51 protein-coding genes and 3 pseudogenes (2 of these 54 only partly in view) are annotated in these 56,246 nt (G+C 70.1%); 21 read left to right on the forward strand and 33 right to left on the reverse strand.

Annotated elements, in window-relative coordinates:
- Positions 1–246 carry the 3' end of a heparinase II/III domain-containing protein gene (locus tag ACLQ2N_RS05400; protein ID WP_425809569.1) on the forward strand. 978 nt of this gene lie to the left of the window's left edge, so only the last 246 of its 1,224 coding nucleotides appear in the window; its start codon lies beyond the left edge, outside the window; the stop codon is at positions 244–246.
- A 92-nt stretch (positions 247–338) separates the two neighbouring features.
- Positions 339–1,100: a helix-turn-helix domain-containing protein gene (locus ACLQ2N_RS05405; RefSeq protein WP_425809571.1), complete on the forward strand. Its 762-nt coding sequence runs from the start codon at positions 339–341 to the stop codon at positions 1,098–1,100.
- A 48-nt stretch (positions 1,101–1,148) separates the two neighbouring features.
- On the opposite strand, the gene ACLQ2N_RS05410 is transcribed toward ACLQ2N_RS05405, so the two are convergent.
- The 5 genes from ACLQ2N_RS05410 to ACLQ2N_RS05430 form a co-directional block, all read right to left on the reverse strand.
- Positions 1,149–1,919 carry an SDR family oxidoreductase gene (locus tag ACLQ2N_RS05410; protein ID WP_425809573.1) on the reverse strand — a complete coding sequence of 257 codons (771 nt, stop codon included), beginning with the start codon at positions 1,917–1,919 and terminating at the stop codon, positions 1,149–1,151.
- Positions 1,916–2,950 carry a zinc-dependent alcohol dehydrogenase gene (locus tag ACLQ2N_RS05415; RefSeq protein ID WP_425810209.1) on the reverse strand — a complete coding sequence of 345 codons (1,035 nt, stop codon included), beginning with the start codon at positions 2,948–2,950 and terminating at the stop codon, positions 1,916–1,918. The genes ACLQ2N_RS05410 and ACLQ2N_RS05415 overlap by 4 nt, the downstream gene beginning before the upstream one ends.
- Before the next feature lie 64 nt (positions 2,951–3,014).
- Positions 3,015–3,728, reverse strand: coding sequence for an SDR family oxidoreductase (locus tag ACLQ2N_RS05420; RefSeq protein ID WP_425809575.1), 714 nt, complete (start codon positions 3,726–3,728; stop codon positions 3,015–3,017).
- A 114-nt stretch (positions 3,729–3,842) separates the two neighbouring features.
- Entirely contained in the window at positions 3,843–4,124 is a 282-nt protein-coding gene (locus ACLQ2N_RS05425) for a helix-turn-helix transcriptional regulator (protein WP_425809577.1), read from the reverse strand.
- 253 nt (positions 4,125–4,377) lie between these two features.
- Entirely contained in the window at positions 4,378–4,563 is a 186-nt protein-coding gene (locus tag ACLQ2N_RS05430) for a phytanoyl-CoA dioxygenase family protein (RefSeq protein ID WP_425810211.1), read from the reverse strand.
- Here ACLQ2N_RS05430 and ACLQ2N_RS05435 point away from each other — a divergent pair.
- Complete coding sequence (locus ACLQ2N_RS05435) at positions 4,531–4,845, forward strand: hypothetical protein (RefSeq protein ID WP_425810243.1); 315 nt, start codon at positions 4,531–4,533, stop codon at positions 4,843–4,845. The genes ACLQ2N_RS05430 and ACLQ2N_RS05435 overlap by 33 nt on opposite strands.
- Before the next feature lie 101 nt (positions 4,846–4,946).
- Here the strand turns inward: ACLQ2N_RS05435 and ACLQ2N_RS05440 are convergent, their stop codons facing one another.
- The 9 genes from ACLQ2N_RS05440 to ACLQ2N_RS05480 all read right to left on the reverse strand — a co-directional run bounded on the left by ACLQ2N_RS05440 (position 4,947) and on the right by ACLQ2N_RS05480 (position 18,246).
- Positions 4,947–6,140, reverse strand: coding sequence for a polysaccharide pyruvyl transferase family protein (locus ACLQ2N_RS05440; RefSeq protein ID WP_425809579.1), 1,194 nt, complete (start codon positions 6,138–6,140; stop codon positions 4,947–4,949).
- A 26-nt stretch (positions 6,141–6,166) separates the two neighbouring features.
- Positions 6,167–7,174 (reverse strand): hydroxyacid dehydrogenase, encoded by a 1,008-nt coding sequence (locus ACLQ2N_RS05445; RefSeq protein WP_425809581.1) that lies wholly within the window; start codon positions 7,172–7,174, stop codon positions 6,167–6,169.
- A complete protein-coding gene (locus ACLQ2N_RS05450; RefSeq protein WP_425809583.1) occupies positions 7,171–9,258 on the reverse strand; it encodes a DUF2264 domain-containing protein in 2,088 nt (695 codons plus the stop codon). The genes ACLQ2N_RS05445 and ACLQ2N_RS05450 overlap by 4 nt, the downstream gene beginning before the upstream one ends.
- A 65-nt stretch (positions 9,259–9,323) precedes the next feature.
- Positions 9,324–10,970 (reverse strand): extracellular solute-binding protein, encoded by a 1,647-nt coding sequence (locus ACLQ2N_RS05455; RefSeq protein ID WP_425809585.1) that lies wholly within the window; start codon positions 10,968–10,970, stop codon positions 9,324–9,326.
- A 70-nt stretch (positions 10,971–11,040) separates the two neighbouring features.
- Positions 11,041–11,949 carry a carbohydrate ABC transporter permease gene (locus ACLQ2N_RS05460; protein ID WP_425809587.1) on the reverse strand — a complete coding sequence of 303 codons (909 nt, stop codon included), beginning with the start codon at positions 11,947–11,949 and terminating at the stop codon, positions 11,041–11,043.
- Complete coding sequence (locus ACLQ2N_RS05465) at positions 11,946–12,968, reverse strand: ABC transporter permease (RefSeq protein WP_425810214.1); 1,023 nt, start codon at positions 12,966–12,968, stop codon at positions 11,946–11,948. Before ACLQ2N_RS05465 ends, ACLQ2N_RS05460 begins: the two co-directional genes overlap by 4 nt.
- Before the next feature lie 117 nt (positions 12,969–13,085).
- Entirely contained in the window at positions 13,086–15,272 is a 2,187-nt protein-coding gene (locus ACLQ2N_RS05470) for an alpha-galactosidase (protein ID WP_425809589.1), read from the reverse strand.
- A gap of 260 nt (positions 15,273–15,532) precedes the next feature.
- Complete coding sequence (locus ACLQ2N_RS05475; protein WP_425809591.1) at positions 15,533–16,873, reverse strand: right-handed parallel beta-helix repeat-containing protein; 1,341 nt, start codon at positions 16,871–16,873, stop codon at positions 15,533–15,535.
- Between the two features lie 176 nt (positions 16,874–17,049).
- Positions 17,050–18,246 carry a glycoside hydrolase 5 family protein gene (locus ACLQ2N_RS05480; RefSeq protein ID WP_425809593.1) on the reverse strand — a complete coding sequence of 399 codons (1,197 nt, stop codon included), beginning with the start codon at positions 18,244–18,246 and terminating at the stop codon, positions 17,050–17,052.
- Positions 18,247–18,777: 531 nt separating this feature from the next.
- Here ACLQ2N_RS05480 and ACLQ2N_RS05485 point away from each other — a divergent pair.
- Complete coding sequence (locus tag ACLQ2N_RS05485) at positions 18,778–19,674, forward strand: helix-turn-helix domain-containing protein (RefSeq protein WP_425809595.1); 897 nt, start codon at positions 18,778–18,780, stop codon at positions 19,672–19,674.
- Between the two features lie 393 nt (positions 19,675–20,067).
- The gene (locus tag ACLQ2N_RS05490) at positions 20,068–21,597 is read left to right on the forward strand and encodes a hypothetical protein (protein ID WP_425809597.1); all 1,530 of its coding nucleotides are present in this window, start codon (positions 20,068–20,070) and stop codon (positions 21,595–21,597) included.
- A gap of 191 nt (positions 21,598–21,788) precedes the next feature.
- Here the strand turns inward: ACLQ2N_RS05490 and ACLQ2N_RS05495 are convergent, their stop codons facing one another.
- Positions 21,789–22,631, reverse strand: a complete 843-nt coding sequence (locus ACLQ2N_RS05495; RefSeq protein WP_425809599.1) for an AraC family transcriptional regulator — start codon at positions 22,629–22,631, stop codon at positions 21,789–21,791.
- Between the two features lie 90 nt (positions 22,632–22,721).
- Here ACLQ2N_RS05495 and ACLQ2N_RS05500 point away from each other — a divergent pair, with 90 nt between their 5' ends.
- Entirely contained in the window at positions 22,722–23,498 is a 777-nt protein-coding gene (locus ACLQ2N_RS05500) for a phytanoyl-CoA dioxygenase family protein (protein ID WP_425809601.1), read from the forward strand.
- Positions 23,499–23,551: 53 nt separating this feature from the next.
- Here the strand turns inward: ACLQ2N_RS05500 and ACLQ2N_RS05505 are convergent, their stop codons facing one another.
- The 3 genes and pseudogenes from ACLQ2N_RS05505 to ACLQ2N_RS05515 form a co-directional block, all read right to left on the reverse strand.
- Positions 23,552–24,934, reverse strand: a complete 1,383-nt coding sequence (locus tag ACLQ2N_RS05505) for an ADP-ribosylglycohydrolase family protein (RefSeq protein ID WP_425809603.1) — start codon at positions 24,932–24,934, stop codon at positions 23,552–23,554.
- A gap of 127 nt (positions 24,935–25,061) precedes the next feature.
- Complete coding sequence (locus ACLQ2N_RS05510) at positions 25,062–26,417, reverse strand: GH1 family beta-glucosidase (RefSeq protein WP_425809605.1); 1,356 nt, start codon at positions 26,415–26,417, stop codon at positions 25,062–25,064.
- Positions 26,418–27,586: 1,169 nt separating this feature from the next.
- A pseudogene (locus ACLQ2N_RS05515) lies at positions 27,587–27,891 on the reverse strand (transposase family protein); the annotation flags it as partial.
- 778 nt (positions 27,892–28,669) lie between these two features.
- Here ACLQ2N_RS05515 and ACLQ2N_RS05520 point away from each other — a divergent pair.
- From ACLQ2N_RS05520 to ACLQ2N_RS05535, 4 genes are all read left to right on the forward strand, one after another.
- Positions 28,670–29,014 (forward strand): hypothetical protein, encoded by a 345-nt coding sequence (locus tag ACLQ2N_RS05520; RefSeq protein ID WP_328903447.1) that lies wholly within the window; start codon positions 28,670–28,672, stop codon positions 29,012–29,014.
- 164 nt (positions 29,015–29,178) lie between these two features.
- Positions 29,179–29,784, forward strand: coding sequence for an ABC transporter ATP-binding protein (locus ACLQ2N_RS05525; RefSeq protein ID WP_328903446.1), 606 nt, complete (start codon positions 29,179–29,181; stop codon positions 29,782–29,784).
- Between the two features lie 11 nt (positions 29,785–29,795).
- Positions 29,796–31,934, forward strand: a complete 2,139-nt coding sequence (locus ACLQ2N_RS05530) for a permease (protein ID WP_425809608.1) — start codon at positions 29,796–29,798, stop codon at positions 31,932–31,934.
- A gap of 227 nt (positions 31,935–32,161) precedes the next feature.
- On the forward strand, positions 32,162–32,710 hold the full coding sequence (locus ACLQ2N_RS05535) for a hypothetical protein (protein WP_425809610.1): 549 nt from the start codon (positions 32,162–32,164) through the stop codon (positions 32,708–32,710).
- Here the strand turns inward: ACLQ2N_RS05535 and ACLQ2N_RS05540 are convergent.
- Positions 32,667–33,104, reverse strand: a complete 438-nt coding sequence (locus tag ACLQ2N_RS05540) for a transposase (RefSeq protein ID WP_425809612.1) — start codon at positions 33,102–33,104, stop codon at positions 32,667–32,669. The genes ACLQ2N_RS05535 and ACLQ2N_RS05540 overlap by 44 nt on opposite strands.
- Positions 33,105–33,165: 61 nt before the next feature.
- Here ACLQ2N_RS05540 and ACLQ2N_RS05545 point away from each other — a divergent pair.
- Together ACLQ2N_RS05545 and ACLQ2N_RS05550 are read left to right on the forward strand one after the other, a co-directional pair.
- Positions 33,166–33,550 (forward strand): annotated as a pseudogene (locus ACLQ2N_RS05545) (SDR family NAD(P)-dependent oxidoreductase); the annotation flags it as partial.
- A 207-nt stretch (positions 33,551–33,757) separates the two neighbouring features.
- Positions 33,758–34,174: pseudogene (locus ACLQ2N_RS05550) on the forward strand (hypothetical protein); the annotation flags it as partial.
- 19 nt (positions 34,175–34,193) lie between these two features.
- Here the strand turns inward: ACLQ2N_RS05550 and ACLQ2N_RS05555 are convergent.
- Together ACLQ2N_RS05555 and ACLQ2N_RS05560 are read right to left on the reverse strand one after the other, a co-directional pair.
- A complete protein-coding gene (locus ACLQ2N_RS05555) occupies positions 34,194–35,258 on the reverse strand; it encodes a serine hydrolase domain-containing protein (RefSeq protein ID WP_425809614.1) in 1,065 nt (354 codons plus the stop codon).
- Positions 35,252–36,163 carry an IclR family transcriptional regulator gene (locus tag ACLQ2N_RS05560; RefSeq protein WP_425809616.1) on the reverse strand — a complete coding sequence of 304 codons (912 nt, stop codon included), beginning with the start codon at positions 36,161–36,163 and terminating at the stop codon, positions 35,252–35,254. Before ACLQ2N_RS05560 ends, ACLQ2N_RS05555 begins: the two co-directional genes overlap by 7 nt.
- Before the next feature lie 54 nt (positions 36,164–36,217).
- Here ACLQ2N_RS05560 and ACLQ2N_RS05565 point away from each other — a divergent pair, with 54 nt between their 5' ends.
- Genes ACLQ2N_RS05565 through ACLQ2N_RS05585 form a run of 5 tightly spaced genes read left to right on the forward strand, consistent with a single transcriptional unit; the run spans position 36,218 to position 41,313 of the window.
- Positions 36,218–37,792 (forward strand): ABC transporter substrate-binding protein, encoded by a 1,575-nt coding sequence (locus tag ACLQ2N_RS05565; protein ID WP_425809618.1) that lies wholly within the window; start codon positions 36,218–36,220, stop codon positions 37,790–37,792.
- Positions 37,792–38,772 carry an ABC transporter permease gene (locus ACLQ2N_RS05570; RefSeq protein WP_425809620.1) on the forward strand — a complete coding sequence of 327 codons (981 nt, stop codon included), beginning with the start codon at positions 37,792–37,794 and terminating at the stop codon, positions 38,770–38,772. Before ACLQ2N_RS05565 ends, ACLQ2N_RS05570 begins: the two co-directional genes overlap by 1 nt.
- Positions 38,769–39,674 (forward strand): ABC transporter permease, encoded by a 906-nt coding sequence (locus ACLQ2N_RS05575; protein ID WP_425809622.1) that lies wholly within the window; start codon positions 38,769–38,771, stop codon positions 39,672–39,674. The genes ACLQ2N_RS05570 and ACLQ2N_RS05575 overlap by 4 nt, the downstream gene beginning before the upstream one ends.
- Positions 39,671–40,498, forward strand: a complete 828-nt coding sequence (locus ACLQ2N_RS05580) for an ATP-binding cassette domain-containing protein (protein WP_425809624.1) — start codon at positions 39,671–39,673, stop codon at positions 40,496–40,498. Before ACLQ2N_RS05575 ends, ACLQ2N_RS05580 begins: the two co-directional genes overlap by 4 nt.
- On the forward strand, positions 40,495–41,313 hold the full coding sequence (locus ACLQ2N_RS05585; RefSeq protein WP_425809626.1) for an ATP-binding cassette domain-containing protein: 819 nt from the start codon (positions 40,495–40,497) through the stop codon (positions 41,311–41,313). The genes ACLQ2N_RS05580 and ACLQ2N_RS05585 overlap by 4 nt, the downstream gene beginning before the upstream one ends.
- A gap of 77 nt (positions 41,314–41,390) precedes the next feature.
- On the opposite strand, the gene ACLQ2N_RS05590 is transcribed toward ACLQ2N_RS05585, so the two are convergent.
- A complete protein-coding gene (locus ACLQ2N_RS05590) occupies positions 41,391–42,347 on the reverse strand; it encodes an ROK family protein (protein ID WP_425809628.1) in 957 nt (318 codons plus the stop codon).
- A gap of 41 nt (positions 42,348–42,388) precedes the next feature.
- On the opposite strand from ACLQ2N_RS05590, the gene ACLQ2N_RS05595 reads away from it, so the two are divergent.
- Genes ACLQ2N_RS05595 through ACLQ2N_RS05605 form a run of 3 tightly spaced genes read left to right on the forward strand, consistent with a single transcriptional unit; the run spans position 42,389 to position 44,756 of the window.
- Entirely contained in the window at positions 42,389–43,198 is an 810-nt protein-coding gene (locus ACLQ2N_RS05595; protein ID WP_425809630.1) for a creatininase family protein, read from the forward strand.
- 29 nt (positions 43,199–43,227) lie between these two features.
- Positions 43,228–44,355 carry a mandelate racemase/muconate lactonizing enzyme family protein gene (locus tag ACLQ2N_RS05600; protein WP_425809632.1) on the forward strand — a complete coding sequence of 376 codons (1,128 nt, stop codon included), beginning with the start codon at positions 43,228–43,230 and terminating at the stop codon, positions 44,353–44,355.
- Positions 44,352–44,756, forward strand: coding sequence for a RidA family protein (locus tag ACLQ2N_RS05605; RefSeq protein ID WP_425809634.1), 405 nt, complete (start codon positions 44,352–44,354; stop codon positions 44,754–44,756). Before ACLQ2N_RS05600 ends, ACLQ2N_RS05605 begins: the two co-directional genes overlap by 4 nt.
- Before the next feature lie 68 nt (positions 44,757–44,824).
- Here ACLQ2N_RS05605 and ACLQ2N_RS05610 read toward each other — a convergent pair whose 3' ends face one another.
- The 6 genes from ACLQ2N_RS05610 to ACLQ2N_RS05635 all read right to left on the reverse strand — a co-directional run bounded on the left by ACLQ2N_RS05610 (position 44,825) and on the right by ACLQ2N_RS05635 (position 51,225).
- Positions 44,825–45,373 carry an LURP-one-related/scramblase family protein gene (locus ACLQ2N_RS05610; RefSeq protein ID WP_425809636.1) on the reverse strand — a complete coding sequence of 183 codons (549 nt, stop codon included), beginning with the start codon at positions 45,371–45,373 and terminating at the stop codon, positions 44,825–44,827.
- A 315-nt stretch (positions 45,374–45,688) separates the two neighbouring features.
- A complete protein-coding gene (locus tag ACLQ2N_RS05615) occupies positions 45,689–46,204 on the reverse strand; it encodes a hypothetical protein (protein WP_425809638.1) in 516 nt (171 codons plus the stop codon).
- 11 nt (positions 46,205–46,215) lie between these two features.
- A complete protein-coding gene (locus ACLQ2N_RS05620) occupies positions 46,216–47,637 on the reverse strand; it encodes a HAMP domain-containing sensor histidine kinase (protein WP_425809640.1) in 1,422 nt (473 codons plus the stop codon).
- Entirely contained in the window at positions 47,634–48,317 is a 684-nt protein-coding gene (locus ACLQ2N_RS05625; RefSeq protein ID WP_425809642.1) for a response regulator, read from the reverse strand. Before ACLQ2N_RS05625 ends, ACLQ2N_RS05620 begins: the two co-directional genes overlap by 4 nt.
- 56 nt (positions 48,318–48,373) lie before the next feature.
- Positions 48,374–50,065, reverse strand: coding sequence for a murein biosynthesis integral membrane protein MurJ (gene murJ, locus ACLQ2N_RS05630; protein ID WP_425809644.1), 1,692 nt, complete (start codon positions 50,063–50,065; stop codon positions 48,374–48,376).
- Positions 50,062–51,225: a lipid II:glycine glycyltransferase FemX gene (locus tag ACLQ2N_RS05635; RefSeq protein WP_425809646.1), complete on the reverse strand. Its 1,164-nt coding sequence runs from the start codon at positions 51,223–51,225 to the stop codon at positions 50,062–50,064. Before ACLQ2N_RS05635 ends, murJ begins: the two co-directional genes overlap by 4 nt.
- Positions 51,226–51,448: 223 nt before the next feature.
- Here ACLQ2N_RS05635 and ACLQ2N_RS05640 point away from each other — a divergent pair, with 223 nt between their 5' ends.
- Positions 51,449–52,666: an Ig-like domain-containing protein gene (locus ACLQ2N_RS05640; RefSeq protein WP_425809648.1), complete on the forward strand. Its 1,218-nt coding sequence runs from the start codon at positions 51,449–51,451 to the stop codon at positions 52,664–52,666.
- An 86-nt stretch (positions 52,667–52,752) separates the two neighbouring features.
- Here the strand turns inward: ACLQ2N_RS05640 and ACLQ2N_RS05645 are convergent, their stop codons facing one another.
- From ACLQ2N_RS05645 to ACLQ2N_RS05665, 5 genes are all read right to left on the reverse strand, one after another.
- Positions 52,753–53,625: an amino acid ABC transporter permease gene (locus tag ACLQ2N_RS05645; RefSeq protein ID WP_425809650.1), complete on the reverse strand. Its 873-nt coding sequence runs from the start codon at positions 53,623–53,625 to the stop codon at positions 52,753–52,755.
- Positions 53,622–54,266, reverse strand: a complete 645-nt coding sequence (locus ACLQ2N_RS05650) for an amino acid ABC transporter permease (RefSeq protein WP_425809652.1) — start codon at positions 54,264–54,266, stop codon at positions 53,622–53,624. The genes ACLQ2N_RS05645 and ACLQ2N_RS05650 overlap by 4 nt, the downstream gene beginning before the upstream one ends.
- Positions 54,267–54,283: 17 nt before the next feature.
- Positions 54,284–55,195, reverse strand: coding sequence for a glutamate ABC transporter substrate-binding protein (locus tag ACLQ2N_RS05655; RefSeq protein ID WP_425809654.1), 912 nt, complete (start codon positions 55,193–55,195; stop codon positions 54,284–54,286).
- 14 nt (positions 55,196–55,209) lie between these two features.
- Positions 55,210–55,953 carry an amino acid ABC transporter ATP-binding protein gene (locus ACLQ2N_RS05660; protein ID WP_425809656.1) on the reverse strand — a complete coding sequence of 248 codons (744 nt, stop codon included), beginning with the start codon at positions 55,951–55,953 and terminating at the stop codon, positions 55,210–55,212.
- Positions 55,954–56,090: 137 nt separating this feature from the next.
- Positions 56,091–56,246, reverse strand: partial view of a DUF6278 family protein gene (locus tag ACLQ2N_RS05665; RefSeq protein WP_425809658.1) — the 3' end only. It continues 285 nt past the right edge of the window; only the last 156 of its 441 coding nucleotides appear in the window; the start codon falls outside the window, past its right edge — the gene reads right to left on this strand; the stop codon is at positions 56,091–56,093.

The following is a 56,246-nucleotide window of genomic DNA, read 5'->3' on the forward strand; positions in this document are numbered from 1 at the left end:
GACGTCTACAGCCCTCACCCGAACTCCCCGGGACAGGGCAAGGAGGGAAGCGGCGAAGTCCACACGTTCTCTTCGGCGACCGCCGGGCTCCACCACCGCAGTGTCTACTCGATCATCCTGGACGAGGAGTCGGCGATCCAGGGTTGGCACATCTGGTTGAAGAGCGGGAATGTCGCCGTGGTGGAACGCCCGGACGGGACCGAGGTCTCCTTCGACCTCGGCCATCTGCTGAGCCACGCGACGTGACAAGCCGTAGGCAGGACGAGCCGAAACGGCACGTCCCCGTTCTGCTGCCGTCGCGCGACCCGTTCGACTGCACCGTCAGCGACGTCGACTACGTGCTGATCCGCCAGACCACTGCGGACTGGCGGATCAGCAACCACGCCAACACGCAGTCCCACATCATGGTCTATGCCGTGTCGGGCAAGGCCGACTACGAAATCGCCGGCCAGGCGTACCGCATCCGGCCCGGAGCGCTGATCCTGATGCCTCGCGGCACTCCGCACACAGCCAGCAGCGACCAAGAGGACCCCTGGCACTTCATGTCGGTCGCCTTTCGGGTGACGACGACGGACAGGGACCCGGACGCCCTGCTGGGCACGCTCCCCGTGATGAGCACCGATCTGTCCGGAGGCGTCGCCACATCCTTCGCCCAGCTGCACACTGCCTGGGCCTCCCGGGAACCCGGATATCTCCTGCAGATGCGGGGACTGACATCGGCGGTTCTCTTCCGGGTGATCCAGAATCACCGCCGGACGACTACGGAAGCGCCGCACACCCGGCGCATCTCGGCCATCACACAGCTGCTGACGGACAATTTCGCCACCACGTACTCGGTGCAACAACTGGCTGCCCTGTCCGGATTCAGCCCTTCCCACTTCCGGACCGTGTTCAAGAAGGTCACTGGTCTGTCGGCGACGGCTTACCAGCAGCATGTCAAGATCGCGAAAGCCACGGAGTTCCTGAGCAGCGGAGAGTTCAACGTCACGGAGACCGCACGCCTGACCGGCTTTCGCGACGTGCACTACTTCAGTCGTCTGTACAAACAGATGACCGGCATCAGCCCCTCGCACCTGTCTCACGGCGGCTTCTCCGTCTGACAGCACGGGTCGGAGCCGGCCCCCCGGGGGGCCGGCTCCGACCCGTCCTCACCGGCCCAGCCATCCCCCGTCCACAGGCAGCGTCGTGCCGTGCACATAGTCCGCCGCGGCACTGGCCAAGTAGACCGCGCTCCACGCGAGGTCCGAGGGATCGCCCCAGCGGCCCGCCGGGATCCGGTCGAGGATCGCCTTGCTGCGGTGCGGGTCGTCGCGCAGTGCGGCGGTGTTGTCGGTGGCGATGTATCCGGGCGCCAGAGCATTCACATTGACCCCGGACCCCGCCCATTCGTTGGCGAGCGCCTTCACCACTCCCAGGACGCCGTGCTTGGCGGCGGTGTATCCGGGGACCAGGATGCCACCCTGGTAACTCAGAAGCGAAGCCGTGAAGATGATCTTGCCAGAGCCTCTGCGCACCATGGTCGCACCGATATGCCGGGCCAGCAGGAACTGGGCGGTGAGGTCCACCTGCAGGACGAGGTCCCAGTCCTCCTCGGAATGGACGGCCGCGGGCGCCCGGCGGATGACTCCCGCGTTGTTGACCAGGATGTCGACCGGTGGCCGGGCTTCCGTGAGTGCCGATGCCAGGTCGGCGACGGCTCGGCGGTCGGCCAGGTCGGCCTGGACGGCCCGGAAGGACCGCCCTTCCTCGCGGACCGCCGCGCCGGTCTCGCCGTCGTCGGTGATCGTGCTGGACACACCGACGATGTCGGCTCCCGACCGGGCGAGCGCGACGGCTATGGCCTGACCGATGCCACGGCTGGCTCCGGTGACCACGGCCCGCTTGCCGGAGAGGTCGAAGGGCGAGCGCAGTTCCGTCATCGTGTCTCTTCTGTGCCGGTCGCGACGAGCACCTTCATGACCCCTCGGCCGGACTCCATGGCGGCGAACGCCTCAGCCGCTTCACCGAACGGGACGATCGTGGAGATCATGGCGTCCGTCGGCACCGTGCCGTCGTGGATCAGCTCCACCGCCTCGGCGAAGTCGCTCCGCTCGTACAGCCGGGCGCCGACCAGGGTCAGTTCCCGCCAGAAGATCCGGTGCAGATCGACGCTCTTCGGGCGAGGATGGATCGCGACGAGGCAGAGCCGGCCGCGGACACCGAGTACCTGTACTGCGGTGACCAGGCCGGCCTCCGCTCCGGAGACCTCGAAGGCGACGGAGGCACCGGCACCCTCGGTCCAGCACTCCACGGCGGCCGCGGCATCCTCACTGCCCGGGTCGACGGTGGGAAAACCGAGCCGGGAGAGGAAATCCCGTCGGTAGGCATCCGGTTCGACGACCAGTACGGAGCCGCCGGCCCTACGGGCGAGGATGGCGATCAGCACGCCGATGGGTCCAGCCCCCACGACCACCACGGTGTCGTCGTCCGCGACCTGGGCCCGGCGGACGTCGTGGACGGCCACCGCCGTCGGCTCCACGAGCGCTGCCGACGCCAGGTCGATCTCGGGCGGCAGCGGTACCACCACATCGGCCGGAACGGTCCAGCGTTCCTGAAGAGAGCCGGCGGAATCGATCCCGATGAACTCCAACGACTGGCAGATGTGCCGGTGGCCGCTCCGGCACGCCGCGCACCCGCCACAGGAGCGCAGCGGCATCACCGTCACAGGTGCCCCCGGGGAAAGGCCGGTGACGCCGTCGCCGACCGCAGCGACCCGTCCGGACATCTCGTGGCCGAGTACCGCCGGCCGGTGCACGCGGCCGTCCATCTCACCATGGAAGATGTGCAGGTCCGTGCCGCAGATCCCGGTGTAGGCCGGGGCCACCTCCACCTCCCCCGGCCCCGGTGGGCGCCGGACGACCCGCGCCGTGACGATCGAACGAGGGCCCGCGTACTGAATCGCGAGGGGGATGGAAAGTCCCTTCTCCGAAAGGAAGTGCGAAAGAAGTTCACAACTGAGGCTCACGCGGCAGGTGTCAGCGGGACCGGGGTGCTCCCGTGGACTCGAAGAGCAGCTCGCGCACCACGACGTGAGGAGGAAGAGAAATGACGTACAGCAACGCGGAGACCACGTCCTCGGGTGCCATCAGGGACTCGCGCTGTACGGGCCGGTCGGCCCAGAACGGCGTGTCGGTTCCTCCCGGAGCCAGATGCGTGACCCGGATCCGCTGCTCCTTCAGCTGCAGGGACAGGGCCGCGGTGAACATCGCCACGGCCGCCTTGGCGGTGCAGTATCCCGGGGAGGTGGCGTTCGGCCGCAGTCCGGCCGCGGACCCCACGTTGACGATCAGGCCCTGCCCGTCGGCCAAGTGCGGAATGGCGTGCTTGCAGGCGAACACGGTCCCGGACACGTTGACGTCCAGCATGGTGCCGAAGTCCGCCGCCGACGACGTCGCGATGTCGCCGGGAATCGACAGGCCGGCGAGGTTGACGAGGACATCGAGGCCGCCAAGTGCACCGACGGCCTCCTTCATGAAGCCGGCCACCTGCTCCTCGTCGGTGATGTCGGCGACGCGACCGAAGGCACCGGGCATCTCCCGCGTCAGGGAGTCGAGGCGTTGCGTGTCGGAGCCCGTCACCGCAACAGCCGCGCCGCCTTCCCGCAGAGCGGCCACCAGCGCCCGGCCGATACCACCGGTTGCGCCCGTGACCGCGATGCGGAGACCGGAAAGAGAATCGGCTGCGTGCATGTGGCTGCTCCTCGGCATAGAACGACGTCCTGGACGACCAACTCTGGCCGCAGGGTGCATGGCCGTGCCATTGGCTGGAAGCTCGTCCCTTGCACTATCCGCCGCCAGGTCCTGTCACTCCGCGACGTACAGTGACCGGTGGCGTCGGCGGAACTCTGCCGGGGCCATGCCGTAGGTGGCCGAAAAGGCGGCGTAGAAGCGGCTCGACGAGCCGAATCCGGCCGTGTGCGCCACCTGTACGACGGACAGGTCCGTGGTCAGGAGGAGGTCGTGCGCCAACGACGTCCGGCACTGCCGGATGTAGGCGCCGATCGTGACGCCGGTCACGGCCTTGAAGACGGACATGACGTAACCCGGGGCGAGGCCGACCGCCTGCGCCAGTGCCTGGACGGACAAGGGCTCGCGGAGGTGGTGCGCGACGTACTCGGCGACTGCCGCCGCGTGAGCCGGTCGACCCGCCGGAGAAACTCTTCGACGAACAGGGCTTTCTCGTTCTGCGCGACCGGATACCGCGGCCCCTGCTGGAGCGGTGCCGTACCGCCGCGCAGACGTGGATCGTCGGCTCGGACAGCGTCCCCGCAGGCCATCCGCGGGCATTGGACTGGCATCGCGCCGAACGCGGGGGCCGCTCCCGCCTTTTCCGAGTCGACTACGTACACGACAAGGGCGGGGAGGCGGCTCTCGAACTGCGGTCCCGGGAGCCCTCCTCGACGATCTGCTGAGCCGGGCGGAACTCCAGATAGATCGTGCGCCTCAGGCGGTTTCCCCGGACCGCGGGTGAGCCGTGCACGAGCATGGTGTCATGCACCAGGACATCACCGGCCTTGAGTTCCACCTCGGCGTACCCGTCCGGTTCCCAGCCCGCGCCCTGCTCGATGGCACAGATGTCGGCTGCCTGGGGACCCGAGCCGCGTGGATCGACGCCCGGATGCGGCTGGTCCCGCTGGCCCTCGCCGCGCACTCCGCGGCCTTCCCGCGCATTCACCCCTTCCCGTGGCATCCGTCCCCGGATCTGCGACCCTCGCCGGCGCACGGCCGGGAGGCGGAGCTGCGCATCGCTCACAGCGTCCACACCCCCGGCTCCTACTGCAGTGCGGGGCCGCCCGCCGCCCCGTAGACCGGGAGTCCGGTGTGGCTGCCGGCAGACGTCGAAGTGGCCGCCCCGGATCAACGGCGTCTCGCGCGGCGCGGACAGGGCGCACCGGTGCGGCGTGACGGTCAGTGCCGCCGCGCCGCGCCGAGTGCGTCAGCGAGGACACGCATCGACTCCGCCTGCAGCCGGTGCACCTTCTCCCTGGCGGCTTCGGCCTTGGCCCTCGCCGCGGCGGGATCGGCCGCCATGCTCAGGACGGCGGGCACGATCCGGGCCACGGACTCCGGATCGTCCATGTCGAACAACCAGTCCCCGAGCCCGATGTCGCGCCACATGAACCCTTTCGACGTCTGCTCCTTCCACCGGCACACCACGGCGGGAACACCGTGGCCGACGGCCATGATCGGCGAGTGCATCTCGCTGCCGAAGAGCCCCGCGGACCGGGCATGGACGCTCAGGGCTTCGCCGAGGGTCCAGAAGTTCTCCCGCCACACGACCCGGTCCCGGACATCCGCCGGCAACCGGTCGTAGATGTTCTCCCGTGCGATGTTCATCTGCGAGCTGTCCTCGGGGCACAGCAGGACCTTGAGTCCGGTGTTCCGGACCACCGACTCGATCGCGGAGCGCAGCGGTGCGTGGTCCTGCTCCCTCATCCGCTCGTTGTACGCGTGGTCCCGCCGGTCCTGCTCGGTCATGGGCCGGTCGTACATGTCCCAGTACGGACTCACCCTCAGTCGGCTGAGGCAGCACAGGAACGTGCCGTCCGCCAGCCCGTTCGCGTCCAGGAAGGCCCGCGCGGCGGCGTCGTCGGCGAGGTCGGTGGCGAACGCGCTGTCGGGGGTGAAGCCCACCACGGGTGCGCCCACCCCGGCCGCCCGGGCCCGCCCCAGGGAGACCGAGTCCCGGAAGTACGCGAACTCGGCGCCGCTCAGGAGGCGGACCGTCTCCTCGTCGTCCTCCTGAAGCGTGATGCCGTAGACGCCGTAGGGTTTTCCGGCCTGCGCCCACTGGGCCAGCTCCCGCGCCCCCATGAGCTTCGGCCCCGATCCGTGGAGCAGGAAGTCGTTGTGGGCGATGGCCGATGAGAGGCTCTCAGGGGTGTTCTTCAGCACGCGTACATGAGGGAACCGGGCGGCGATCTGGGCTTCCACCCCGTTGTCCACCGCACTCGGCCACACCTGCACCTCGGCCTCGGGGAGGTGTTTCTCCAGCAGGGCCAGCAGGCCCGGTGTGTGAGCCACGTCGCCGATGTTCACCGTCTGCCACGCGGAGCGCAGCAGGATGCGCGGGCGGCGGGCGCCGGATGGTTCCTGGGCCATGTTCAGACTCTCATTCATGTGGAAGGTCAGGCGGTGTGGTCGAGGTCGGGCGCGGCCACGGGTGAACGGAAGGGCCGGCCGTGTACAAGACGTTCGAGCTCGTCCACCGCCGAGCGGCCCAGCCGGGTCAGTTCGTTGCCCGATGAGCCCGACAGATGCGGTGTCAGCACGACGTTCGGCAGTTCGTACAGGGGCGAGTCCGGGGGCAGGACCTCGGGGTCCGTGACGTCCAGGACGGCGTCCAGGCGGCCCGAGACCAGCTCCTCGGTGAGCGCCCGCTGGTCGATCAGCGCACCGCGGGCGGTATTGATGAGCGTCGTGCCGTCGCGCAGCAGGCCGAGCCTGCGGCGGTCCAGCATCCCGCGTGTGCGGTCGGTCACCGGCGCGTGCACGCTCACCACCGAGCACTGGTCCAGGAGCTCGTCCAGGGGAAGGCGGCGGACCCCCAGGGTCGCGGCCTCGGCGGAGTCGAGGAACGGGTCGTGAACGGAGATCAGCACGTCGTGCGGGCGCAGAAGCTCGATGACCCGGCGCCCGATCCGCGAGGCGCCGATGATGCCGACGTGCCGTCCGGCGTTGCCGATGTCCGGATGGTCGAGGTGCAGGGGGATGGCCGTGCGTTCCCGTGCGTAGCGCTCCTTGAGGGCCATCACCCCCTTGCCCGCCAGCAGGATCCAGGCGAGCGTGAACTCGGCCACCGGCAGGCCGTTCGCGTCCGCCGCCGTGGTGACGGCCAGACCCCGTTCCCAGCAGACGGGGCGGACGTGGTGCTTCACCGTTCCGGCGGCGTGCAGGACGGCCCGCAGGCGCGGCGCGCGATCGAGTACCGCCTCGTCGATGACCGGTGCCTCCCACCCGGTGATCAGTACGTCGAGATCGCCGAGCACCCGCCGCGCCTCGGCCCCGTCGAAGTCCGTGAGCACCACCGGTGCCACCTCGCTCAGGGCCTCCATACGCGCCCGGTCGGCGGGGCTGAAGAGCCGTGCGGGAAGGTACTCGGCCATGGCGAGCCCGCACCGCGGTCGTCGGGTCATGTCGTCTCCGTAGTGCCGTGCGCCGGAGGCGTCGGGACGACGGTCCGCGCCGTCCGGCTCCCCGGCGGGTCCAGCCGGACTTCGTCGCGATGCCCGTCGCCCCAGTCCACGCTCACCGTGTTCCCGTGCGCGTCCTTTGTCACGTCGACGGTCACCGCCTCGGCGGAGGAGACGATCGCGGGGTCGCCGGCGAGGACCAGCAGAGCCGCGTAGATCTCGCCGTGGCGCACCGGCTGCCCGCTGGTGGCGGTGGGGACGGCCGAGTACCGGCCGAACGCGTTGGTGCCGTCGGCCTCCAGGGCCGCCGTCTCCGTGAGCCCCCGCAGGCCGATCACCGTGCTGGCCAGGCCGTTCGATGTCGTCACGTCGACCCGGGCGGGCGAGAGACGCGCCCGGACCGGTGCGTCGTCCGCGACGGGCAGGCCGCTCATGGTGAGCGTCCAGGGCCCGTGGTCCTCGGGGAGACCCGGCGTTTGACCACCGCCGTCGGCTTCGGCATCACGGTCCTGCGGCTGCCAGGCGTCGACGCGTGCCAGCCGTACCTCCGCCCCGCCGTGCAGCACCGATGCGGTGGTCACCACGGGGCCGGTAGTGAACCGGGACGAGTCGGGCACGAAGTAGTCGGGGAGCTCGCCGTCGAGCCAGTGGGCCCGGTGGCGGGAGACGCCCACCCTCCCGTCCAGCCGCAGCCTTCGCCAGGGACGCCTCAGGGAGGGTGAGCCGTCCGCGCGGATCAGCGCGACGTGGGCGTCGACCGGATGGGAATCCGCGGTGCCGCCGACGGCGGGTCCGGCGGCCGTCGCGTACGCGTGGCGCGCGTACACGCTGTCGTCGGACTCGAGGAACCTGGGGTCGGCGTGGTCCCCGCCGTGCTGGACCAGCCGTACGATCCCGTCCCGGCGGGTCCCGGAGACGAGCCACCCGGGGCCGGTGAGAGGGAACTCCGTGTCGGCCTCCTCGACGGGCAGCGGTTGCTCGGCCGCGGTCCATACCGGGTGATCGGCGGGGAGCAGCAGGCCGGCGAAGCCCTTGCTCGCCCAGTACGGTGACGCCGGGCCGGAGTACGGCTGCCGGATCCGCGGGAACGCGTCGCGCCATCCGAGGGACAGCAGCCCGCGTTCGTCCACGCAGCCGCCGTCGAGGAAGTAGCGCAGCACACCGCTGGCGAGCCTCCTGGTCAGCCCGGGAGCGAGGGGCGTTGCGTCGAAGAGCGCCCCGGTCCAGAACGGGGCCGCCACCGCCATGCGGTACGTCAGCGAACGCCCCTGGAACACCGGCGCGCCGTCGGCGCCCACGAGGTGGACGGCGTCCTGGAGATAGCGGGAGAGCCGTTCGCGGTAGCGCGCCATCCGGTCCCGGTAGGCGTCCTCGCCGGCGATGCGGCAGAACCAGAGCGGGTAGAAGTGCATGGCCCAGCCGGAGTAGTAGTCGAACCTCCGGTGGTCGCCCGGCTGGTCGGTGCCGTCGGCGTACCAGCCGTCGCCGACGTAGAACTCCTCGTTCAGTGCCATGACGGCGTCGACGTCGTCGGGTGACCAGGGCCCGCCGACCGAGCGCAGGAAGGCGTTCGTCACTCCTTGGAACCACGCCCAGTTGTTCCGGCTGGGCACCTGGCCGACGGCGGGTGCCAGCCACTCGACCACCCGCTGCCGCACGGAGTCGCCCAGCCGGTCCCAGATGAGGGGGCGGGTCTCGTGCAGCGCGAGCACGATGGAGGCGGCTTCCACCTTGGCCTGCGGAGTGTCCCGCAGCGTGGGCCAGCGCTCGGGCGAGGCGGGGTCCGTTCCGGCGTCCAGGCCCTGGGCGTACCGCTCCGCGAGCTGGAGCGGGTCGTGGTCGCCCGACCTGGCGAGGCGGAAGACCGCCAGCAGGAACGTGCGGGCGAAGCCTTCGAGGCCGTCGCTGTGCCGGCCCGACCGGCCGGCCGGGCCCGGCAGGTCGATCAGTGCGTGGGTGCTGGAGGCGTAGGGGCGTACCGCTGACAGCAGACGGTCCGCGGTGTGCTCCCAGTGGGCGCGTGTCCAGCCGGTCAGCGGGGACTGCGCGCGGTCTTCCGGGGGCAGCGGGACAGCTGTGGCTGCCATCGCGTTCTCCTTTCCGGTGAGGGGTCCGATGCGGGACGGCCGGAGGCCGTTCCGCGGACCGGGGGTCAGGCTGCCTCGATGGCCTTCTGCAGCTCGTCGCACGCGCGGTCTCCGCCGCTCTGGCGCCATGTCCTCATGGTGTCGTCCCAGGAGGAGACGGGCTTCCTGCCCTGCAGGATCTCGACGCACGCTTCGTCGACGATCTGCTGGAGCTGGGCGCCCTTGCGGGTCAGCGTGGGTGAGTAGAAGCCGAAGACGGGGTTCTCCACCGCCGTCTCGAAGAACACCTTCTCGAAGGTGTGCATGCCGCGGACGACGTCGTCATTGTCCGGGTAGGTGAAGACGAAGGGCGAGTCGGTGATGAACTTGACTCCGATCCCGGTTTCGGACTTCCCCTTGTCGTTCAGCGCGGGGGCGCCGTCGGCGTCCCGTGTGTAGTGGACTCCTTCGAGGCCGTAGCGGCGGAAGAGGAATTCCTGGCTTCCTATGGGGGCGGCGAGCCAGTTCGCGATGTCGAGCAGTTCTCGGGTGCGGTCCTTGCTGCCCTTCTTGATGGCGCTGAAGCCGCCCCAGAAGGAGGGGTCCTGCATCCAGGGCGTCGGTGTGACGCCCTTCTCGAAGGAGAAGGCCGGCCGGCCGGTGATCCGGTACGAGTCCCCGGCGACGTTCTGTTCGTACAGGTCGACCCAGCTGTTGTTCGGGTTCTGGATGAACGCGACCGTGCCAGCGTTGAACCACTGCACATGCGGGGCGTTGGCCAGGAAGGCGTCAGGGTGGAACAGGCCGGCCTTGCGAACCCTGGCCAGCGCGGCCAAGGCGTCCTTCGTCCCCTCCAACTCGTTCACGCTGGACAACTTGCCGCTTTCGATCACCCAGTTGTTCGGCATGCCGAGCATCTGCTGGACATAACGGAACATGCCGAGCGGGCAGGCCAGCGCGTACCGGTTCCTCGTGGCGTTGGTGTACGCCTTCATGGCGGCGAAGAACTCGTCGAACGTTTTCGGCGCGGGGTCGATGCCCTGCTTCTCCAGCAGGTCGTCCCGGCCGAAGACGGCCATGACCGCGCGCGGGCGGGGTATGGGGAGGCCGTAGATCCCTCCGTTGACGGCCGACACCTTCCAGCACGACTGGGGGAAGTTGGCGAGATTGGGATAGTTCTTGATCTCGTCACCCGCCAGGAACTCGCTGAGATCCTGGCACTTGGCTTCGAGGAAGGGGGCCAGCTCCGGTACCGCACCATTGACGATCTGAGTGAAGTCGGGCAGGTCGTTGCCGGCGATGAGAGTGGCAATCTTGGTTTTGTAGTCGCCGGCCCCGACGACGCTCATCCGGAGATCGACGTTGAGTTTGCCGTTCAGCGCGCGCCAGTACTTGTTGCGGTCCGCGCCCGGCGGGACGGGCGCGTAGGTCTGGACGAACCCGGAGACTTTTCCGCCCTTGCCCGGCGCCTTGCGGACCGAATTGGCCGTCTCCTGGGGGAAGCCGAGGTATCCGTCGGTGCCGTCCTCGTGCACCTTGGGCAGATCGGGCTTGATCCCGAGGTCTCGCTCGACGTGGTGGGGCAGATCCACCTGCTTCCCGGCCTCGGCCGCGCTGCCACCGCCCCCGCCGCACGCCGTCAGGAGCGGACCGCCGACTCCGACGGCGGCGACCGCGGCTGCGGTACCGCGAAGGACCGTGCGGCGGCTGAACACATGGTGGTTGTCGTTCATGGAATCCTCTGTTTCGTTCGAACAGCACGGAGAGAGCGGAAGGCCGTACAGCTGCTGCGGTGCGCCGGGATCAGCCCTTTACCGCACCCGTCAGCATTCCCTTGGTGAAGTGGCGCTGGAGGAAGGGGTAGACCAGCAGGATGGGAATCACCGAGACCAGCAGAATCGCCATCTGGATGGACTGCTGGGGCGGCAACGCCTCTGCGGATGCGTTCAGCTGGTCGACACCCAGTTCGGTGTTGTTGACCACGTATGTGCGCAGGACCAGCTGCAAAGGCCACTTGGAACTGTCGTTCAGGTAGAGCAGGGGGGCGAAGAAGGCGTTCCAGTAGGAAACCGCGTAGAAGAGCCCGATGACGGCCAGCACCGCGCGGGACAGCGGGAGAATGATCCGGCACAGAACGGTGAGGTCGCTCGCACCGTCGATCCGTGCACTTTCCAGCAGTTCCTGCGGCAGGTCCATGAAGAAGGCGCGCATGACGATGACGTTGAAGGCGTTGATCGCCGTGGGGAGAATGATCGACCAGTAGCTGTCGATCATTCCGAGGTTCTTCACGAGCAGATAGCTGGGGATGATGCCGGGTGTGAAGAGCAGGGAGAACAGCACCGCCATGAGCAGTGGTTTGTGGGCGAAGGACCCGGGTCTGCTCAGGCTGTAGGCGAGCAGCGCCGTGCACATCAGGCTCAGGAGTGTGCCCGTCACCGTGACACCGACGCTGACGGCGAGGGCGCGGGTGACGACACCCCCGGAGAAGATCGCCGCATACGCGTCGAAGGTGGGGTGGTCGGGCCACAGGACGTAGCCGCCGGCGTTGGTCACCTGTTCACGCGATGCCAGGCTGGTGGAGATCATCCCGATGAACGGAACGATCACCACGGCGCACACGACGGTGAACAGCACCGCCTTGGCGAGACCGGCGAGCCGGCCCAGGACCCGGGGGGAAAGCGAACCGCGGGGATGGACGGGGGTGTAGGTCATGACTGGTAGATCCCTCGCTCTCCGAACAGGTGGGCCACTTTGTTGGCGCCCAGCACCAGGACGACGCCGACCAGTCCCTTCACCAGCCCGACAGCGGCGCTGACGCCCCACTCACCACCGACGATGCCGTTGTTGTAGACGTAGGTGTCGAGTACTTCGCTGACGTCCCGGCCCACGGGCCCCTGCTGAAGGACGATCTGCTCGAAGCCGACCGTGACGGCGTCCCCGAGCCTCAGGATGAGAAGCAGGATGATGATTCCGCGCAGCCCCGGCAGCGTCACGTGCCACATCTGACGCCACTTGTTCGCCCCGTCGACGCTGGCGGCCTCGTACAGGGACGGCGGTATCTGGGCCAGGGCGGCCAGGAAGAGGATGGTCGCCCACCCGGTGTCCTTCCATATCACCTGGCTGGTGAGGAGCGCCTTGAACCAGTCCACATTGCCGATGACGTGGATGGAGTCAGCGCCATTGTCGCGCAGCACACTGTTGAGCAGGCCCGTATCGCCGAGGAACTGCTGGAAGATCGCCACCACGATCACCCAGGACAGGAAGTGCGGCAGGTACAGCACGCTCTGCACGAGCCGCTTGGTGCGCTCCGAGGTCAGGGTGTTGAGAGCGAGTGCCAGCACGATGGGAGCCGGGAAGACGAGAACGACCTGGAGGAACAGCAGGATCAGCGTGTTCTTCAGCGCGTTGATGAACTGCGGATCCCCATTGAAGATGACCTCGAAGTTGCGAAATCCCACCCATTCACTGTTCTTGATGCCGACAAAGGGCTGATAGTCCTGGAAGGCGATGACGTTGCCCAGGAGCGGGATGTAGTGGAAGAGCAGCAGGACGGCGATTCCTGGCACGGCGCAGATGAGCAGGAGCCGGTCCCGGCGCAGACGGCGCCACCTGGATTCGTTCACCCGGATCCGCGCGGTAGATTCCCGGGCGTTGTTCGAGGCGTTCTTCGGGGCCTTCGGCGGAGCCTTCCTGGAGGCGAATTTCCGCGGTCGTTCCAATCGATCGAGCATCAAGGTCACCTGACGTTCATGAGGTTCTCGGTTGTCGCACAGCTTCACCAGCCGGCGGCGTGGCAGACGGGCGGCCTGCCGGGGAGCGCTGCCTTTACGCGCTGCCGTCGTGCACGGTCAAACGGCTTCTGCCAGCAGGAGGACGATCTGCAGGGGGCACAGCCGCGGCATGGTGACTCCGACTCGGGCGAGTACGGCTCCCGAGACCACTGCTCCCTCCTCCGGCAGGCGTGGGACGCGATCGGCACGCGAGAGGGCCACCTCCGTCGGAGGCTGGACCGAACGAACGCGGTACTGCCGTTCAGGAAGCAACCCGGGGATGGTCATCCGCGCGGGCGTGGTGTTCAGTCCGTCTTCGAACTGCACGCAGGCCATCAGGGCGGCAGTGGCGTCCGGGGCCACGACGCCGTGCATCCACGGCCGGCCCTCACGGGTGTCGACCCTGACGACCTTTCCCGTGTGCAGGAGCGTCCGGTGCTCCTTGTAGAGCTCGACCCACCCTCTGAGTGCGGCCCGTTCCCGGGGGCCGGCCTCGCGGACGTCCCACTCGATGCCGAAGTGCCCGAAGAAGGCCGTCGCGGCCCGGAAGGCGAGGGGCATGTACCGGCCGGAGTACATGGAGTAGGGCGAGGAGACGTGTGCGCCCTGGTATTCCGGCGGAACGAGCTGCCCGGTCCATCGCTGGATGGGGTGACGCGTCACGGCGTCGGTCATGTCGGAGGTCCAGACCCGTTGGACGCGGTCGAGGACCTCCAGGTCGATGCGGGCGCCTCCGGCCGAGCAGGACTCCCATTCCACGTGCGGGTGCCGTCGGCGCAGCTCGTCGAGCAGGGTGTAGTAGCCGCGGGTCTGCGCGTGGACGGCCGGTCCTCCGGCGATCCGGCCTGATCCGCCGTCCAGGACCGCCCGGTTGTGGTCCCACTTCACGTAGCTGATGTCGTGCTCGGTGAGGAGGGCGTCGATGTGTTCGAGGAGGTACGCGACGACCTCGGGCCGCGAGAGGTCCAGAACGAGCTGGTTGCGCTGCAGCAGCGGGGTCCGGCCCCCCGTGGACAGGATCCAGTCGGGGTGACGGCGATAGAGGTCGGAGTCCTGGCTGATCATCTCGGGTTCGATCCAGATCCCGAATCGCATGCCGAGTTCGCGGACGCGGGAGACGAGCGGTTTCAGCCCTTGCGGGAACGCGGCCTCGTCGACCCACCAGTCGCCCAGGCCCGCGTTGTCCGCGCGCCGGCCGTGGAACCACCCGTCGTCCAGGACGTACCGTTCGGCTCCCACCTCGGCGGCGAGCTCGGCGAGCTCGATCAGCTCCGCGGTGTCGTGGTGGAAGAGGACTGCCTCCCAGACGTTGAAGTTCACCGGCCGGGGCGAGGTGGGGTGGGCGGGGCGGGACCGGAGGTAGGTGTGGAACTGCGCGGCCAGTCCGTCCAGGCCCTCGTCGGAGGAGGCGAAGTACACCCACGGCGTCTCGTACGTCTCGCCGTGGCCGAGGGCTACCTCGCCCGGCAGCAAGAGCTCCCCGCCGCCGATCGTCAGCACGCCGTCGCGCAGTTCAGTGCGGTAGACCTGGTTGCCGCTCCACCCGACGTGCGCGCCCCACACCTCGCCCGAGGCGAACCCGAAGCCGTTGGTGCCGACGATGTTCATCGTGGCCGAATCGTGGCCCGTCTTGCCCTGGCGGCTTTCGCGCAGCCACAGCCCGTCGACGACCGGGCGTCGCTGTGGCGTGCGTTCGTGCAGGATCCTGCCGGTGAAGTCGAGCCCCTCGCGTGCCGAAGCCGGCACCGGGACGACGACGTCGAGATGGTCCACGACATAGGGCGAGCTTCCGGTGTTGGCGAGTGCGTGGCGTACCCGCAGCGGGCCGCCCGCCAGCGTCTCCACGGTCGTGGTCAGGGCCAGTGCGGCGACGGGGTCGCGCGCCTCCATCGTGAGGACGGCGCCCTCGACCCGGGCGTTGACCAGGGTGAACGCGGGGGCCCAGTCCCGGCCGGTGGGCGGCTCGTCGCCGGTGCCGCCCAGGCGGTGGCCGCTCAGTCCGGGGCGTCCGTACCAGCCTCTCCAGTGCTCCGGCAGCAGGGGCACGGCCGACTCGGCGCCCGCGGCGCGTTCCGCGCTCTCGGCGCTCCAGGCGCCGTCCCCGGCTCCGGACGTCCCGCACCAGACGACCGACGGCAGTGCGGTGGCCGACTGCTGGAGAAGCAGCCTCGTACGCCGGTCGGGGAACTCCTCCGGGGCCGGGAACAGGAGGGGGAATCGCAGCGGCTGCGCCGAAGTGGACGAAGGTGGGTGGAGGGAGACCACGGCGCGAACCTCTTTCTTGGGGGCACACGACGTGCAAGGCGCACATCGTTGCGGTGGATCGGTTTCCTGATGGGGGTGGGTGAGGCGGTTGGTGATGTGGCGGCCGCGGTGTTCCGCGGCGGGCCGGGCCGGTGGGCGGGGAGCCGCCCCGCCCACCGGAAGGGTGCGACGAGACCGGAGAGCCTGGTCAGGAGTGGCGTACGCGTACGCGCCGCGGTTTCAGCCGGTCTTGTTGTTCAGCGCGGCGTGCGCTCGTAGCGTCAGGGCCGCCCCGGCAGCTCGAAGGCGCCGCGATCGTACGCAGTGCCTTGGGGGCGCTTCCTGCCGGCGAAGTCCGTCTCGACCGCGTCGAACCGCGTGCCCGAATCAGCCGCCGGAGACCCGCGCTGGATCCGGAAATCGGCCGCCTCGGGATCCGTGCTCGGGTTCACGAGGAGCGGGTCGGCGACCTGGTCGTGGGCGCCCATGGTCTGGGGTTTCAGACCGCCCGAATAGATGTTGTAGTCGTAGAGCACGTTCTCGTTGTTGTGCGTGAAATTGGTTTCCTTTCCTTCCCTTGCGACGGAGATGTTGTTCAGCACCCGGACGTCCTTGCTGCCCCAGGCACCCACGTTCGGGTAGCTGAGCGCAGGACTGCGTGAGTTGAGGTACGCCGTGTTGTTGACGATGTCGACGTGCGCGCTCTTGTAGGCGTGGATGCCGGATCCGCCGTTGTCGTACGAGAGGTTGTTCGCGACGAGCGTGCGCCCCGCGTACACACCACCGCTGGTGCCCGGGTGGATGGTGCTGTCGACGATGATGCCGTTTCCGTCGGAAATGCAGTCGCAAGCGACCCACTTCACCTTGGACTCGTTGTCGTGCACGACGTTGCGCTGGATGGAGATCTTGACACCGCGGGACTCGTCCACCGCCTCGGGAGTCAGAACCGAGATGCCGCTGTTGGCGTACACGGAGTACCACGCGTTCGAGTGGACCACGTTGTCCTCGATGGTGAGGTAGTCACCTCCGGTCGTGGACAGTCCACCGCCCGGGCAGTCGTGCACGTAGAGGTTTCGGAGTGTCACGTGCGACCAGGGAGCCTTGTCCGCGTTCTCACGGGCATGCAGACAGTTCTGGTTGTAGGTCGGCTTCTTGGGATCGGCCTGGGCAGTGGCGTCCCGCAGCGTCAGATTGCCGGCGTTTCCCTGGATCTCGAGACCCTCGACGACGATGTGCGAGGCACCGGCGAGCAGGATGCCGTTCCATCCCGTGACAGGTGCGAGCTTCGGCTTGTGGTTCTTGTAGTTGGTGAAGGTGATAGGGGCATCGGCTGTGCCGGAGTTCCGGATCACGACCACACCCTCTGCGGATGTGTCCCGATACGTGCCGTTCATGATCTGCACGGTGTCACCCGGCTTCGTCAGATCCGCCGCGTGCTGAATGGTGCGGAACGGGGACTTCGGGGAGCGTCCGTCATTGCTGTCCGATCCCGAAGCGCTGACGTAGTAGTTGCCGGACGCGTTCAAGGCGTTGCTTTCGGCGGCTGCGGCCTGGGCCACCCCCGTGCCGAGCCAGCTCGCCAGAACGGCGACGGCGATCACGGATTTCGTCGGGTACCTCATCGTGCACCTCCATGAAGGTAGGTCGGTTCACACTGCGGCAGTACCTGTGCCGCCCTTGCGCCGTTCCCGCCGAATGCGGGGTGCGCTCTCCTTTCGCGCCGAACCCGGGCACCACGCGCGTCCCGCTTCCGGGGTGGCGTGGGACGGGCGGGCGGGGTGACGGTACGGCGGGACCGTCAGTAGGTGATGAGTTCGCGGATGCCGCGCGCGGCCAGGCGCGAGGCGTCGTGGACGTGTTCGGGCAGGACCAAAGCCGGCCTGATCCCGTCGTCGATGAGGGAGAAGAACCGGTCAGCGGCTTCGAGTCCCTTGTCCCGTCCGTCGGGCAGCACCAGTGCGACGTCGCGCTCGACGGCTCGCACAGGGTTGGCCCGCAGGTCTTCGATCAGGTGGGCGAGTCGGGCGCCGGTCGGCTTGACCTCGTTGTCCACGGTCAGGAGTCCGAGGTCGTATTCGTACTCCACGAACGCCGTGTAGCGGCGATCGATGTCGTGGCTGCCCCACCAGGTGCAGCCACGGACGCCTTGGGACGACAGTGTGTTACGGACGAAGGTTTCCGCCCACGCGGGGATCGACTCAGCCGGGCGTTCCACCGGCGAGGCTCCGAACTCCTGGAGCCACTTCGGCCGCCCCGGCCGCTCGGCGTACGCCTCGGCGAGTTCGGCCATGTACTCGCCGAGATGCAGCACACCGGTGCCGTCCGGTCCGTATCGTTCGATGGCGCCCGTCCAGTAGGGATAGCAGTGCAGAACGCTGGCTCTGCCCTGGGTGGCGGCGCCCGCGGGGGAGAACGTACGCGCTTCGAACCAGGGCAGATGGTCCACTCCGTTGACGTGAAACCCACCGGGCGCGATGGTCTCGCAGTGGCCCAGCAGGCGCTCGGCCCACGTGTCCCCCGCGTCCGGAGTTACGTCGCCGTTGGGTACCGACAGCTCGTTGCCGAGGTCGAAACCAAGGAATCGGGGGTGCCCGCCCACGTGCTCAGCCACCGCGTCGAACAGCAGCAGTTCGGCGCGGACCACGTCCTCATCGGTGATCATGGACCGGCCCTTGAGCCACGCCGGCAGGAAGGTGAGCCCGCTGAGCCAGCCGTCGAGCACCGACACCGAGACATCCAGCCGTACGTCGGGGTGGTCGGCGAGGTCCATGAGGGCGGCCAGCCGCCCCAGGGCCGTGCGGTTCACCACGGCGGGGTCCGGCTGGAACACCGGCCACAGCAGCTGGACCCGTATGTGGTCCATGCCCAGGCTCGACACGGCACGCAAGTCGTCCAGGATCGACACCGGGTCCCACTCGAGCCACGAGTACCACCAGTGCCTGCTCGGCACGTAGTTCACGCCGAACCTCGGTGCCTCGTCGCGGACTGACGCCATCGTTCCTGCCTCTCTGCTGTCCGCTCGCGCGGTTCACCCCGGAGCCGGGTCGGCCTTTTTGCCGTATATGCCGCCACGTGCCGCGGTCAGGGCATGACCCCTCGCCGCAGGTCCCCGGCACTTCGCGTCCCGCCGCGTCACGCGCCGCGCCGCTCGGACACGACACGCCCGCTGCGGCGCGGTGTCGCGCCGGCGCCGACACTGCGCGCCGCCCGGTTCGACGGGTCTCGCTCACAGCGGGCGCCCTGGGGGCAACCGTGCGGCAGAACCAGAGTCCGGACGACTTCAGACCGGGCGAGATCCCGGTAACCTCGGCTCCCCCGGACGCATCCCGGCCCGCCATGAGCCCACGGGCTCCACGGACAGCGAAGACCGAGGCCGGTATGGGGCCACTTCGACAGGGAGAACAGACATCGCTTCTCCTCGTCGACGTGGGTTAATCCGGATGGAACACTGCTGACACACGTCATAAAACCGCGCCTGGCCTGCAGGTTCCTCCTGTCGGCTCCTTCGACCTTCCTGGATCCTCAGATGCTGGAATCACTCACCCCCCGGACCGACCCCTCGATGCTCGCCTGCTGGCACGGCACGCCCGCCTTGATGGAGCGGGCGCACCGACACGACGACATCGAGATCAACCTCGCCACGGACAGTGAACTGGTCTACATCGTGGGAGGGCGCAGGCTCACCTTCGCCCCCGGGGAACTGGTGGCGTTCTGGGCCGGGATCCCGCACAAACTGATCCACGTCACCCCCGGGACGCACATGGGGTGGCTCTACGTCCCGCTGACCACCTTCCTCGGCTGGAGGGTGCCGACGGCCGGCGTGACAGCCCTGCTGCACGGCAAGTCCGTACGGACCGGCAGCGCCGGCCGCCAGGAGGGCGACGCCGACCTGCTGCGCCGATGGCAGGCCGACCTGAGCACCGACGACGCCGAGCTGCACCGCATCGCCCTGCTGGAGATGGAGGCACGGATGCGCCGGCTCATCCACCAGGCGTTCCCCGGCACGCGGGAAGCGGACGAGCCCGGGGGACACCGGTCGGTGGAGCACACCGCCCGGATGGCACAGTTCATCGCCGCGCACTTCCGGGAACCACTCACCGCCGAGCGCATCGCGGCCAGCGTCCCCCTGCACCCCCACTACGCCATGGCGCTGTTCAAGGAAGTCCTGGGAGTGACGCTGAACGGCTACGTCAACCAGTGCCGGGTGGCGGAGGCCCAAAGGCTGCTCATCACGACGGACCGCCCCGTTTCCGAGATCTCGACCGCCGTCGGCTTCGGCTCACAGAGCAGCTTCTACGCGCACTTCACCGAAGCCTGCGACGCCTCACCGGGCAGCTACCGCAAGGCACACCACGGCAGTACGCCGTTCGCCAGCGTGGCCGGAGACGACCCGCTCACCGTGATCGACAAGGCAACCGCCTGACACCCACCGTCCAGGAACTCATCTGACGTGCTGTCAGAAAGTTACCGGGCGTACGACTTGCCCCTCCCCGGCCGCTCTGGAACCGTCACTCCCGCAACACCAGCCCCCCACCTGGATTTCGAAGACGGCCCGCCATCGAGCAGTCACCGGAAGCACGCCGCCGGTGTTCCCGCTCGTCCCGCCCACGCCCGCACATGCGAAGCGTGAGAGCGCGGATTCCCTCAGCCTCCAGCAGGCAACCGGTGCCGTCCACCATCTGCTCGCGAGCGAGCCGCCGGGTGCGGATCAGGCGCATACATCACCGCCATCTCCGCAGAAAAGGCAGTAATGAGAAGCACGCACATATACGCTCTGTCAGCAGCCGTGCTCGGTTCGGTGATTCCACTCGGACTGGTGGGAGCCGGAACGGCACAGGCCGATTCCACCACCTATTACGTCAGTCCGTCCGGCGACGACGGCAATGCCGGTACATCGGTTTCCGCCCCCTTCCGTACCCTTCAGAAGGCCGCCGACGTCACCGGGCCCGGCGACACCGTGTCGATCATGAACGGGACTTACACGGAACGGCCCGGTGGCTCTGACGTCGTGGTGATCTCCCGTTCGGGACGGGCCGGGGCACCCATCACCTACCGCGCGTACCCGGGACATCACCCCGTGATCAACCCGGTCGCCGCGTGGAACGGGATCCGTGTGAACGGGGCGTCCCACATCACGCTCCAGGGGCTTGAGATCAAGGGCAACAGCCAGGCGATCTCGCCGGCGGACGCCGAGCGCGGCGCCGGCACCAGGAACTCGAAGTACAACACCAACTGCGTGTCCGTCGAGAAGAACCGGTCCACCGGCGCCGGTCCCCACCACATCGCCGTCATCGGCAACACGGTGCACCACTGCGCGGGCGGCGGCATCAGCGCCATCGACGCCGACTACGTGACCATCGACCGCAACCACGTCTACTCCACCTCGTGGTATTCGGTCTATGCCACCAGCGGCATCTCGGTGCTGGCCGCCCGCGATGTCGACGGGGGCGACGGGGGCAGGACGTACAAGATCCGGATCACCGACAACCGGGTGCACGACAACGAGACCAAGGTGAAGTGGGATCGCTGCACGTGCTACTCCGACGGCAACGGCATCATCGTCGACACCCTCAAGGACAAGGCCAAGGCCCATGAGGAGGGCCCCGACTACCAGGGCCGGGTACTGGTCGCCGGCAACGTGTCGTACGACAACGGCGGGTCCGGTATCCACTCCTACAAGAGCCAGCATGTGGACATCGTCAACAACACCGCCTACCGGAACGGCCGCAGCGACCGTATGGAGGGTTACGGCAACATCTACGCCATCGACAGCCGGGACGTCCGCGTCCTGAACAACATCTCGTACGGCCGTCCGGGTCAGATGACCAACACCGCCCACGGCAACGTCGACGTCTCCTACGACTACAACGTCTACTTCGGAGGCAAGGCACCAGAGGTCCAGGGGCCGAACGACATCATCGCCGACCCCGGGTTCACGCGGCCGGGCACCGGCGCTGAGGCCGACTTCCGGCTGCGCGCGGGTTCTCCCGCCATCGACTCCGGGATCCCCTTCACCGCAGTCGCCACGCACGTCGCCGATGCCGCCGGCGAGGGTGACGCACCCGACCGCGGGGCCTACCCGTACACCACCGGCTCCGCAGGTGCGGGCGCCACCGCGCCCGCACCGGCCGACGACCCGTCGAAGGGGTCGGGCGAAAGTCCGGCCCCGGAGCCGGCCGCTCAGGACAGCGCCGGAGCGACCGGCGGAAACGACGTGCGGGCCGCGGGCGCCGGCGAACCGCTGGCCGACACCGGAGGCGACATGGCCGGACCCCTCGGCATCGGTGCCGCGGGCCTGATACTCGGTGCCTGCATTCTCTTCATGGTCCGGCGCAAGCGTTCCTGACCCGCCAGTTGGCGGGCGGACGTCACCTGCGGCGCCGCCCGGTCATCCGGACCGGGCGGCGCCGCTTTGTGTGCCCCGCCGTCCTCCTCGTGGCCCGCACGTGGGCGCTCGCCGAAGCAAGGCGCGGGCTTCGGTCGCCGCCGCCGAGGACTCGTCGGCGTGAACGGTTCGACCTGCCACGGGCCCTCGGCTCACCCGCTGTCGCTGCGGTACGTACTGGGCGAAACCCCGAAATGCGCGCGGAAGCGACGGGAGAAGTGGAACTCGTCGTGGAATCCGTAGAGACGGGCGATCTGCCGCACGGTCATCGTAGTCATGCGGAGCAGACCCGCCGCGGCCCGGATCCGACGCCCGTTCCGGTAGGCCAGTGGAGCCTGGCCCACCTCGGCCACGAACCGCCGTCGGAACGTGTCGTACGGCAGCCCCACCGCCGCTGCGACCTCGCGCAGGTTCACGGGTGCCTGCAGATCCTCGGTCAGAAGGACGCATGCCTCCTTGACGGGGTCGCGCGCGTCGGAAGTGTCGGCTGCTGTGATGTCGACCAGCAGACCGGCGAGAGCGAGGAGCTGGTGTTCGGCATCGGTGGCGGTGGGCTGGCCGGCGGCGATCACAGCCCTGAGGGCGGGTGCCGATACCGGTCTCTGCGGACGGCGCGGGCCGCTCCCGGCGAGAACGCCGGCAGCGGCGAGCGCGTCGGTCAGCGGGCCGGTGACGACGGCGAAGAGCTCCGTCCAACGGCCGCCCGGCAGCGTTCCATACAGGTGGGGCACGCCCGGAGCGACCACAGTGACCATGCCCGGCACGATCGCCTGTTCACCTCCGTCGCCCTGGCGGTAGATGCCGCTGCCGCTGATCACATGTGACACGACCCACCCCGGCACGGTTCTGAGCTCGTGCGACGGTGCGGGCTCGGCGTTGACGACCTCGCCGGCGAGCAGCATCCGGCCGAGCCGCGTCCGTCGTCCGCCGATCCTGAAGATCCGCACACCCGAGTTCATCGCACAGAACGTACATGCATCGGCCAAGACTTCCATTCACGCGCCCTGTCGGGCGCCATAGCGTTGCGACCACCGGATCCGAAAGGGCAAACCCCGGCAAAGAAGCGAGAAAGGGAGAAGTCGAGCATGACCTCAGTCGAACACAGTCACACCGCACTGGTCACCCAGGAGATGGCCGACCAGTACCGTCGGGAAGGCTACTTCGTCATCGAGTCGGCGCTGCGGCCCGAGGAACTGGCACTGCTGCGCAGCGGAGCCGACTACTCCGTCGCGAAAGCGGACGCGGAGATGGACGCCGCCGGCGCGGACCGACTCGGCATCAGCGCGCGCGGCAAGCGCTACTTCAGCAACATGATCTACGAAGACCTGCCGGAACTGCGTGAGTTCCTCTTCGGCGAGACCATGGCGGAGATCTGCCGGACCGTCCTCGGTCCGGACGCCTACCTGTTCTGGGAGCAGTACGTCATCAAGGCCGCCGACAAGGACACCTCGTTCGCCTGGCACCAGGACTCCGGCTACGTGCACGAGGACCACGAGCCGTACCTCACCTGCTGGATCGCCCTCGACGACGTCACCGAGGAGAACGGCGCCGTCTACCTGCTTCCCTACTCCAGGTCCGGCATCCGCTCCTCCATCAGGCACATCAAGGACGAGCGGACCAACGACATGGTCTGCTACTTCGGGTCGGACCCCGGAGTACCCGTCGTCGTACCGGCCGGGTCCATCGCGGTGTTCTCCAGCGTCATGATCCACCGCAGTGGTCCCAATCTCACCGACCGCTACCGCCGCGTCTACCTGGCGCAGTACTCCAGTGAGGTGATCAGGAAGAGCGAGAGGGACGGCGGGGAGCCGGTCGGTTCGTTCGAGCGGTTCCTCGACGGCTCCAAGATCGCCGGGTCCTGACCGAAGCGACCCGCGGCGCCCGCGACCTGCGGGCTCGCGGGCGCGTCACCGGCTCACGGCCGACCGGGAGCCGGCGGCCCGGCAGGTCCCAGTACGCGCGCGGTGAGGGCAGCCACCCGGTCGGCGGCAGCGGTCAGTGAGTTCTCGTACCACCCTGCAAGCCGGGTGTGCAACAGATCGTTGAACGGGGCGGTCCATCGTTCCTCCAGGTGCCCGGGGCCGAAGTACACGCCCAGGAGCGAACCGGCCGTCGCGCCGTAGCTGTCGGTGTCGTTGCCCTGGCTGACCTGTTTGCAGATGCCGTCGCCGACGTCCGTGGCGAAGCGCAGCGTGTTGATCAGGGTTCCGCTCTCCTGGAAGACACGGCAGTGGCCATACTGCGCATACCGGCCGTGGATGGCCCGGTAGCCCTCCAGCCAGTCGCGGGCCTCCGCCACCAACGCGAGCGAGTCCGCGACGATGGCGAAGAAACGGCTGCGCTGCGGTACATAGCGCAGCGCGGTGGCGAAGACGTCCAGCGGGTCGGTGGCGGTAAAAGCCGCGGCGATGGCGGCGGCCGCGAACATCGCTCCGTAGACGCCGTTCCCGCGGTGGGTCAACGACGCGTCTCGCCAGGCGAGTTCGGCCGCGAGGCCGGGGCGGCCCGGACAGGCGTATCCGTAGGCGTCCGCGCGGATCATGGCGCCGCAGAGCTCTTCGCCGGGGTTCAGTCGTGCCGGCAGCGCTTCCAGGTCCTCGGGCGCCATCGTGGGGTAGTCGTCCAGGCCCATCGCGAGGCCCTGCCGGGTGAGGAACGTCCGCTCCGGCCCCCAGGTGCAGGCGAGGGGAACGTTTTCCAGCCACATCCTCCGCAGGTCGGTCTTGGTGAAGTCGGCCCCGTGCCGCTCAAGCGTCATCAGGCCCAGCAGCGTGTAGTTGATGTCGTCGTCCGGGACCACCCGGGTGATATTCCCCCGGGTGGTCTCCGGCCAGTCCGGGTGAAACGCCCGGAAGCCGCCCTCCGCGCACAGTCCGGAGGGGAGGTAGTCACGCAGGGGCCATTCTCCGAGCCGTTCCAGAGCCGACCGCAGTTCGTCGAGGGTGGGCATGACCTCGACCGGTTTGCCCAGGACGCAGCCCGCGACCGATCCGAGGAACCCCGCACGCGCGCGTTCTCCCACCGCGGTTACGGACACCGGCCCGGGCCGGCCCGGAGGCATCCGGGTCAGTGGGGCCTGTTCGGCGCGGATGCCCGCCAGGTCGCTGGGTTCGACGTACGGCCAGTCCGCGCGAACCTGTGCCGCGTCGATCTCGGCCGCCAGGTCGGCGAGGGCCTGGTAGTCGTCCGGCAGCCGTTCCAGGCGGCTCGCCATGCCGGTGACGTCACGGCCCTGCTCCTGCTTGTCCCGGAGCATGGCGCGCAGCTGCTGACGCAGCACGGGGAAGGGCGCAAACAAGGGGTCTCTCCCTGGGGTGGTGTGGCTGGAGGCTCGGTGGTGCCGGCCCCCTGCCCCCGCCCTCCACCGACGGCTCGTCGCGGTCGCTGGTGGGCGGGGAGCAAGGGGCCGTTGGCGGCCGCCCCTGTCAGGCGGATGCGGCCGCCTTCCGGTGGGAGTCGATCAGCTGGGCGAATCGCCTCCCACTCGTCTTGAGGGTGCGTCGCTGGGTCGCGTAGTCGACATGCACGAGCCCGAAGCGCTTCCCATAGCCGAAGTTCCACTCGAAGTTGTCCATCAGCGACCAGGCGTAGTAGCCGTGCAGGGGTACGCCTCGGCGCACGGCGGCAGCGCATGCCTCCAGGTGACGCTCCAGGAAGTCGACCCGGTCGGGGTCGTGCACGGTTCCGTCGGCTTCGACGACATCGTGCTGGGCGGACCCGTTCTCGGTGATGACGATCGAGGCGGGGGCGTAGTCCTCGTGCAGCCTCACGAGTGTGCGCTCCAGGCCCTCGGGGTGCACCTCCCAGCCCATCGCGGTCGTTCGGGCCCCGGGGACGGGCAGGATATCGAAGGAGGGCGCCGGCCGCCCGGGGGCGTCGGCGACGACCTGCCGGAAGTAGTAGTTGACACCGATGTGGTCGAGAGGGGTGGCGATGGTCCCGTCGTCACCCGGGCGCTCCGGCAGATCGACGCCGTACACCTCGAGCATGTCGGCCGGGAAGCCGCGGCCGTGCACCGGGTCGAGCCACCAGCGGTTGTGATGCCCGTCGGCTCGCCGGGCGGCGTCACGGTCGGCGTCGGAGTCCGTGGCGGGTTCGCAAGGGCTCAGGTTGACAGCGATGCCGACGTCGGGTGTACGAGCGGCGTTGGCCCTCAACGCCTGCGCAGCGAGACCGTGCCCGAGCAGGAGATGGTAGGAGGCATGGACAGCGGCGGTGAGGTCCTTCACCGCCGGAGCGTGGAGGCCGTCCAGGTGACCGAGCCAGGCAGCGCAGTAGGGTTCGTTCAGAGTGGCCCAGTTCTCGACTCGATCCCCCAAGACCTCGGCCACCGCCCCTGCGTACTCTCCGAAACGCTCCGCCGTCGCGCGCTCCGGCCAGCCGCCGCGATCCTGCAGCGCCTGCGGCAGGTCCCAGTGATAGAGGGTCGCGTACGGACGGATCCCGGCTTCCAGCAGACCGTCCACGAGGCGGTCGTAGAACGCCAGACCGGCACGGTTGACGACACCGTCGCCGCCCGGGACCACCCTCGGCCAGGAGATGGAAAAGCGGTAATCGCCAACCCCCAGCTCCCGCATCACGTCGATGTCCTCGGCCCACCGGTGGTAGTGATCGCAGGCCGTATCGCCGTTCTCCCCCTGCTCCACCGCCCCCGGGACCTCACACAACGTGTCCCAGATGGACCGTCCCCGTCCGTCGGCGGCGGTGGCTCCTTCGATCTGGTAGGCCGATGTCGCGACTCCCCAGCGGAACGCGGGAGGAAGGTCGTGAAGGGACTGCATGGAGCGACTCCTGTTTCGGCGTGGGGATGCGCGGTGTGCTCGGCGCGCCGCCGCCGTCGGCGGCAGCGGTAGCCGGAAAGGGTCGGGAGAGCCCTGGATGTGGGATCGCCCAGCCCCGGCGGGGCTGTTGTAGTCGTGGAGGACGTCGGCGTCGCCGTGGGTGAAGCAGGCGGGTTCACCAGGAACGCGCCACCGGGACGCTGTCCAGCACGTCACGTCGACATCCGCTATGGAACCGCTTTCCTCCCCCGGATTCCTCCTGTGAGCCCGGGCGACCTTCCTGGTTCCTCAGATGACGACCGGCGCGGGAGACCGCCGCGGGCACGAAAGTGCCCTTCGCGGGAGGGCCCATGTTCCGCAGGCGCCGAGAGGGCACGTCGCACGGGCCGATGGGCGTGCCGCGCTCGGAGTTCGGCCGCGGTCCGTGCGCCCCGGCAGGTAAGCAGGGCGACCCGGCCGGCCCAGGAGGCGGGCGGCGGGGCTTCGACGCACCCGCTGCAGGACGCCGTAGGGGTTTCAGCGCCGGTCAGCACGACGCGAGGAGTCGGAGTGCTGGGCCACGCTTGCGCCGCCCACGGAAAGCAGATCGGTCACGCGGGCGGCCGGGGCGGCCCCGCTCGTCCGGCAGCGCCCCGGCCGACGACTTCACCGGCAGCCCCTTGGCCCGCCGCTGCTCGATCTCCGCGGCATTCATCGCTGCGGCCCGCGCCTTCTTCAGGAAGATGCCCCTCCTTCGCACCCTGGAAGGTACATCGAGCGAGGCCAGCAAGTGGCCATGCACTCCCGGCGCCCGGCCACGGAACCCAGCGCATGAAGCCGCCGGGGACACAGCAGCGCCACTACCGCACACCCTATAGCCGTTGCCCTTGGCTCCTCCGCCCTCGGGACAAGGGCCCCCACCGAGGCAGGGGCCTTACATTTCCGCAGGTCAGGAGGCTGTCACGAAACTGAGTTCAAGGGGGGCCCTTGGAACGCGCCCGAACGGTAGGGTTTCTCCGCGTCACCCACGATAAAGTCGTTGGCCAGTGACGATGTTGGACGCCAGGCGTGCCGTCGGGTCGCGTCCCTTCCCGTGGGGCACCCGGTTACAGGACGCGCAGCTCCCGGCAAAGCACCTGTCCGCCGGGCGCGGGGAGGGAGTCCATCGTTCCCACGAGCCTTTTCCAACCTCAGCTTGAGGCGTGGTGAAGGGCGAGGACGGCCTTCACGATGTCGGTGATGCGGTTGGTGCTGCATCGGAGCTTGCGGAGGAGCTGCCAGCCCTTCGTTTAGTGGCCATGGTCTGCTCACCGAGACAGCGGCTCTTGGCGTGGCTGCTGTCGTGGCGGCGCTTCCATCGCTTGGAACCACGACCCCGGAACAAGGGCCCGAACGGTCCCGCCCGCCCCTTGGTACGCCTCATTGGCCCACATGTGAGCCCGGCCTCGACGAGGTTCTCGATGATTCCGTGCTGCCGGGCAGCGGTCAGATCGTGGGGCGGGCTTTGCAGGAGACCCGGACAATGGCATTCAGCTCTCCCGGGGCTGCAGGATGCAATACATACGCGGATTCATATGGGCAGCGCTACGTATGCGGGCCCGCAACCTGACGTCGCCGTCCCCAGCAGCGAGTTCACCAAACCCGCGGCGGCTGGCCCGCGTAGCCACGCGCGTTGAAGCCCGCCTCGCAGGGGACCCACGGGACCCAGGGCGAGTTGTAGTCGTATCGGACCGCTCCCGCGCGCGGGCACAACTGGGACGGGACGCTGCCGGGGCGGGCGCCGGCAGAAGGTAAGGCGAGAACGGCGGTCAGCCCTTCAACAGCCCGTCGCACACCGGCATCCAATCCAGGGCGGAGCGGATGCCGCTGCCATGATCCCCCACCCTCGGCGAACCCTCTACCGCCGTCGTACGGCGAACGAGCACGACCGTCAAGCCAAGTTCAAACAAACTGCCGGTAGCACGAGCGACGACAGCACGTGATGTATGCCACATGGCCAACGAGCGTCACGAACAGTAGTCGCCTGGCTGGGAACTGTGCCGGAATTGACTGGTTCCCTCCCGTGGAGCGCGAGTCAATACCCCGCGTGAGCAAAGACGTTGACGCGATTCCACATGTGAAAGTCAATTGGTTGACGAAGATCAGCTCCTACGTCATCGTGTGATCCCGCGTGCACCACGAGTGACATTCGGTCGCTGTGGTGCACGGCTGGTCTCTTGGGCATCAGGCGTCACAGAGTCAGCCATCGTTCCGATAGAGGCGAAGGAGCACGAATGAAGAGATCCAGGGTCATAACGGCCACGATGCTCGGTCTGGCGCTCGCGGTCCCCACGGGCACGGCCGTGGCCGCCAGCGTCACTGCGGCGGGCGCCATCGCCTGGTCCCCCGCAATGAAGGACACCGGGAGGGTGGGCCTCACGGACACTCAGAAGGACGGCGACCCGGTGAAGGCGCAGTACTACCGCTCGGGCGACAGTGACTACAGGACTCTGTGGAACCACAGCGGGTCCGGCGTCAGCGTCTACTCCGCGGATGGTGCGACTATCAAGGAGATCCGGACATGCGAGTCGCGCAATTGGGACCCGGATGTCTGTTCAGGCTGGGTGTACACCTCCTGACCTGAAGTCAGTCGTGCTTCCGCCGCATCCGCCCTCGTTGGGCGGATGCGGCGCCCCGTTGACCATGCCATGAGATCAGGTGCTGTGTGAGAGCTAGCGATTCGGTCGGACTCCGCGTGCGCGGACTGAGCTATCAGGTCGGAGGCCGCACTCTCCTGGACCGCGTGGATCTCACCATCACGCCCGGGGAGTCGATGGCGGTGACCGGGCCCAGCGGATCGGGCAAGTCCACCCTGCTGATGTGCTTGCTGGGGCTGGTCAGGCCCCAGGCCGGGACCATCGTCGCGGGGGGGCTGGAGCTGACCGCTTTGCGATCCGCGCGCCTGGCCCAAGCCCGGCGTCGAACCATTGGAATGGTCTTCCAGTTCGGGGAGCTTCTTCCCGAGCTCAGCCCTGTGGAGAACGTCGCGCTGCCCGTCCTGCTCGACGGAGGGAGCCACCAGGACGCCTACCGTCGAGCCGCTGAACTGCTGCACGATCTCGGTGTCCCGTCCGGTTCCACTCCCACTGGGCAGCTCTCCGGCGGCGAACGCCAGCGCACCGCGGTGGCCCGCGCCCTGATCACCGACCCTCAGGTCCTCCTTGCCGACGAGCCCACAGGCGCGCTGGATCCCGAAGCCAAGAACGCGGTGGCGGAGTTGCTGTACGCCAGTGCCCGCGAGCGCGGTTGCTCTCTGCTGGTGGTAACCCACGATCCGGCCGTGGCCGAGCGCGCCGACCACCGCCACGAACTCCGTGCCGGGCTCCTTGCCCCGATGGGTGCACGGTGAGGGCGGGCACGATGCGCACGGTCATCACACTCCTGCGCATCGGCCTGGCCGCCGGCCGGTCCACGCCGGGCGATCGTCTGCGCTGGTGGGTGCTGGTCGTGGCTGCCGCCACCGTGGCGTTTGTCGCGGTGGCCACCGCGGGCACGGTGGCCACCTACGAGGGGCGCAAGGCCCGGTCTGACGCCCGGGGCGTGGTGTTCGCTGAGGGCAGGGACGCACCGCTGCTGTACCGGCCAGGAGGGGACTCCATCGACGGGCACCCGGTGTCCGTCGTCTTCGTCTACCCGATGACCGAGGACGCCCCGGTGCCCGCGGGTGTCCGTCACTGGCCGGAGCCCGGCGGAGTGCTCCTCTCCCCAGAACTGGTGCGTACAGGCCGGTCGGAGGGGGTCCTGACGCGTTACGGTACGTTCTCCGGCACTGTGGAGCCCGCTGGCCTCGCCTCCCCCTCTGAGCGGATCGCCTACGTTCGGGTGGCCTCGCTGCCCACGAACCATGCTCAGTGGGTGCCGGTCTCGGCCTTCGGCGGCAGGGGCGGCTCGACCGGCGAGATGCGCTACGAGTGGCCGCTGAACTCGACCCTCCTCATGCTGTGGGCACTGGCGGGTGTACCGGCGCTCGCGCTGACTGTGGTGGCGGCGCGGGTGGGTTCACGCTCCCGTGACCGGCGCAGCGGGCTGCTGCAGGCGCTGGGCGGTGTGTGGTGGCATCGGGCGGTGGTCAACCTCGGGGAGGCGGTGTTCCCCGCCGCACTGGGTGCGGCCTTTGCGCTGGTCCCGTACACCATCGCTGCCTGCTGGGATCTGCGGCTGCCGCCCACCGGATACATTCTTGACCACCGTGATCTGTGGGCGCGGTGGCCTGCGGCGGCAGCCATCGCGGCGGGTGCGCTAGTGCTGGTGCTGGCCATCGTCGTAGGTACGCACCGTGTCTACGCCGACGGTACGTCCAACCGTCCGGCATCTGCCGCCTCCGGGGTGCCGCGCTGGCGGCTGGCGGCCTGCGGTGGCGGCGCCGCACTGGTGGTGTTGAGCCAGTACGCCCCATCAGGCACGCAGTTGGCCATCTACTGCTGCGGAACGGTGACGATGTGGGCGTTCCTGTCCTCCGTCGTGGCAGTTCTCACCCGCCGACTGGGTGCACGGCTGGCGGACGGCGGGAAGCGCGAGGGGCACCCGGGCCGGCTGGTCGGCGGGCGGTGGACGCACGCGCATCCCGGGGTCATCGTGCGGCTCGCACTGGCCATGGTGATCGGTATCGGGATCCTCACCCAGATGCAGATCTGGACCAGCCGCCTCGCGGATCAGGAGCTGGCCGTGCGCCTCACCAAGGAGCGCATCGAGGACACAGTGATCGAGCTGACCGTTCCCGCCATGGACGCCGCGCAGACGGACCGCCTCCGCGCCGCGCTGCCTCCCGGATCGGCGCTGCTGACCCACACCTTGGGCGATCCGGGAAAATACCAGCGCCCGCGTATCACCGTTCAGGGCACCTGCCGTGATCTGCGCGTCCTGGACATCGACTGCCAGGGGAACGCGGCGTCCAGCGCTATCCAGGCCCAGGAGATGCGCCGGTGGTACGGCGCCGACCTCACCTTCGCGCCAGTGTCCCGGGTCACCGCGAAACCCGGCGGCACCCAGCTCCTCGTGGTCGTGACACCCGAACCCGGACACCTCGCCGAGGTAAAACACGCCGCATACACGCTGCCCACCCCCGCAGTGCAGGTCAAGGTGCTCGGTGGAGTGTGGGAGACCAATGACCGTGCACGACTGGTGAACTGGATCCGCCTCTTCGGAAGTGCCGGGCTCTTCTTCGTCCTGCTGGCCGGAGGGGTGAGTGCGGCAGCCGAGTTCATCCGCGTCCGCCAGGTTCTCGCGCCGCTGTCCGTCCTGACCGGCCACCGCCGGATCTTCCGCTCCGTATCCACCTGGTACCTCACCGTGCCTCTACTCATCGCCACCGCTGTCACCACAGTGGTGACCGCCTGGCACGCGGTGTTCTTCATCGCGCTGGTCAACGAAGGCACCGTGTCCTGGACCATCCTGGGCGCCGGAGCCGCGGCATGTGCCCTGGTCTCGCTCGCCGTCGGGCACCTCGCTGCCCGGGCGGCGGCCCGGGCAGCGGACCAGTGGGTGCCCACTGCGGATTGACCTCACAAGCTGGGCACGTCCGGGGGACTGGCGGGCCAGCGTGTTCGTGGCCCCGGAAGGGCTGAAACCTGGCGGCAACTGCCGCCAGGTTTCAGCCCTTCCGGGTGATTCATTGGATGCTGTTGTCTTTCCGAGTCCGACGACTGTGTTTTCGCTGGTCAGGGGTAGGGGCGGCGCCGGTGTGGGAGTGATGGGGTGTCGCTTCGTCGCTCTCGTGGAGGCCGTGGATGCCGTCGGTTGTCGGAATGCTGGAACAGCACGAGCTTGCTGCTCGTCGTCGTGTGGACGGGCCGCGTGAGGAAGCGGACCGCATCCAGGCCGAGCTCGCGGTGGCCGAGCAGGAGTGGTCGGAGTGGACGATCGCTCGCGAGCGTGTCGGTGCGGTGCTGTCCGCGCCGGGCAGTGACTCAGTCGGCGTGGTCGCCTCCGACGTGCCAGAGGGTGTCGGAACGGGAGCCGAGGTGGAGGCGTCTGCGCCTCTGGTGGTGAAGGCGAGGTCACAGGTTCCGGTGTGGCGCGAAGGGCTGGGCGGGACGGCACTGTCGGTGGACTACCAGCGCATCCTGGCCGCGCTCGAGGATCAGGTCCGTCTCGGTCAAGGGCCGCTGACCTGTCAGGAGTTGGACGCCGCGTTCGGCCCGGACGTGGTGCCGGCCAAGGTGGAGGGGCTACGGTCGAAGGCGAAACAACTGGTCGCGCGGGGCTGGCCGGCCGAGCCGGCACCGGGCCGGTTCACCCTCGCGCGGAGCGTGAGCGGGCCAGGCGGCGGGTCATGATCATGGTCATCGACCAGTAGATCATCGCCTCGGCGCTGCTGGTGGAACGTTCGAAGTCACGGACCAGGCGGCGGCTTCGCATCAGGTGGGCGAAGAGCCGCTCGACGATCCACCGCTTGGGCCCGTCGCTCTCTTTCAGGATCTCGATTGTCTGCTGCTGCTCGCGGTTCTCCTTGCGCAGCCGGCGCATTTCGTCGCGCTCGGCGCTGGTCAGCTCGCCCGGGGCTCCCTCGCCCCGATCGGCTCTGGCCCGGTGGTACCAGCCGCGCAGGGACTCGGAGCTGATGCCCAGTTCCCGGGCAACCGCGGTGACCGTCTTGCCCGAGGAGTCGACGAGCGCGATCGCGTCCCGCTTGGATTCCTCGGTGTACCTCTTCGTGTACTTGTTTCCCACCTGGTGCTACTTCCTCTGGACCCTCAGGTCCCAGTCTCCGGGTGTCCACGAGCAAGGGGAAGACCGCGACGGCGCACGGATCGTCTCGGTCAGTTCGACGGCGCACATGCGTGCCGGCATCGACTTCGACGACCGCCCACTTCGAGCGTCGCAGCTACGATCCGCAAACTGCCTACGCCCAGTCGAAGACGGCGAACTCCCTATCCGCCGTCGAAGCAAGTCACCGCCGGGCGTCCGACGGCATCACTGCCAATGCGGTGAACCCCGGTGGTGTCTCGACGGGACTGCAGCGGAACTTCACCAGGCAGCAGAAGGAGTCGCTCGACGCGGCCGAAGCCGCCGGAGTCTTCACCTACAAAACGGTCGAGCAGGGCGCTGCCACCAGCATCGTCGCGGCCGGCGCCCCGGCCGATCGTGCGGCCTTTCGGCGTAGCGGGGCGTCCTTCGAGACACAGCTGGTGATGGTGGGGCGGGCAGCCTCGTAGTGGATCAGGCACGCATCGGCGGCAGGTCGACGCCAGCCAGCAGGGGATGCGGCGGATTCACTCCTCCACTCCCATGGCGAAGGCTCCCGCAAGAGCGGGAGCCTCGCATCTCCGCAGGTCAGGACGCTGTCACGAAACTGAGTTCAAGGGGGGACCCCTGGAACGCGCCTGAACCGCCGGATGGCCGCGCACCTGCACTCGCTGCTGCCCGGGGTGCGGATCAACACCGAGCCGGAGCCCGGTCCCGACCGGGGCGCCTTCCAGATCGGCTCGGAGCGCTACCGGGTGGAGAAGGGCGTCAGCGAGTACGTGCTGCCGGCCCGGCTGACGACCGGTCAGGACGCCCGGCCGGTCTTCCTCTTCTGCGGGCAGCAGGCCATCACCAACCAGGCCGCCACCCGTTACCTGGCCCGCCACCACGAACGGCTCGCCCGCAAGCACGGCAACAACACCTTCTGCCTGCTCCTGAAGGTGGTCAACTCCCAGGCATACGGCCCCGATGTGGTCGAGCTGGTCGCGGACGTCACCCGCGCGGCCCAGTCCCCGGTGCCCGCGCCGCGCACCTCGCACCGCGCGGGAGCCTGAACCCCACCGACCGGGAAGGTCACACGGAACGGCGCTCCGGACCGCCGGGGCGATGGAACTCCCGCCTCAGCTCGTTGAAGCCACGCTCCTCGCGAATGGGGTGGACGCGGTTCGTGAGCAGGATCGCGTAGCGGCCGGCCGCGGGGTCGAGCCACAGGCTCGTGCCGGTGAATCCCGTGTGGCCGTACGAGGCCGGGCCGAAGGCGTCGCCCACCGGCGATCCGGCCTGGTCCTGACCCTGCCAGGCCAGTGCGCGGCGCAGGTTGAGGTGGTCCGTGCGCGGGGTGGCCATCAGCGTGAGGGTGTCCGGCTGCAGCAGCGGGGGGCCGCCGCCCAGCAGGCAGAGCGCGATGCGTTCCATGTCCGCGAGGGTGGAGAAGAGTCCCGCGTGCCCGGCGACGCCGCCGAGTACCACGGCGTTCTCGTCGTGCACCTCGCCGACGACGGTCCGGCCGCGCCACGGGCAGACTTCGGTGGCCACCGCGCGTTCCCGGTCGGCGGGGGCCGGGCGGAAGCGGGTGTCGGTGAGGCCGAGGGGTGCGCACACGAGCTCGTTCATCAGCTCGTCCAGGCCCCGGCCCGTGGCCTGTTCGGCGATGAGGCCGAGCAGGATGAACCCCTGGGAGGAGTACGTGACCCGGGTTCCGGGTTCGGCGTTGCGCGGCAGTGTGCCGAGCGCCGTGAGCAGGGAATCACGGGTGGGGTGGTCGCGGTAGAGCGGGACCCCGCCCGGGAGCCCCGAGGTGTGGTCGAGGAGTTGGGCGATCGTACGCCGGGCGTGCGGGCTCGCCCCGTAGCGGGCCAGATGCTGTCCGACGGTGTCGCCGAGGCGGAGGTCGCCCCGCTCCACGAGCGCCATGACGACCAGGCCCACCAGCGGCTTGGTCACGGACGCCAGGTCCCACAGGTCGTCGCCGTCCAGCGCGGGCCCGCCCATCGCGCGGGTGCCCGTCCAGCCGCGGTCCAGCGGGCCCGACGCGTCGCCGAGTGACCAGGCGGCACCCGAGTAGAGGCCGCGGGCCCGGCCGTGTTCCAGCAGCCGGCGGCGGGCGGACGCCACGCCCGGGTCCCACGCCGTCACCATGACCTCTCCTGCCTCTCGTGTCCGCCTGCTCTCCGCTCGTCCGCTTCCCGCTCGGGCCCCGGGACCAGTCCGAGCCGTGCGCCGGGCTGCGCGGCCAGGCCCGCCGACACCGCTGCCGCGGCCGAGCGCACCATCGGCCCGTACTGCCGCGCCGCCGCCTCGTCCAGCATGAAGGCGAGCCCCGTCAGGACGAGGGCACCGGCCACGCGGCCGGCCGCGTCGCGCACCGGGGCGGCGAGCGCGCGCCGGTCGGCCCAGGGGTCGGCGCCGTCGAAGGCGTAGCCGTCCCGGGCCGCGGCGCTCAGGGCGGCGCGGGTCATCTCGTCGGCGGGGGCGCCGTCGGCGCCGGCGGCCAGCGGTTCGCGCTCCTCGGCCGGCAGGGCGGCCAGCAGGGCGAGGCCCGCCGCCCCCGCGGTGAGCGGTTCGCGGAAGCCGGGGCCCAGGTCGAGGCCGAGGGTCTGCGCGGGAGCGCGGACGTCCAGATGGATGACCATGCGGTCGTCGCGGACCACGTACGAGGCGAACAGTCCGGTGCGTACGCGGAGTTCGTCCAGGAGCGGACCGGCCCGGCGCAAGGCTGCGTCGTCGGCGAGCGCGCCCGCGGCGAGGCCGAGGAGCCGGGGGCCCGGGCGGTAGCTGCCGCCCGGGGCCGCCTCGGCGTAGCCCGACGCGGCGAGGGCGCGCAGCAGTCGGTGCACGGTCGGCTTGGCCAGCCCCGTACGCCGGGCGAGGTCCGCGAGGCGGTGCGGGGCGCCTGCCCCGGCGAGGGCTGCCAGCACTTCCATCGCCTTGTCCACCGGGCCGGACGCGGTTGGCGCGGTGTCCGCTCCGGCGCCCCCGGAGGTGCCGATGGGCACCTCGGCGGAGGTCTGCTGCTGCGAACGACTGTTGACCGGTTTCCCCATGTGGCCTACCTTACCCGAACTGCATTCCATTCACCGGAACGAGTGTGTTGTCCAATGGAACGAATACGTGAAGGGGGAGGCGGCCCGGGCGTCAGGTGCTCCCGCCGTTCGGTGCTGCGGCTGACCGGCCTCGCGGTGCCCGCTCTCGCCGCTCCCGCCCTGCTGACCGGGTGCGGAGCACCGTCGGCGGCCTCGGCCGGCAATGTGCTGCGGGTCTCCCAGACCGGGGACCCCAAGACGATGGACCCGCACAAACAGGGCGACATGACGTCGATGAACGCCCTGATCAACATGTTCGACACGCTCACCACGCGAGGCCGCGACAACTCCCTCCAGCCCCGGATCGCCCTGTCCTGGAAGGCTGTTGAGCCCACGGTGTGGCGGTTCGAACTGCGCCGGGGCGTCACCTTCCACAACGGTGAGCCGTGCGACGCCGAGGCCGTCCGCTTCAGCATCGAGCGGTTGCTGGACCCCGCGACGAAGTCGCCCATCGTGGAGCTTCGTTACGTCGAGGGCGTCACGGTGGCCGGACCGTACACGGTGGACGTGCGCACCTCGGTGCACGACCCGATCCTGCCCGCGAAGCTGTCGTTGTTCGGAGGCGTCGTGGTGCCTCCGCGCTATCTCGCGAAGGTCGGCGACGAGGGCTTCGCCGCACACCCGGTGGGCACCGGCCCGTTCACGTTCCGGCACTGGCAACGCGACCACGAACTGCGCCTGGCCGCCTACGACCACCACTGGCAGGGGCGCCCGCACGTCGACGAGCTGGTCTTCGTACCCGCCCCCAACTCCTCCTCCGCGCTGGCGGCGCTGCAGAGCGGCGGCGTCGACATCGTGGCGGGCATGACCCCGGACGCAGCGCAGCAGTTGGCCGGCTATCCGGGTGTGCGGATCGGCCACCACACCGGCATCCGCACCTCGTACCTGTCGCTGGACACCCTTTCCGAGGGGCCGCTGCGCGACCGGCGCGTACGGCAGGCGCTCAACCACGCCATCGACGTGCCCCTGCTCATCAAGGCGGTGCTCGGCGGGAACGCCACCGAGGTCCCGGCCATGATCCCGCGCGGCGCCTTCGGTTTCGACGAGTCCGTGAAACCCTTCGAGCGTTCGCTCACCAAGGCCCGCGCACTGCTGGCCGAGGCGGGGCATCCCGACGGAATCAGCACGTCGATCACCGCCTCCAACCTGGACGCGAACGTCGCCGAGGCCATCGCCGGGCTGCTGTCCCGCGCCGGTATCCGGGCCAAGGTGAATCTGCTCGACCCGGGCACGTACTCCCAGCGCCTGACCTCCTCCAACCACGGCGCGCTCGGCCCCGTCTATCTGGCCGCGTCCACCGTCTGGACCATGGACGGCGAGAGCATGCTCCAGTCGAACGTGCGCAGCGACCGGCGGCAGAGCCGCTGGCACCACAAGCGCGCCGACCGGCTCGTGGACCGCGAGGAGCTTTCCGTGGACCCGGCCGTGCGCCGCCGCGCCTTCTCCGACCTCCAGCAACTGATCAAGGACGAGGCGCCGTTCGTGCCCCTCTACCAGATCGACAACATCTACGTGCACAACACCCGGCCCAGCTGGACGCCCGGCGCCGCAGGGGTGCTGGACATGGCGAGCGCGAAGGTGGCCGTGTGATGAGCCAGACCCTGACCGCACCCGGTGTACGGGTCCCCGGACACAGCCGGGCCTGGGCGGTGCTGCGCCCCGCGGCCTCCCGGCTCGGCGCCGCACTCCTGGTCCTGCTGTGCACCGCCACCGTCGCGTTCTTCCTGGTACGCCTGTCCGGCGACCCGGTGAAGGTGATGCTGCCGCCCGACGCCACCGCCCAGCAGGAGGCCGTGCTGCGGCACGGCCTGGGCCTGGACCGGCCGCTGCTCACGCAGTACCTCGACTACCTGTGGGGCCTGCCGCGCTTCGACTTCGGCAACTCCCTCTTCTACAACCAGCCGGTCCGCGCGGTCCTGGCCGACCGCGTCCCCGCCACCCTGCTGCTCGCTGCGGGCGCCCTCGTGGTGACGCTGGTGATCGCCCTGCCCGCCGGCACGATCGCGGCGATGCGGCGCGGCAAGGCCGCCGACCGCGGTGTCATCACGGCCGTCCTGATCGGCCAGTCGACCCCCGCGTTCTGGGTGGGCATCCTGCTCATCCTCGTGTTCGCCGTGGGACTGCACGCGCTGCCCGCCTCCGGATACGGCACGTTCGCGCATCTCGTCCTGCCGTCGGTCACCCTGGCCGTCTACTCCGTCGCCGTCGTCGCACGGCTGCTGCGCTCGTCGCTGATCGACGTGCTCGGCTCCGACCACATCCGCACGGCCCGCGCCCGGGGTCTCGGACCGGTGCGCACCGTGGTCCGGCACGGTCTGCGCAACGCCTCGCTGCCCGTGGTCACGGTCGTCGGGCTGGAGGTCGGCAGCCTGCTCGGCGGCGCGATCCTCACCGAGCAGGTCTTCTCCTGGCCGGGTGTCGGCCAGCTGACCGTACAGGCCATCGCCAACCGCGACTTCCCCCTGGTCCAGGGCACCGTGCTGCTCTTCGCCGCCACCTTCGTCGTGGTGAACCTGCTCGTGGACCTGTCCTACGGCCTCCTCGACCCGAGGGTGAGGAACTCCCGATGACCACCATCGCCCCCGCGGCCCTCCCCGCCGCCCCCGCTCCCGCCTCGGTCCAGCCCTCCATGCTGCGCTCACTGCTGCGCAACCGGCTCGCCGCCGTCGCACTCGTCTTCCTCCTGCTCATCGTCGTGTGCGCCCTGTTCGCGCCCCTGATCGCGCCGGCCGACCCGGCCGCTCAGAACCTCCTCGGCAGGCTCCAGCCTCCCGCCTGGCAGTCAGGCGGTGACAGCGCCCATCTGCTCGGCACCGACCAGCTCGGCCGCGACCTGCTCTCCCGGGTCGTCTACGGCACGCGCGTCTCCCTGCTCGTCGGTGCCGGCGCGGCCCTGCTCGCCGGGGTGATCGGCACCGCCGCGGGCCTCGCCTCCGGATACCTCGGCGGCTGGACCGACCGGGTCGTGATGCGGTTCGCCGACGTCCAACTCGCCTTCCCCGCGATCCTGCTGGCGCTCGCCGTCGTCGGGTTCGTCGGCTCGGGCCTCGGCTACGTGATCCTCGTGCTCGGCGTCACCGGCTGGGTGTCGTACGCCCGTGTGGTGCGCTCCGAAGTGCTGTCGCTGCGCACCCGGGACTTCGTCACCGAGGCCCGCGCGATCGGCGTCGGCGACCTGGCGATCATGCGGCGGCACCTGCTGCCCAACGTCATGGCGCCGCTGGCCACCATCGGCACGCTGCACATCGCCTCCGCGATCGTCGCCGAAGCCTCGCTCAGCTACCTGGGTCTCGGCGTCCCCAAGGAGACCGTGACCTGGGGCGGCATGCTCGCCGATGGACAGCTCTACCTCGGCACGTCCTGGTGGATCGCCGTCTTCCCCGGCATCGCCCTGATGCTCACTTCGCTCTCCATCAACATCCTGGGCGACGCGCTGCGCGACGTCGCGGACCCGAAGGCGTACCGCCGATGAACGACTCCGCACAGACCCCGTCCGCCGAGCCCGTCCTCGAATTCCTGGATCTGCGCGTCGACTTCGCGCTCGGCTCCTCGACCGTGCACGCCGTACGCGGAGTGAACTTCTCGGTCGCCGCCGGCGAGACCCTGGCCGTCGTCGGCGAGTCCGGCAGCGGCAAGTCGGCCACCGCACTGTCCGCGATGCGGCTGAACCCGGAACCGCCGTGCGTGTACGCGGGCGGCCAGGTGCTGCTCGACGGCCGGGACGTACTCGCCCTGCGCGAGAAGGAACTGCGCACGATCCGCGGGGCCCGGATCTCCATGGTCTTCCAGGACCCGATGACCAGCCTCGACCCCCTGCAACGGGTGGGCGACCAGGTCTCCGAGGTGCTGAGGCTGCACGGCGACCACACCCGGGCCGAGGCCCGCCGGGCCGCCCTGACCGCGCTGGACGAGGTCGGCATCCCCGATCCGGAACGGCGCTACGGCCAGTACCCGCACGAGCTGTCCGGCGGTCTGCGCCAACGCGTCATGATCGCCTCCGCGCTCGTCGCCCGGCCCCGCGTCCTCATCGCGGACGAGCCCACCACCGCGCTCGACGTGACGGTGCAGCGGCAGATCCTGGAGCTGCTCGTCCGGCTCCAGCGACGCCACGGCATGGCCGTCCTGCTCATCACCCACGACCTGGGTGTCGTCGCCGAGACGGCCGACCGCGTCGTCGTCATGCGGCACGGCGAGGTCGTCGAGAGCGGCGACGTCGAACAGATCTTCACGCGTCCCGCCGCCGCGTACACCCGCGAACTGCTGGCCGCCACCCCCCGACTGGAGCCCGTCGCATGACCACGACCCCGCTGCTGGAGATCGAAGGGCTGCGCAAGGAGTTCCCCGGACGCCCCCCGAGCGTCGCGGTCGACGACGTCTCGCTCACCGTCCGGGAAGGCGAGACCTACGCCCTGGTCGGTGAGTCCGGCTGCGGCAAGACGACGCTGACCCGGCTGCTGCTGCGGCTGCTCGAGCCCACCGCGGGCAGCGTGCGGTTCGACGGCACGGATCTGCTCGCCCTGAAGGGGGCCGCGCTGCGGCCGCTGCGCCGGCAGATGCAGGTCGTGCTCCAGGACCCGTACTCCAGCATGAATCCGCGGCTGCGGATCGCCGACATCGTCGGGGAGCCCCTCGTCACGCACGAGGAGTGGGCGCGCGGGCGGCGCGGCCGGGCGAAGGTACGTGACCGGGCCGGGGAGCTCCTCGAAGCGGTCGGCCTGGACGGGGGCATCCTCGACCGCTATCCGCACGAGTTCTCCGGTGGGCAGCGCCAGCGCATCTCGATCGCCCGGGCCCTCGCGCTGGAACCGCGCCTGGTCGTGCTGGACGAGCCGACGAGCGCGCTCGACGTGTCCGTCCAGGCCCGCGTCCTCGACCTGCTCGCCGATCTCCAGGACCGCCTCGGCCTGACGTACGTCTTCATCTCGCACAACCTGGCCGTGGTGCGACAGATCGCCGACCGGGTGGCCGTGATGCGACAGGGCCGCATCGTCGAGTCCGGCACCGCGGACCAGGTGTTCACCGCGCCCGGGGAGACGTACACCCGGCGGCTCCTGGACGCGGTGCCGGTGCCCGACCCGGGCCGCCGCATCCTCGGAGGCGTCGGCGCGTGAGGTCCGTACGAGGGCGTGTTCCGAAAGCAGCGCCGTCCGCCCGCGGGGCCGGACAGGCGGGACTTTCGCCACACGTCCTAGCTCCCCGACAGGACCAGCCCCGCCGCCCCCAGCAGCGTGCCCGTGTCCGCCGCCTCGCCGAGGACCACGGTGGGCAGCTCGCCGCCGCCGAGCGCGTCGGCGCGCAGCCGCGACTCGACCAGGGCCCGGAACGGCTCGCCCCCGTCCAGGGCCTCGCCGTGCAGCACGAACAGGCCGCACGCGAACAACTGCTGGACGGTGGCGAGGCCGAGCACCAGGTTCTCCGCGTACCGGCCGACGAGACGGGCGGCGGCCGGCGCATCGGACGCCACCAGCGCCCCCAGGGTGGCCGCGTCCCGCACGAAGCCGTGCTCGGCGGCGCGCTCGCGCAGCCAGCGCGTCGTCGCCACGGTCTTCCAGCAGCCGCGCCGTCCGCAGGTGCAGAGTTCACCACTCGCGGTGACCGTCATATGGGCGCCGCTGCGTCCGCCGGACGGAGCGAGCACCTCCCCCTCGTAGAGGATGCCGACGCCGAGGACCTCACCGGTCGCGACGGAGGCGAAGGAGCGCCGGCCGCGCCCCGCGCCGAACCAGCGGTCACCGAGCACCTGCACGCGCGCCCGGTGCTCGATCCGCACGGGAACGCCCGCCAGGACCGCGAGCCGGTCGGCCACCGGGTAGCCGCGCAGCGCCGGGGCGTCGTTCACCTCGATGATCCGGCCCGCCACCGGGTCCACCACACCGGCCGCCGCCACGCCGACACCGAGCAGCAGCTGCCCGTCGAAGACCGCGGCCGCCTCGCGCAGCGCCGCGTCCACGAGCGACGGGTCCGCGCCCCCCGGGTCGAAGCGGGCCTGCGTCCGGGCACGCACGGCTCCGGCACGGGTGAGCAGCGCGGCACGCACCAGCCCGGGCAGCACCTCGACGGCGCCCAGCACACCGCCGTCCCGACCGGCCGGCTCGTCCGGCCGCGGGTCGGGAACCAACCGCAAAGGAATACGTTCATGCGCCATGCGCCGACTCTGTCATGCCCCCGGACCGGGGAGACAGCGGCATGACCCACCGCAATCTGACCGAGACCACCTGGCGCGAGACACGGGCGGCGGCGCCCGGGGCCATCGCCGTCCTGCCGATCGGCTCGCAGGAGCAGCACGCCGAGCACCTGCCGATGGGCACGGACACGATGCTCGCCGACGCCGTGGTCTCCCGGGCCCTGGCGCTGCTCGACGAGCGGGCCGCCGCCGGCGAGGCCGTGCCCTCCCTCGTACGCCTGCCGACCCTGCCGTACGGACACAGCCCGCACCACCTGTTCGCGGCGGCGCTCACGCTGTCGGCGCCGGTGCTCGGCATGGTGCTGGACGAGCTCCTCGACTCGCTGGCCGCCTGCGGCTACCGCCGGGTGCTCGTCGTCAACGGCCACGGGGGCAACGACGAGATCATGCGGCTCGCGGTCAAGCGGTTCGCGCTGCGCGCCGAGGTGACGGCCGCCGCGTGCTCGTACTGGACGCTCACCGACACCGGTGAACCCGAGGAAGGCGCGGAGGAGACGGACTGGCTCCACGCCGAGCTGGTGCCCGGCCACGCCGGCTGGTTCGAGACGTCGCTGATGCTGGCCGCGCAGCCGGCGCTGGTACGGGCCGAGCGGACCGGGCACGCGCCGGTCGAGCCCCCACCCCTGTTCGACAAGCCGCCCTACCCCGGGCTGACCGTGGAGCGGCACGGCGAGTGGGAGCGGGTGGGCGGCGCCACCGACGACGCGTCCGGTGCCGACGCCGTGCACGGCGAGCGCCTGCTCGACCGCCGCGCCCGCGGCCTGGCCCGCGCGGTGCTCGCCTTCGATGCCGCGTCGCGTCCCCTCGCGTGACCCCCACCACCCCACACAAGGAAGTACTCATGAAGATCACCGAGGTCGACGTCCACGTCGTCAACCTGCCCCTGGTCAACCCGTTCACCAGCTCCTTCGAGACGAAGACCGGCGAGACGCGCACCGTGGTGCGCATCAGGACCGACTCCGGCGTCGAGGGCTGGGGCGAGACGATGTGGGGCCGCCCGGTCGCCGCGATCGTCCGCGATCTCGCCGAGGACCTGATCGGTACCAGCCCGTTCGCCCTGGAGGCGTTCCACCGCCGCCACCACATGGTGCCCTTCTTCTACGGCTACCTGGGGTACGCCGCCCTGGCCGCGATCGACGTCGCCTGCTGGGACGCCATCGGCAAGGCCACCGGGCAGTCGGTGACCGACCTGCTGGGCGGCCCGGTGCGCGACGAGGTGCCGCTGACCGCCCTGGTCACGCGCGCCGACGCCCCCGGGGCCGGTGCGGACGACCTGCCGCGCGCCCTGGCCGAGCACACCGAGCGCGTGGTGGCCGAGGGCGGCTTCACGGCCGTGAAGCTCAAGGGCACCAAGGACGTCCAGGGCGATGTCGCGATCCTGCGGGCCGTGCGCGCCGCGCTGCCGGAGGTGAACCTGCGGGTCGACCCGAACGCCGCCTGGTCGGTGCCGGACTCGATCCGGGCCGGTATCGCGCTGGAGGAACTGGACCTGGAGTACCTGGAGGACCCGTGCGTCGGGATCGAGGGAATGAGCCAGGTCCGCCAGAAGATCCGCATCCCGCTGTGCACCAACATGTGTGTGGTCCGGTTCGAGGACTTCGCGCCCGCGATGCGGCTGAACGCCGTCGACGTGATCCACGGTGACGTCTACAAGTGGGGCGGGATCTCCGCCACGAAGGCGCTGGCCGCGCACTGCGAGACCTTCGGCCTGGGCATGAACCTGCACAGCGGCGGCGAGCTGGGCATCGCGACGGCGGCGCACCTCGCGGTGGTGGCCAGCACCCCGGTGCTGTCGCGTGCCATCGACTCCATGTACTACCTGCACGCGGACGACATCATCGAGCCGCTCACCCTGTCCGGCGGCAGCCTTCGGGTCCCGGACGGGCCCGGTCTCGGCGTCACCGTCGACGAGGACAAGCTCCGCCACTACGCGGGGGTCAACGCCGCGGAAGGAGACCTCACCAAGTGACCGCCGACAGCCACCCCTCCCCGCGCCGCGCCGTCACCACGGCCGGGGCCCCGGCGCCGATCGGCGGTTACAGCCAGGGCATCGCGGCGGGTCCGTACCTGTTCACCTCCGGTTTCGGCCCGCAGGACCCGGCCACCGGCGCGCTCGCCGACACGATCGAGGAGCAGACCCGCCAGGTCCTGGCGAACGTGAGCGCCCTCCTCGCCGCCGACGGGCTCACGCTCGACGACGTGGTCAAGGCGACGGTCCACCTCCAGGACGTGCACCGTGACTTCGCCGGCTTCGACCGGGTGTACCGGGAGCACTTCAGCGCGCCGCGTCCGGTGCGCACCACGGTCGGCTCCCAGCTGATGGGCATCCTCGTGGAGATCGACGTGGTGGCGCTGCGCCGCGTTCCCTGACCGCGGGTACCCATGAGCGGGCCGGTCCGTCCGACGGCGGTCCGGCCCGCTCGCGTCACTGGCCCCGGTCACTCCCCGGGGTGGGCCATGGCGTCGATGGCGACGGCCGCAGCGAGGACGGTGGCGGGGTCCGCGTCCGGGCCCACATCGAGGCCGTAGGTGTCCCGGAGGCGGAACCACTTCTTCGACACCTCGGCCACTGTGTACCCGTCTCGCTCGATCGTGTACTCGTGGTCGAGGATGTTGCCGCGCACCCTGAGGTCGCCACCGTCCTCCTGCTTGATCCGCCACCGGTCGCGCAGCGGTCCGACGACGGCCTTCTTGACGATGGCCACGCGCTGTCCGTCGGCGTCCTCGATCGCCATCGAGTCCTTGATCCGCAGCGGTCTGCTCTGCACCGTGGCGACGCGCCGCCCGTCACGGTCCTCGATGTGATACGTCCGGCGCGCCCGGAGTACCTTGGCGTTGACCTTGTACCGGTGGTCGCCCGACTCGTCGTCGATCCAGTAGTCGTCACCGAGGGAGACCAGCTTCTGCCGCATCCGGTAGCGGGTCACGCCCTCGCCGCGGTCGAACGCGCGATTGGCGTGACGGCGGTCCTTGCGCTCCTGGAACATCGCACCTCCTCCCAGCCGTCTGTCGAGGGGACCGGGCAGCAGTCAATGACGGCGGTTGCGACTTTCCTATCCCGCTCGCGACGGTGCCGCATCTTCTGGGGGGCGGCTCGGGCACTCACCGGGCAGCCCGCAGGGCAACGCGCGCCTGCCCGGCCCCACGCCGGCCCGCCCACGCGATCGGGGCTGTCGCCGGCTCCGCTCTACAGGCTCACATCCCCGGTCGCCGGCTCCGCTCCAGGCTCACACTCCCGCCGGACCCCGCGGTCCGCCCGCCTCCGCGCATCCGCTGTCGCAGCCCGCCGAGCATCGGCATGGTCAGACCGAGCAGTGCGCGGGGCCGATGACCCCGTCGGTTCCGGTCACCGTGACCACCTCGGTCCGGTCGGCGGTACTGGCCGTGGCGGCGGTGCAGATCAGCTGCTGGCGGGCAGCCTGGGAGAGCTTGGTGACCGGGATGCTGACGGTGGCCTTCACGCCCTCCGCGCTCAGCTCGATGGCCGCTCTCACCCGGCTGTCGGGCAGCTCCGAGCGCAGTCCGGCGTCGTGCTCCGACCTGGTGGGGCCTTCGAAGAGCAGGTACAGGGCGGCGGACGCCCCGGAGGGCCGGGTGTCCGCCCCGGCCCCGCCGTCGACGCCCTCCGGAGGGCTGACGGTCCGGACGACCGGCATGAGCCGGGACGCCGAGGACGAGGACACGAAGTACAGCAGGGCGCCGCGCTGGCCGGCCGGGGCCACCTCCACGGTCGCCGGTTCGCCCGCCTCCACGACGTCCGTCGCGCGGATCCCGCACCCCGGGGCGAGCAGCAGCACGGGCACCAGCGCGCCGAGCACGCGCCCGCCCCTCACCGCTCCCCCAGCGGCAGCTCCACGGTGAACACCGCGCCGCCCCCGGGCCGGTTCGCCGCGCCGACCGTCCCCCCGTGCAGCCGTACGTTCTCCCGGGCGATGGCGAGCCCGAGGCCGCTGCCCGCCGACCGGGTCCGGGCCGCGTCGGCCTTGTAGAACCGGTCGAAGATGTGCGGGAGCACCGCCGCGTCGATGCCCGGCCCGCTGTCCTCCACCCGCACGACGAGCCGGGAACCTCCGCGTACCCGTACGGTGACGGGCTCCGCGCCGTGCCGCAGGGCGTTGCCGACCAGGTTGGCGACGACCACGTCGAAGCGGCGGGGGTCGAGCATCGCGCGTACGCCGTCGGGGAGTTCCGTGGTGACGCGGTTCTCCCAGCGGCGGCCCTGAAGGGTCTTGCGTACGGTCTCGGCGACGTCGACCTCGTCCAGGTGCAGCTCGGCCGCCCGGGCGTCGAAGCGGGATATCTCCATCAAGTCCTCGACCAGGGTGGCCAGTTTGCCGGTCTCCGTGCTGATCAGGCGGACGGCGGCGGCGGTGTCGGGCCGCAGTCCGCCGGCGTCCTCGTCCAGCACCTCCGTCACGGCGAGCATACCGGCGAGCGGGGTGCGCAGTTCGTGGGAGACGTCGGACGCGAAGCGCCTGGCCCGCTCCTCGGCCCGGCGCAACTCCTCGACGGACTCCTGCAGCTTGGTGGACGACTCGTTGAACGTCCAGGCCAGGTCCGCGAGTTCATCGGAGCCGCGCACCGCTATCCGGGTGTCGAGTTCGCCCCTGCCGATGCCCGCCGCCGCGCGGCGCAGCTCGCGGACCGGGCGCAGGACGCTGCGGGCGGCCAGGAGCGCGGGTACCAGGGCGACGAGCAGGGCGGGCAGGGCGCCGTCCCGGGCGGCGGTGACCATGGCGGCCACGTTGGCGTCCTCGGTGGACAGCGGCATCACGGCGTAGAGCACGAGGCCGGTGGGCTGTCTGCCGTCGCCCCGGTTGAACAGGGCGGGCATGCCGACGGTCAGCCAGGGCTTGCCGTCCTTGACGACGCGCTGGAACGAGCCGTGGGTGTTGGCGCGGGTGGCCGTGCGCAACCCGGCGGTGATCACCCCGGAGGAGGACCGGTCCGAGGAGGAGGCCCGCAGTTTCCCGTACTCGGCGAACACGGTCCAGCCGCGCCCGCCGCCCGCGCGCGCCAGGCCGAGGCAGACCTGGCGCAGCTGCTCGCTGTCGATGGGGAGGCTGACGGCCTGGGAGCCGATCCGGTCGCGGAACTGGGCGACGGCGGAGTCCTGCGCCTGCTGGAGGATCGCGGAGCGGGCCTCGCGGTAGGTGAGTGCGGCGGTGGTGGCGGCGCTGACGGCCGCGACGAACAGGAACGCCGCGATGAGCCGCGTGCGGAGGCCGAGGCGGGCGGCGAACAGTTTCACGTGAGCGGTCCGAAGCGGTAGCCGAAGCCTCGGACCGTCTGGATGTAGCGGGGGCTGCCCGGGACGTCCTCGATCTTCTGGCGGAGGCGGCGGACGCAGGCGTCGACCAGGCGGGCGTCGCCGTGATAGCTGTGCTCCCACACGTGTTCCAGGAGCTGCTGACGGCTGAAGACCTGTTCGGGCGAGGCCGAGAGGTGGAGCAGCAGCTTCAGTTCGGACGGGGCGAGAAGCAGCCGTTCGCCCGCCTTGGCGACGGCGAGGCCCGCGCGGTCGACGGTCAGTTCGCCGTGGGACTCGGTGCCGCCGCGCCCGGCCGGGACGGCGAGGCGGCGCAGCACGGCCCGGATGCGGGCCTCGATGACCTCGGTACGGGCGGGCTTGACGATGTAGTCGTCGGCGCCGGCCTCCAGGCCCACGACGACGTCGAAGTCGTCGCCGCGCGCGGTCAGCATGATCACGGGGAGCTGGCTGGTCTCCCGGATGCGGCGGCAGACCTGGACGCCGTTCATGCCGGGCAGCATCAGGTCGAGGAGGACGAGGTCCGGCCGGAACTCCCCGAGCGCGGCCAGCCCGGCCTCGCCCGTGCCGACGGCCCGCAGCTCGTGACCGCGCCTGCGCAGGCCCAGCTCGACCCCTTCGCGTACCGAGGGATCGTCTTCTATGAGGAGCACGCGAGGCATGGCGTCAGTATCCCAGCGATCAAGGAATGGATTCGAACGGGCGGGCGAGGGCCGCTTCAGCCGCGCCGCAGCCGCCCCCGGGCGGCGTTCAGCGCGGCGCTCACCTCGATGAGCCGCAGCGGTCGGGCCAGCCCCGCCACGACCAGCGCGAGGACGACCGTGCCCGCGCCCAGCGCGGCGAAGTCCCCGAGGCCCGAGCCCTCCGTGTCGACGGCGCGGGCCGCCGCGTACGCCAGCGCCCCGGCCGGCACACACGCGGTGACCAGCCGCACATGCGCCCACATCCCGGGTGAGCGGCCGAGCGAGGGGCGCGGCGCACCGCGCGGGGAGAGTTTGCGGTGCAGCACGTACGCGGTGACGGCGAAGCCGGTGAGCAGGGCCACGGAGTACGCGCCCGCCATGCCGGTCACCGCCCAGCGCGCGGGCAGCGTCAGATAGGCGACGACCGAGAGTCCGGCGTTGAGGGCCGCGATGACCAGGTTCAGCAGGAACGGGGTGCGGGTGTCGCTCATCGCGTAGAACCCGCGCGAGAGCACATACTGGCCGGAGAAGGCGATGAGCCCGGGGGCGAACGCGGCCATCATGCCCGCCATCACCGTGATGTCCGCCGGACCGGTGCGCCCGTAGCCGAAGACCGAGCCCATCACCCAGGGCGCCAGCGCCAGCAGCAGCGCGGCGGCCGGGACCACCACGGCGGCGGAGGTGCGCAGCGCGTACGAGAGGTCCCGGCGCACCCCGGCGAGGTCGCCGCCGGCCGCCGCGCGGCTCATCCGGGGCATCAGCGCGGTGACGAGGCTGACGGTCACGATGCCCTGCGGCACGACCCAGAGCTGGTAGGCGTAGCTGTACGCGGTGTAGCCGGCGCCGCCCGCGAGGTGCTGGTCCACGGCGTGCTGGCCGCTGGCGGTGGAGAGGCGGGTGATCACCCAGTACGCGGCCTGGTTGGTGAGGACGAGCATGACGAGCCAGCCGGCGGCACGCAGCGGCCGGGTCAGCCCGCTGCCGCGCCAGTCGAACCGGGGCCGCCAGCGGAACTTCGCGGCGCGCAGCGAGGGCACCAGGGCCAGGCTCTGCACGGCGATGCCCGCCGTGGTGCCCCAGCCCAGCCACTGCGCCTGCGTGGAGGTGAGGGTGCCGTCGGAGCTCGCGGCCGTCCAGAGGTAGAGCCCGAACACGGCGATGATCACGAGGTTGTTGAGGACCGGCGTCCACATCATCGCGCCGAACCGGTCGCGGGCGTTGAGGACTTGGCCGAGAAGCGTGAACAGGCCGTAGAACAGGATCTGCGGCAGGCAGTAGCGGGCCAGGGCGATGGTGAGTTCGGCCTGGTCGCCGTCGTAGGTGGGGGCGTACACGTGGATGATCAGCGGTGCGCCGAGGACGGCGAGCGCGGTGAGGGCGAGCAGGCCCGCGGTGCACAGGGTGAGCAGGCGGTCGGTGTAGGCGGCCCCGCCGTCGCTGTGCTCCTTGGCGGCCCGGACGAGTTCGGGGACGAAGACCGCGTTGAGGGCGCCGCCGATGAGCAGCATGTAGAGGATGTTGGGCACGGTGTTGGCGACCGAGTAGCCGTCGGCCCGCAGTCCGGTGCCGAGCGCGGCGACGACGACCGCCGAGCGTACGAACCCCGTGGCCCGCGAGACGAGGGACCCGGCGGCCATCAGGGCGCCGCTGCGCAGCACCGAGCCGGACCCGCGCGCTCCGCGCTGCTCGGGGGCGGCCGCCTCCGGGACGGCGCCGGCGGCCGTCACCGGCGTGCCAGGTATGCCTGGAACGCCCGGTACAGCGTGTTGTTGGCGGCTCCGCCCACCGATGTCTCCCACTCTCCGAGGGTCTCCACGACTTCTCCGCCGGTGCCCAGCTTCCAGCGCAGCAGCCCGAAGGGCCGGTCACCGGGATCGAGGGTGGAGGATACCCCGCGCATGTCGTAGACCTCGGCGCCGCCTTCCAGGGCGTCGCACATCATCCGCCACTGCAGGGCGTTGCTGGGGCGGACCTCGCGGCGGTGGTCGGCGGAGGCGCCCGTCTGGTACCAGACCCGCCGGCCGGTGCTGATCATGGTGTGGGCGGCCAGGATCTCGCCCTCGTGCACCGCCAGGCAGAGCCTCATCCGGCCCGGCTCCTCGGCGTTGAGCGCCGCGTACTGGCGCTGGTAGTAGCCGAGCGAGCGCCCGAGCCGGAAACCGTCGCGCTCCTCGGTGATCCTCAGCAGCCGGTGGAACTCGGGCAGTTCGGCGGCGCTTCCGGTCACGATCCGCACGCCGGCCTTGTGCGCGCGGCGGACGTTGCGGCGCCACTCCTGGTTGAGCCCGGACCACAGGTCGTCGGTGGTGCGCCCGGCGAGCGGCACCCGGAAGACGTACCGGGGCTGGGCGTCCGCGTCGTCGCCGTCCCCGCCGCAGCGCCGCCAGCCGCGCGCCCGCAGCCGGTCGGCCACGGCCGCGCCGAGCGGGTCGACCTCGCTCGCCAGCACGTCGCCGACCGTGCGCCCGGGGCCGGTGGCGGACTTGAGGCGGGCGCCGGACCAGCGGCGGTAGGCGGGGGTGGGGCCGATGCGTACGGCGAACGCCCCGGCCGCGCGCAGATGCGCGAGCAGGGGGCGCAGCCAGCGGTCCATTCCGGGGTCGGCCCAGTCGGCGGCCGGGCCCTCCGGAAGATAGGCGAAGTATTTCCGGGTGCCCGGGAATTGCCGGTAGAGGACGAGCGCGCTGCCGTTCAGGGTGCCGTCGTCGTCGTGCCAGCCGAGCCTTTCCGAGGTCCATCCCTCCTTCACTCCGGCCCAGGAGGGGTACTGCAGGAAGCTGGCGTCCGTGCGCGTGGCCAGGTGGGCGCGGTGCTCGTCCGCCGTGAGGCCGTGGATGCGTAGGTCCCGTTCCCTGCTGCGGTCTCCGGTCGCGAGCAGCGCTGACATGTCGGTGGCCCTCCCTCGTGGACCCCGCGGTCTGCTCTGCGGGGCTGCACAGGATGCTCACAGCGGTCCGTGACGGGTCCGCGCGCCGAATGTGACCGGACGATGACCGTTGCGCCGCACTTCCCGTCACACAGGGAACTCCTGCTTTCCCGCGGATTTACGGAACTTAGGCTCCGGTGCGTCCCTCTTCACCGATGCCCGAGTACGGCCACGGAGGTTTTTGTTGATTCCCGCATTCCTGACACCGGCTCGCCCGCCGCGCCCCGCCCGGCTCGCGCTGATCGCCGGCTGCGCGGTGCTCGGCGTCACGCTCACGGCCTGTTCCGGCGGCGCCGCCGCGTCGGACCGCGATGCCGGCAAGAACGGCGACGCGGCCCCCTCGAAGGCGGCGCGGGCTTCCATCTCGGTGAACCTGCACGGCACCGCGGCCCCCGCGGGCAAGCCGGTGACGGTGACCCTGGCGGCCGGGAAGCTGAATGAGGTGACCGTCTCGGCCGGGAAGGGCGGCGCGCTCAGCGGCCGGATATCCGCCGACGGCCGGACCTGGACATCCGACCGGGTGGCGGCGCCCGGCACGGCGTACCGCGTGGAGGCGCGCGACACCTCGGGCGGCAGCGACACGGCCTCGTTCACGACGCGGGCGGCGGACAAGGTGAACAAGCTGACGCTGGCGCCCGGCAAGAACACGACGGTGGGCATCGCCCAGCCGCTGTCGATCGTGTTCGACAACCCGGTCAAGGACAAGGCGGCCGTCGAGAAGGCCCTCAAGGTGTCCACCTCGAACGACACCGAGGGCTCCTGGGGCTGGCTGCGCGACTACTCGGGCCGCGACCGCGTCGACTGGCGCCCGAAGGAGTACTGGAAGTCCGGCACCCGCATCACGCTCGACGCCGAGCTGAACGGCGTCGACTCGGGTCCTGCGGGCGGCTTCTTCGTGCGGGACTACGCGACGGCCTTCACGGTGGGCGCGAGCCAGGTGGTGAAGGTGGACCTGGACCGGCACCGGCTGGCGCTGGAGCGGGACGGCCGCACGGTCATGGACGTGCCCGTGTCGGGCGGCACTCCGGGGGGCGACAAGCGGTCGTGGCGGGGGACGGCCGTACTGATGGCGAAGGAGGGCACGATCAACATGCGCTCCGAGACGGTGGGCCTGGGCCACACGTACGACAAGATGGTCGACTACTCGATGCGGCTGACCTGGTCGGGCATGTACGCCCACGCCGCGCCGTGGAACGCGGCGTACTTCGGGCGGGCCAATCACAGTTCGGGATGTGTCGGGATGAGCGACGCGGACGCCGCCGCCCTCTACCGGCAGGCCCACGTCGGCGACCCGTTCGAGATCACGGGCGCGGAGACCAAGGGCACGGTCGCGGAGGGCAACGGCTACGGGGCGTGGAACGTCTCGTGGGACGTGTGGCGGACGAGGAGCGCCCTCGGCTGACCGGTCCGCCGGCGCGCAGCTGACCTTCTTCCCGCGTGCGAGAAGTGATCACCGGCTGCTGCCGGGCGGACCTTGCTCCCGTCCTTCTACCGCCCTCCCGGCATGAGCGTGCCGGGCTGTGCCGGTCCGACGCCCACCGCCTCCGTCTTCGGATTGCGCCGTTGCCGCCTCGCCACCCAGGTGGCGAACCAGGAGAGCAGCATGCACATCCCGATGTAGATCGGTGAGATCACCATCACCACGGGGATGAAAGGCAGATCGTAATCCAAATTGGAGGCGATGAGCTTGCCCGCGTGGAGGAATTCCTCGTACGTGATGAGGTAGCCGAGCGAGGTGTCCTTCAGGGCCACCACCAGCTGGCTGATGATGGTGGGAAGCATCGCACGGATCGCCTGCGGCGCCAGGACGAAGGTGGTGACCTGCGTCTTCCGCATGCCCAGCGCGTACGCCGCCTCACGCTGGCCGCGCTCCACGGAGTTGATGCCGGTGCGGAACACCTCGGCGAGCACCGAGCCGTTGTAGAGCGTCAGCCCGGCGACCAGCGCGGGCAGCGGCTGCACCTTCAGGGCCACGAAGATGAAGAAGATCATCACCAGGACGGGCATGGCACGGAAGAACTCGACGAGGACCGTCGCCACCCAGCGCACCGGGCGGTGTTCGGACAGCCGCCCGACCGCGAGGACGGCGCCGAGGACCAGGGAGAGGACGGCGGCGTACGCGAACGCCTTGAGGGTGTTGCCGAGTCCGCGCAGCAGGAGTTCCTGGATGCCCTTGTACTCGAAGGGCGTCCACTTGGCGGCGGTGAACTGGTCGGTGTCGAAGAGGAGATAGATCACCCAGCCGATCAGGGCGAGGATGAGGACCGTCGACACGATTCCGTAGAGGCGGTGCCGTTTACGGGTCTGCGGCCCCGGGATGTCGTACAGGGCGTTGGCGGTGGGTACGGAGTGGGCGGTCATCGGGCGACTCCCCAGCGCTTCTCCAGCACGTGGAAGAGCGCGCTGATGGCGAGGGTGATGATCAGGTACCCCACGGCGATCCACACGAAGGTCCAGATGATGCTGTATCCCAGCTCGTTGAGGGTCTTGTAGGTGCCGAGGAGTTCGGTGACGCTGAACGCCCCGGCGATCGCCGAGTTCTTGGCGAGTGCGATGAGCGTCGAGCCGATCGGCGGGATCACCGAGCGGAACGCCTGCGGCAGCACGATGGCGCCGAGGCTCTGTCCGAAGGTCATCCCGAGGCTCCGCGCCGCCTCGCCCTGCCCGGTGGGCACGGTGTTGATGCCGGAGCGCAGCACTTCGCAGATGAACGCGGAGGTGTAGCAGCCCAGCGCGAGGATCGCGAACACGTCGAACGGCAGGACGACCCCGAAGCGCGGCAGGCCGAGGAGCACGGCGAAGAAGAGCAGGGTGAGCGGGGTGTTGCGCAGGACCGTCACCCATACGGTGCCGAACACCCGGAGCGAGCCGACGGGCGCCACCCGGAAGGAGGCCATGACGAAGCCGAGGACCAGGGCCAGGACCGAGGCGTAGACGGTGAGTTCGAGGGTGCCGAGGAAACCCTTGCCGTAGAGCGAGAAGTTGTCGGTGAGTACGTCCATGGGGGCGGGCCGTCCTCTCAGTTCGCCGGGTAGCGGTCGATGGGCGGCGGCTTGGGCGCGGGCGCGCCGGAGAGGCCGAGGGTCGCCTCGAACGCCTTCTTCCAGTTGCCGTTCTTCTCGTTCTCCTCCAGCGCGTCGTCGAGTGCGAACCGCAGCGCGTTGTCGCCGCGCGGGACGCCGATGCCGTACGGCTCCTCGGAGAAGGGTTTGCCGACGACCTTCATCTCGTCGGGCGCCTTGGCGGCGAAGCCCAGCAGGATCGCGTCGTCGGTGGTGACGACGTCCACCTGGAACGTCAGCAGGTTGTCGACGCAGATCGAGTACGTGTCGTAGGCGACGAGCTTCGCCTTCGGGTAATCAGCGGCGATCCGCTGGTACGGGGTCGAGCCCGCGGCCGAGCAGACCGTCTTGCCGGCCAGGTCCTGCGGGCCGTGGATGTCGTCCTCGTCGGTGCGCACCAGGAGTCCCTGGCCCGCCATGTAGTAGGGACCGGCGAAGCCGACGAGCTTCTTGCGCATGTCGTTGATGGTGTACGTACCGACGTAGTAGTCGATCTGCCCGTTCTGGAGGGCGGTCTCGCGGTTGGCGGAGGCGATCGTCTTGAAGCGGATCGTCTTCGGGTCGAAGCCCAGCGAGGCGGACATCATGCGGGCGATCTCGATGTCGAAGCCGGAGTAGACGCCGGTCGCGGGGTCCTTCTCGCCCAGGTAGGGCTGGTCCTCCTTGGCGCCCACCCGGAGGTAGCCGCGCTTCTTCGCGTTCCGCCAGGTCCGGGAGTCCGGCAGCCGGAAGCCCTTGTCGACCTGGTAGACGGGCAGTTGGTCGGCCTTCGGCCCCTTGACCGGCGGGCTGCCCTCCTTGCCGCAGGCGGCGGCGAAGAGGGCGAGCAGGAGGCCGGCACAGACGGCCAGCAGTTTCCTCGTACGCAACTCAGGGCCTCCCGTCAGTGCTTGAGGATCTTGGACAGGAAGTCCTTGGCCCGGTCGCTCTCCGGGGAGGTGAAGAAGTCCTCCGGGGTGCGGTCCTCCACGATGCAGCCGTCGGCCATGAAGACGACCCGGTTGGCGGCGGAGCGGGCGAAGCCCATCTCGTGGGTGACGACGACCATGGTCATGCCCTCGCGGGCGAGCTGCCGCATCACTTCGAGGACCTCGTTGATCATCTCCGGGTCGAGCGCCGAGGTCGGCTCGTCGAACAGGAGCGCCTTGGGGTCCATGGCGAGGGCGCGGGCGATGGCGACGCGCTGCTGCTGCCCGCCGGAGAGCTGGGCGGGGAACTTGTCGGCGTGCGCGGCGAGCCCCACCCGGTCCAGGAGTTCGCGGGAGCGCTGGTCCGCCTCGTCCTTCTTCCGCTTGCGCACCTTGACCTGGGCCAGGGAGACGTTGGCGAGGACGGTCTTGTGCGCGAAGAGGTTGAACGACTGGAAGACCATGCCGACTTCGGCCCTCAGCTGGGCCAGCCCCCGGCCCTCCTCGGGGAGGGGTTTGCCGTCGATGGTGATGCGGCCCGACTCGATGGTCTCCAGCCGGTTGACCGCCCGGCAGAGCGTCGACTTCCCGGAGCCGGACGGGCCGATGACCACCACCACCTCCCCGCGGCCGACGGTGAGATTGATGTCCTGCAGTACGTGCAACTTCCCGTAGTACTTGTTGACGTCTCGCAGCTCGATCAACGGATCGACGGCCATACGCTGCCCTACCCACTTGTCGCTCGGTCGAGGTCAGCGCAAACTAACCAGCCCGGCAAGGGACTTCTCGACCGACACGCACCAATGGGGCAAAAGGATTCTTATCGCTTCACGCGGTCCGGCGGGCGGCTGGGCGCTCAGCCCTCGGCGGACTCCGCGTACACCTGGGAGAGTTCGGGGCTGCCGGACATCGCCCAGTCGAGGCCGGACGCGACCACGTCGATCTCACGTCCCGAGGCGAGCCGCACGACAGGCTGACCGCTCGGCCAGATGTGCCAGTGCGCCCCCGCGAC

The organism is Streptomyces sp. DT224, assembly GCF_049844595.1.
Lineage (GTDB): Bacteria > Actinomycetota > Actinomycetes > Streptomycetales > Streptomycetaceae > Streptomyces.

Bases quoted from the DNA above. Each gene is read 5' to 3' on its own strand.
- ACLQ2N_RS05650 (WP_425809652.1), bottom strand. From the start codon at position 54,266: ATGGACGTACTCACCGACAACTTCTCGCTCTACGGCAAGGGTTTCCTC.
- ACLQ2N_RS05610 (WP_425809636.1), bottom strand. From the start codon at position 45,373: ATGTTCCAGGAGCGCAAGGACCGCCGTCACGCCAATCGCGCGTTCGAC.
- ACLQ2N_RS05565 (WP_425809618.1), top strand. From the start codon at position 36,218: ATGGAACGAATACGTGAAGGGGGAGGCGGCCCGGGCGTCAGGTGCTCC.
- ACLQ2N_RS05475 (WP_425809591.1), bottom strand. From the start codon at position 16,873: ATGAGGTACCCGACGAAATCCGTGATCGCCGTCGCCGTTCTGGCGAGC.
- ACLQ2N_RS05645 (WP_425809650.1), bottom strand. From the start codon at position 53,625: ATGACCGCCCACTCCGTACCCACCGCCAACGCCCTGTACGACATCCCG.
- ACLQ2N_RS05635 (WP_425809646.1), bottom strand. From the start codon at position 51,225: ATGTCAGCGCTGCTCGCGACCGGAGACCGCAGCAGGGAACGGGACCTA.
- ACLQ2N_RS05410 (WP_425809573.1), bottom strand. From the start codon at position 1,919: ATGACGGAACTGCGCTCGCCCTTCGACCTCTCCGGCAAGCGGGCCGTG.
- ACLQ2N_RS05480 (WP_425809593.1), bottom strand. From the start codon at position 18,246: ATGGCGTCAGTCCGCGACGAGGCACCGAGGTTCGGCGTGAACTACGTG.
- ACLQ2N_RS05455 (WP_425809585.1), bottom strand. From the start codon at position 10,970: ATGAACGACAACCACCATGTGTTCAGCCGCCGCACGGTCCTTCGCGGT.
- ACLQ2N_RS05510 (WP_425809605.1), bottom strand. From the start codon at position 26,417: ATGCAGTCCCTTCACGACCTTCCTCCCGCGTTCCGCTGGGGAGTCGCG.
- ACLQ2N_RS05585 (WP_425809626.1), top strand. From the start codon at position 40,495: ATGACCACGACCCCGCTGCTGGAGATCGAAGGGCTGCGCAAGGAGTTC.
- ACLQ2N_RS05520 (WP_328903447.1), top strand. From the start codon at position 28,670: ATGAAGAGATCCAGGGTCATAACGGCCACGATGCTCGGTCTGGCGCTC.
- ACLQ2N_RS05500 (WP_425809601.1), top strand. From the start codon at position 22,722: ATGACCTCAGTCGAACACAGTCACACCGCACTGGTCACCCAGGAGATG.
- ACLQ2N_RS05555 (WP_425809614.1), bottom strand. From the start codon at position 35,258: ATGGTGACGGCGTGGGACCCGGGCGTGGCGTCCGCCCGCCGCCGGCTG.
- ACLQ2N_RS05435 (WP_425810243.1), top strand. From the start codon at position 4,531: ATGCACCAGGACATCACCGGCCTTGAGTTCCACCTCGGCGTACCCGTC.
- ACLQ2N_RS05445 (WP_425809581.1), bottom strand. From the start codon at position 7,174: ATGACCCGACGACCGCGGTGCGGGCTCGCCATGGCCGAGTACCTTCCC.
- ACLQ2N_RS05495 (WP_425809599.1), bottom strand. From the start codon at position 22,631: ATGGAAGTCTTGGCCGATGCATGTACGTTCTGTGCGATGAACTCGGGT.
- ACLQ2N_RS05535 (WP_425809610.1), top strand. From the start codon at position 32,162: ATGCCGTCGGTTGTCGGAATGCTGGAACAGCACGAGCTTGCTGCTCGT.
- ACLQ2N_RS05660 (WP_425809656.1), bottom strand. From the start codon at position 55,953: ATGGCCGTCGATCCGTTGATCGAGCTGCGAGACGTCAACAAGTACTAC.
- ACLQ2N_RS05465 (WP_425810214.1), bottom strand. From the start codon at position 12,968: ATGCTCGATCGATTGGAACGACCGCGGAAATTCGCCTCCAGGAAGGCT.
- ACLQ2N_RS05595 (WP_425809630.1), top strand. From the start codon at position 42,389: ATGACCCACCGCAATCTGACCGAGACCACCTGGCGCGAGACACGGGCG.
- ACLQ2N_RS05580 (WP_425809624.1), top strand. From the start codon at position 39,671: ATGAACGACTCCGCACAGACCCCGTCCGCCGAGCCCGTCCTCGAATTC.
- ACLQ2N_RS05575 (WP_425809622.1), top strand. From the start codon at position 38,769: ATGACCACCATCGCCCCCGCGGCCCTCCCCGCCGCCCCCGCTCCCGCC.
- ACLQ2N_RS05440 (WP_425809579.1), bottom strand. From the start codon at position 6,140: ATGGCCCAGGAACCATCCGGCGCCCGCCGCCCGCGCATCCTGCTGCGC.
- ACLQ2N_RS05485 (WP_425809595.1), top strand. From the start codon at position 18,778: ATGCTGGAATCACTCACCCCCCGGACCGACCCCTCGATGCTCGCCTGC.
- ACLQ2N_RS05600 (WP_425809632.1), top strand. From the start codon at position 43,228: ATGAAGATCACCGAGGTCGACGTCCACGTCGTCAACCTGCCCCTGGTC.
- ACLQ2N_RS05590 (WP_425809628.1), bottom strand. From the start codon at position 42,347: ATGGCGCATGAACGTATTCCTTTGCGGTTGGTTCCCGACCCGCGGCCG.
- ACLQ2N_RS05625 (WP_425809642.1), bottom strand. From the start codon at position 48,317: ATGCCTCGCGTGCTCCTCATAGAAGACGATCCCTCGGTACGCGAAGGG.
- ACLQ2N_RS05560 (WP_425809616.1), bottom strand. From the start codon at position 36,163: ATGGGGAAACCGGTCAACAGTCGTTCGCAGCAGCAGACCTCCGCCGAG.
- ACLQ2N_RS05570 (WP_425809620.1), top strand. From the start codon at position 37,792: ATGAGCCAGACCCTGACCGCACCCGGTGTACGGGTCCCCGGACACAGC.
- ACLQ2N_RS05530 (WP_425809608.1), top strand. From the start codon at position 29,796: ATGCGCACGGTCATCACACTCCTGCGCATCGGCCTGGCCGCCGGCCGG.
- ACLQ2N_RS05420 (WP_425809575.1), bottom strand. From the start codon at position 3,728: ATGCACGCAGCCGATTCTCTTTCCGGTCTCCGCATCGCGGTCACGGGC.
- ACLQ2N_RS05460 (WP_425809587.1), bottom strand. From the start codon at position 11,949: ATGACCTACACCCCCGTCCATCCCCGCGGTTCGCTTTCCCCCCGGGTC.
- ACLQ2N_RS05450 (WP_425809583.1), bottom strand. From the start codon at position 9,258: ATGGCAGCCACAGCTGTCCCGCTGCCCCCGGAAGACCGCGCGCAGTCC.